This window comes from Streptomyces sp. NPDC050842 (genome assembly GCF_044456565.1).
Lineage (GTDB): Bacteria > Actinomycetota > Actinomycetes > Streptomycetales > Streptomycetaceae > Streptomyces.
In genome coordinates this window covers 285,644-343,314 of record NZ_JBITGA010000004.1, presented here as the reverse complement: position 1 = coordinate 343,314, position 57,671 = coordinate 285,644, and the positions used below count along the sequence as shown (strand labels likewise).

Annotated in this window: 45 protein-coding genes and 3 pseudogenes (2 of these 48 running past the window's edge); 26 read left to right on the top strand and 22 right to left on the bottom strand. The window is 72.2% G+C overall.

From position 1 onward, the window contains the following. On the top strand, positions 1-676 hold the end of the coding sequence (locus tag ACIBG6_RS14620; protein ID WP_399222947.1) for a cation:dicarboxylate symporter family transporter. Its footprint begins 737 nt before the window's first position; 676 of the gene's 1,413 nt are visible here — the last part of the coding sequence; the start codon falls outside the window, past its left edge; its stop codon occupies positions 674-676. Positions 677-786: 110 nt separating this feature from the next. Here ACIBG6_RS14620 and ACIBG6_RS14615 read toward each other — a convergent pair whose 3' ends face one another. Then, positions 787-1,287, bottom strand: a complete 501-nt coding sequence (locus ACIBG6_RS14615) for a DUF1996 domain-containing protein (protein WP_399223359.1) — start codon at positions 1,285-1,287, stop codon at positions 787-789. Positions 1,288-1,334: 47 nt separating this feature from the next. Then, positions 1,335-2,506, bottom strand: a pseudogene (locus ACIBG6_RS14610) (RNA-guided endonuclease InsQ/TnpB family protein). A gap of 128 nt (positions 2,507-2,634) precedes the next feature. On the opposite strand from ACIBG6_RS14610, the pseudogene tnpA reads away from it, so the two are divergent. Continuing rightward, positions 2,635-2,934 (top strand): annotated as a pseudogene (gene tnpA / locus ACIBG6_RS14605) (IS200/IS605 family transposase); the annotation flags it as partial. 395 nt (positions 2,935-3,329) lie between these two features. Here the strand turns inward: tnpA and ACIBG6_RS14600 are convergent. Then, complete coding sequence (locus tag ACIBG6_RS14600) at positions 3,330-4,211, bottom strand: aldo/keto reductase (protein ID WP_399222946.1); 882 nt, start codon at positions 4,209-4,211, stop codon at positions 3,330-3,332. After that, positions 4,211-5,113, bottom strand: a complete 903-nt coding sequence (locus ACIBG6_RS14595; protein ID WP_399222945.1) for an NAD-dependent epimerase/dehydratase family protein — start codon at positions 5,111-5,113, stop codon at positions 4,211-4,213. Before ACIBG6_RS14595 ends, ACIBG6_RS14600 begins: the two co-directional genes overlap by 1 nt. A 67-nt stretch (positions 5,114-5,180) precedes the next feature. Here ACIBG6_RS14595 and ACIBG6_RS14590 point away from each other — a divergent pair, with 67 nt between their 5' ends. The 3 genes from ACIBG6_RS14590 (at position 5,181) to ACIBG6_RS14580 (ending at position 6,572) form a co-directional block, all read left to right on the top strand. Then, positions 5,181-5,723: an Lrp/AsnC family transcriptional regulator gene (locus ACIBG6_RS14590; RefSeq protein WP_399222944.1), complete on the top strand. Its 543-nt coding sequence runs from the start codon at positions 5,181-5,183 to the stop codon at positions 5,721-5,723. Between the two features lie 76 nt (positions 5,724-5,799). Beyond that, on the top strand, positions 5,800-6,225 hold the full coding sequence (locus ACIBG6_RS14585) for a MerR family transcriptional regulator (protein ID WP_399222943.1): 426 nt from the start codon (positions 5,800-5,802) through the stop codon (positions 6,223-6,225). A gap of 5 nt (positions 6,226-6,230) precedes the next feature. Continuing rightward, the gene (locus ACIBG6_RS14580) at positions 6,231-6,572 is read left to right on the top strand and encodes a thioredoxin family protein (protein ID WP_399222942.1); all 342 of its coding nucleotides are present in this window, start codon (positions 6,231-6,233) and stop codon (positions 6,570-6,572) included. On the opposite strand, the gene ACIBG6_RS14575 is transcribed toward ACIBG6_RS14580, so the two are convergent. Then, positions 6,569-7,288 (bottom strand): TetR/AcrR family transcriptional regulator, encoded by a 720-nt coding sequence (locus ACIBG6_RS14575; RefSeq protein WP_399222941.1) that lies wholly within the window; start codon positions 7,286-7,288, stop codon positions 6,569-6,571. The two genes, ACIBG6_RS14580 and ACIBG6_RS14575, sit on opposite strands and share 4 nt — an antisense overlap. Before the next feature lie 84 nt (positions 7,289-7,372). On the opposite strand from ACIBG6_RS14575, the gene ACIBG6_RS14570 reads away from it, so the two are divergent. Together ACIBG6_RS14570 and ACIBG6_RS14565 are read left to right on the top strand one after the other, a co-directional pair. Beyond that, positions 7,373-8,053, top strand: a complete 681-nt coding sequence (locus ACIBG6_RS14570) for a DUF4386 domain-containing protein (RefSeq protein ID WP_399222940.1) — start codon at positions 7,373-7,375, stop codon at positions 8,051-8,053. 108 nt (positions 8,054-8,161) lie between these two features. After that, positions 8,162-10,396: a HelD family protein gene (locus ACIBG6_RS14565; protein WP_399222939.1), complete on the top strand. Its 2,235-nt coding sequence runs from the start codon at positions 8,162-8,164 to the stop codon at positions 10,394-10,396. Here the strand turns inward: ACIBG6_RS14565 and glgB are convergent. From glgB to ACIBG6_RS14540, 5 genes are all read right to left on the bottom strand, one after another. Then, on the bottom strand, positions 10,383-12,650 hold the full coding sequence (gene glgB / locus ACIBG6_RS14560; protein ID WP_399222938.1) for a 1,4-alpha-glucan branching enzyme: 2,268 nt from the start codon (positions 12,648-12,650) through the stop codon (positions 10,383-10,385). The genes ACIBG6_RS14565 and glgB overlap by 14 nt on opposite strands. Positions 12,651-12,915: 265 nt before the next feature. Then, positions 12,916-14,265 (bottom strand): maltokinase, encoded by a 1,350-nt coding sequence (locus tag ACIBG6_RS14555; RefSeq protein ID WP_399222937.1) that lies wholly within the window; start codon positions 14,263-14,265, stop codon positions 12,916-12,918. A gap of 233 nt (positions 14,266-14,498) precedes the next feature. Beyond that, positions 14,499-16,193, bottom strand: coding sequence for a maltose alpha-D-glucosyltransferase (gene treS / locus ACIBG6_RS14550; RefSeq protein WP_399222936.1), 1,695 nt, complete (start codon positions 16,191-16,193; stop codon positions 14,499-14,501). Beyond that, on the bottom strand, positions 16,190-18,184 hold the full coding sequence (locus ACIBG6_RS14545; RefSeq protein ID WP_399222935.1) for an alpha-1,4-glucan--maltose-1-phosphate maltosyltransferase: 1,995 nt from the start codon (positions 18,182-18,184) through the stop codon (positions 16,190-16,192). Before ACIBG6_RS14545 ends, treS begins: the two co-directional genes overlap by 4 nt. A 411-nt stretch (positions 18,185-18,595) precedes the next feature. Further along, positions 18,596-19,537 (bottom strand): SDR family oxidoreductase, encoded by a 942-nt coding sequence (locus tag ACIBG6_RS14540; RefSeq protein WP_399222934.1) that lies wholly within the window; start codon positions 19,535-19,537, stop codon positions 18,596-18,598. A gap of 118 nt (positions 19,538-19,655) precedes the next feature. Here ACIBG6_RS14540 and ACIBG6_RS14535 point away from each other — a divergent pair, with 118 nt between their 5' ends. From ACIBG6_RS14535 to glgP, 6 genes are all read left to right on the top strand, one after another. After that, a complete protein-coding gene (locus tag ACIBG6_RS14535; protein WP_399222933.1) occupies positions 19,656-20,639 on the top strand; it encodes an AraC family transcriptional regulator in 984 nt (327 codons plus the stop codon). Between the two features lie 153 nt (positions 20,640-20,792). Continuing rightward, positions 20,793-22,223, top strand: coding sequence for a 4-hydroxyphenylacetate 3-hydroxylase family protein (locus tag ACIBG6_RS14530; protein ID WP_399222932.1), 1,431 nt, complete (start codon positions 20,793-20,795; stop codon positions 22,221-22,223). Next, positions 22,220-23,653, top strand: coding sequence for an MFS transporter (locus tag ACIBG6_RS14525; RefSeq protein ID WP_399222931.1), 1,434 nt, complete (start codon positions 22,220-22,222; stop codon positions 23,651-23,653). The genes ACIBG6_RS14530 and ACIBG6_RS14525 overlap by 4 nt, the downstream gene beginning before the upstream one ends. Positions 23,654-23,744: 91 nt before the next feature. Then, on the top strand, positions 23,745-24,851 hold the full coding sequence (locus tag ACIBG6_RS14520) for a monodechloroaminopyrrolnitrin synthase PrnB family protein (protein WP_399223357.1): 1,107 nt from the start codon (positions 23,745-23,747) through the stop codon (positions 24,849-24,851). A gap of 19 nt (positions 24,852-24,870) precedes the next feature. Then, positions 24,871-26,220, top strand: a complete 1,350-nt coding sequence (locus ACIBG6_RS14515) for an FAD-dependent monooxygenase (RefSeq protein ID WP_399222930.1) — start codon at positions 24,871-24,873, stop codon at positions 26,218-26,220. A 133-nt stretch (positions 26,221-26,353) separates the two neighbouring features. Then, a complete protein-coding gene (gene glgP / locus ACIBG6_RS14510) occupies positions 26,354-28,909 on the top strand; it encodes an alpha-glucan family phosphorylase (protein WP_399222929.1) in 2,556 nt (851 codons plus the stop codon). A gap of 55 nt (positions 28,910-28,964) precedes the next feature. On the opposite strand, the gene ACIBG6_RS14505 is transcribed toward glgP, so the two are convergent. From ACIBG6_RS14505 to ACIBG6_RS14490, 4 genes are all read right to left on the bottom strand, one after another. Next, positions 28,965-30,485 (bottom strand): sensor histidine kinase, encoded by a 1,521-nt coding sequence (locus ACIBG6_RS14505; RefSeq protein ID WP_399222928.1) that lies wholly within the window; start codon positions 30,483-30,485, stop codon positions 28,965-28,967. Next, on the bottom strand, positions 30,478-31,134 hold the full coding sequence (locus tag ACIBG6_RS14500) for a response regulator (protein ID WP_399222927.1): 657 nt from the start codon (positions 31,132-31,134) through the stop codon (positions 30,478-30,480). The genes ACIBG6_RS14505 and ACIBG6_RS14500 overlap by 8 nt, the downstream gene beginning before the upstream one ends. Before the next feature lie 101 nt (positions 31,135-31,235). Continuing rightward, a complete protein-coding gene (locus tag ACIBG6_RS14495) occupies positions 31,236-33,266 on the bottom strand; it encodes a M4 family metallopeptidase (protein WP_399222926.1) in 2,031 nt (676 codons plus the stop codon). Between the two features lie 241 nt (positions 33,267-33,507). Next, a complete protein-coding gene (locus tag ACIBG6_RS14490) occupies positions 33,508-34,416 on the bottom strand; it encodes a TetR/AcrR family transcriptional regulator C-terminal domain-containing protein (RefSeq protein WP_399222925.1) in 909 nt (302 codons plus the stop codon). A gap of 124 nt (positions 34,417-34,540) precedes the next feature. On the opposite strand from ACIBG6_RS14490, the gene ACIBG6_RS14485 reads away from it, so the two are divergent. After that, the gene (locus tag ACIBG6_RS14485; RefSeq protein WP_399222924.1) at positions 34,541-36,034 is read left to right on the top strand and encodes an MFS transporter; all 1,494 of its coding nucleotides are present in this window, start codon (positions 34,541-34,543) and stop codon (positions 36,032-36,034) included. Positions 36,035-36,193: 159 nt separating this feature from the next. On the opposite strand, the gene ACIBG6_RS14480 is transcribed toward ACIBG6_RS14485, so the two are convergent. Both ACIBG6_RS14480 and ACIBG6_RS14475 read right to left on the bottom strand, forming a co-directional pair. After that, a complete protein-coding gene (locus ACIBG6_RS14480) occupies positions 36,194-38,044 on the bottom strand; it encodes an ABC transporter ATP-binding protein (protein WP_399222923.1) in 1,851 nt (616 codons plus the stop codon). Continuing rightward, positions 38,041-39,834: an ABC transporter ATP-binding protein gene (locus ACIBG6_RS14475; RefSeq protein ID WP_399222922.1), complete on the bottom strand. Its 1,794-nt coding sequence runs from the start codon at positions 39,832-39,834 to the stop codon at positions 38,041-38,043. Before ACIBG6_RS14475 ends, ACIBG6_RS14480 begins: the two co-directional genes overlap by 4 nt. A gap of 159 nt (positions 39,835-39,993) precedes the next feature. Between ACIBG6_RS14475 and ACIBG6_RS14470 the strand changes: the two genes are divergently transcribed. The 4 genes from ACIBG6_RS14470 to ACIBG6_RS14455 are packed head-to-tail and all read left to right on the top strand — an operon-like array spanning position 39,994 to position 43,596. Further along, positions 39,994-40,899: an ABC transporter ATP-binding protein gene (locus ACIBG6_RS14470; protein WP_399222921.1), complete on the top strand. Its 906-nt coding sequence runs from the start codon at positions 39,994-39,996 to the stop codon at positions 40,897-40,899. Continuing rightward, positions 40,896-41,645 carry an ABC transporter permease gene (locus ACIBG6_RS14465; protein ID WP_399222920.1) on the top strand — a complete coding sequence of 250 codons (750 nt, stop codon included), beginning with the start codon at positions 40,896-40,898 and terminating at the stop codon, positions 41,643-41,645. Before ACIBG6_RS14470 ends, ACIBG6_RS14465 begins: the two co-directional genes overlap by 4 nt. Continuing rightward, entirely contained in the window at positions 41,642-42,958 is a 1,317-nt protein-coding gene (locus tag ACIBG6_RS14460) for a sensor histidine kinase (RefSeq protein WP_399222918.1), read from the top strand. The genes ACIBG6_RS14465 and ACIBG6_RS14460 overlap by 4 nt, the downstream gene beginning before the upstream one ends. Further along, complete coding sequence (locus tag ACIBG6_RS14455; protein ID WP_399222917.1) at positions 42,955-43,596, top strand: response regulator; 642 nt, start codon at positions 42,955-42,957, stop codon at positions 43,594-43,596. The genes ACIBG6_RS14460 and ACIBG6_RS14455 overlap by 4 nt, the downstream gene beginning before the upstream one ends. A 9-nt stretch (positions 43,597-43,605) precedes the next feature. Here ACIBG6_RS14455 and glgX read toward each other — a convergent pair whose 3' ends face one another. Further along, a complete protein-coding gene (glgX, locus tag ACIBG6_RS14450; RefSeq protein WP_399222916.1) occupies positions 43,606-45,831 on the bottom strand; it encodes a glycogen debranching protein GlgX in 2,226 nt (741 codons plus the stop codon). A gap of 235 nt (positions 45,832-46,066) precedes the next feature. Here glgX and ACIBG6_RS14445 point away from each other — a divergent pair, with 235 nt between their 5' ends. From ACIBG6_RS14445 to ACIBG6_RS14410, 8 genes and pseudogenes are all read left to right on the top strand, one after another. Continuing rightward, positions 46,067-47,233: an Ig-like domain-containing protein gene (locus tag ACIBG6_RS14445; protein ID WP_399223356.1), complete on the top strand. Its 1,167-nt coding sequence runs from the start codon at positions 46,067-46,069 to the stop codon at positions 47,231-47,233. A 225-nt stretch (positions 47,234-47,458) separates the two neighbouring features. Then, positions 47,459-48,724: an Ig-like domain-containing protein gene (locus ACIBG6_RS14440; protein ID WP_399222915.1), complete on the top strand. Its 1,266-nt coding sequence runs from the start codon at positions 47,459-47,461 to the stop codon at positions 48,722-48,724. Positions 48,725-48,800: 76 nt separating this feature from the next. Further along, a complete protein-coding gene (locus tag ACIBG6_RS14435; RefSeq protein WP_329621069.1) occupies positions 48,801-49,568 on the top strand; it encodes an enoyl-CoA hydratase-related protein in 768 nt (255 codons plus the stop codon). 70 nt (positions 49,569-49,638) lie between these two features. Next, positions 49,639-50,145 carry an ATP-binding protein gene (locus tag ACIBG6_RS14430; protein WP_317599319.1) on the top strand — a complete coding sequence of 169 codons (507 nt, stop codon included), beginning with the start codon at positions 49,639-49,641 and terminating at the stop codon, positions 50,143-50,145. A 395-nt stretch (positions 50,146-50,540) separates the two neighbouring features. Beyond that, on the top strand, positions 50,541-51,338 hold the full coding sequence (locus ACIBG6_RS14425; protein ID WP_399222914.1) for a polysaccharide deacetylase family protein: 798 nt from the start codon (positions 50,541-50,543) through the stop codon (positions 51,336-51,338). Further along, positions 51,338-52,522, top strand: coding sequence for a YncE family protein (locus ACIBG6_RS14420; protein WP_399222913.1), 1,185 nt, complete (start codon positions 51,338-51,340; stop codon positions 52,520-52,522). The genes ACIBG6_RS14425 and ACIBG6_RS14420 overlap by 1 nt, the downstream gene beginning before the upstream one ends. Positions 52,523-52,612: 90 nt before the next feature. Beyond that, positions 52,613-52,828 carry an EF-hand domain-containing protein gene (locus tag ACIBG6_RS14415; RefSeq protein WP_399222912.1) on the top strand — a complete coding sequence of 72 codons (216 nt, stop codon included), beginning with the start codon at positions 52,613-52,615 and terminating at the stop codon, positions 52,826-52,828. 113 nt (positions 52,829-52,941) lie between these two features. After that, positions 52,942-53,295, top strand: a pseudogene (locus ACIBG6_RS14410) (CopD family protein); the annotation flags it as partial. Between the two features lie 15 nt (positions 53,296-53,310). Here the strand turns inward: ACIBG6_RS14410 and ACIBG6_RS14405 are convergent. From ACIBG6_RS14405 to gcvT, 5 genes are all read right to left on the bottom strand, one after another. Beyond that, the gene (locus ACIBG6_RS14405) at positions 53,311-53,880 is read right to left on the bottom strand and encodes a DUF7010 family protein (RefSeq protein WP_399222911.1); all 570 of its coding nucleotides are present in this window, start codon (positions 53,878-53,880) and stop codon (positions 53,311-53,313) included. 77 nt (positions 53,881-53,957) lie between these two features. Beyond that, positions 53,958-55,328, bottom strand: a complete 1,371-nt coding sequence (locus ACIBG6_RS14400; protein ID WP_329621062.1) for an L-serine ammonia-lyase — start codon at positions 55,326-55,328, stop codon at positions 53,958-53,960. A gap of 158 nt (positions 55,329-55,486) precedes the next feature. Continuing rightward, positions 55,487-56,755 carry a serine hydroxymethyltransferase gene (gene glyA / locus ACIBG6_RS14395; RefSeq protein WP_329621061.1) on the bottom strand — a complete coding sequence of 423 codons (1,269 nt, stop codon included), beginning with the start codon at positions 56,753-56,755 and terminating at the stop codon, positions 55,487-55,489. A gap of 31 nt (positions 56,756-56,786) precedes the next feature. Further along, the gene (gcvH, locus tag ACIBG6_RS14390; protein ID WP_399222910.1) at positions 56,787-57,164 is read right to left on the bottom strand and encodes a glycine cleavage system protein GcvH; all 378 of its coding nucleotides are present in this window, start codon (positions 57,162-57,164) and stop codon (positions 56,787-56,789) included. Between the two features lie 98 nt (positions 57,165-57,262). Then, positions 57,263-57,671, bottom strand: partial view of a glycine cleavage system aminomethyltransferase GcvT gene (gene gcvT, locus ACIBG6_RS14385; protein WP_399222909.1) — the final stretch only. Its footprint extends 731 nt past the window's final position; the window shows 409 of its 1,140 coding nt (coding positions 732-1,140); the start codon falls outside the window, past its right edge — the gene reads right to left on this strand; it ends in the stop codon at positions 57,263-57,265.

Below are 57,671 nucleotides of genomic sequence, written 5' to 3'. Positions count from 1 at the left end.
GACCTGCGGGCTCTTCGTCTTCGTCGTGCTCGGCGCGATCCTGCGCCTGGTCGCCGGGATCAACATCTGGACCCTGCTGAAGTACCTGGGCCGCGAGTTCCTGCTGATCCTCTCCACCTCCTCATCGGAATCCGCGCTGCCGCGGCTCATCGCGAAGATGGAGCACCTGGGCGTCAGCAAGCCGGTCGTCGGCATCACCGTCCCGACCGGCTACTCCTTCAACCTCGACGGCACCGCCATCTACCTCACGATGGCCTCGCTCTTCGTCGCCGAGGCGATGGGCGACCCGCTCTCGCTCGGCGAGCAGATCTCGCTCCTCGTCTTCATGATCATCGCCTCGAAGGGTGCGGCGGGCGTCACCGGCGCGGGCCTCGCCACCCTCGCGGGCGGACTCCAGTCCCACCGGCCCGAGCTGGTCGACGGGGTCGGCCTGATCGTCGGCATCGACCGCTTCATGAGCGAGGCCCGCGCCCTGACCAACTTCGCCGGCAACGCCGTCGCCACCGTCCTCGTCGGCACCTGGACGAAGGAGATCGACAAAGCGAGGGTCGCGGAGGTCCTCGCCGGGCACATCCCCTTCGACGAGAAGACCCTCGTCGACGACCACGCCCCGGCACCGGTCCCGGACCAGCGGGCCGAGGACGGCGGCGTGGAGAAGGCACGCGCGGGCGTCTGAGAACCCCGGGTCCCGGGCCTTGAGCCGGATCCGGGCCCCGGGAGAGGGACGGTCCCGGTCGCGAACGCGGCCCGGGACCGTCCCTCTCGTACGCGCCGTACGGGGACCCGCTACTGCTGGATCGGGCGTCCGTCCGTGCCGCAGATGTAGCCCGCGTTGACGCAGTCGGCGACCCTGCGCTTCAGCTCGCCCTCGTCCCAGGCGTTGAAGAAGTCGCCGTGGAAGGTGTAGCCGGGCGCGTCGGTCACGTTCGCCCCGTTCCGGGTGCCCGCCAGGCTCAACCCTCCGCCGTTCACCGGCCAGGTGATCAGCAGTTCCAGGCGCGGCACCGGTACGGGATGACTGGCCGGGCAGGTCGGCCCCGCCGCGTACGCCATGTGGTCGCGGTGGTTGGGGCTGTCCAGGTTCCTCCCGTCCCAGCAGGTCGGGAAGTCCAGGTAGTTCTCCAGCTTGGTGCCCGGCGGGCAGTTCAGGAAGTCCCGCCCGGACTCGGTCCGGCCCACGCAGGACCAGCGCGCGGTCGGGTTCTGCTCGGGCCCGGTGGCCAGGGCGTTGCCGACGACGTAGCGCAGTCCGCGCGGGTGCGCGACGGCGCGGGCGGGGTCGGTGATGCCCTGGTATTGAAGTGCTCTCCCGGCTGAAGCCGGGAGATTCCTGCTTACCTTGCGGTAGCGGGCTTGACGCGCTTCGCGCGCCTGACGACTGCCCTCCCGGCAGCCGGGGTGAGCGCGAGGCCCATCCGGTACAGGTGCAGGACATTCCGCGATGCGTTGTGGTCGGCGTTGCCCGACCAGTCGCAGTCCGGGTTCTTGCACAAGAACATGGCCTGTGACTCCCTGCTGCCGGGTGTGATGAAGCCGCACGCGGAGCAGCGTTGGGAGGTGCCGGGGGCAGGGACCTTGTGCAGGGTGCCGCCGTGCCGGGCGGCCTTGTACGTGAGCATGGTGACCGTCCGGCCCCAGGCTTCCCTGCTGATGGAGCGGTTCAGCCCGGACTTCTGGGCGACCTTCTTCCCCGGTTTCTCGATGGTTCCCTTGGCGGACTTGACCATGTTCGTGATGGTGAGTGCTTCGACCACGATCGTGCCGTATGTGCGGGCGATGGCGGTGGTCGTCCGGTGCTGCCAGTCCAGGGCCCGGCGCTTGGCTTTCGCGCGCAGTCCTGCGATCCGGTCGTAGGTGCGGTGCAGGCGGCGACTGGTGCGCTCGCCAGGCTTGCGGTGCTGCTTACGCTGGGCGGCGCGCCGCTCCAGGTGCAGAAGCTTCGCCTGCTCCCCCTGCGTCAGCCACTCGCCGTGCTCGTACGTCTCACCGTCCGAGAGGGCTATGGGCACGGTGACGCCCACGTCGATGCCGACCTCCGGCCCTTGGTGGGGTGCGGGCGCGGCCTCCAAGGTCTGGATGCGGAAGGCGATGTGCCAGCCGAGCGCGTCCTTGATCAGTCGCGCGCCGGTGATTCGGTTCTCCGGGTTGGCGCGCTTGCCGACCGGAAGGTCTGCGGTCCATCGGAAACGGACCCGGCCCACCTTGGGAATGTTGACCATGCCCCAGCGTCGGTGCACCCGGGTGATGTTCAGGTCGCGGCCCTGCGGGATGTCCACGGACATCACCGTGCGGAACCGGCCTTGAAGCCCGGCGCGTCGGCGCGGCCCTCCCAGCAGTTCTTCCATGCCTGGAAGTACGTCTTGAGTACCGCTTGCGCGGCCTGGGCGGGTAGGGCGGCCAGGAAGTTGATGTCCTCGCGGGCCTGTCGGATCGCGGCGTCCGCGTTCGCGAGAGTCCGCATCTCCTTCGGCATCATCTGCCACCACGCATGCAGAAGGTTCCACATGGTGCGGGCCGCATGAGCCTGGTCATCAGTCTTCAACCCCTGCGCAGGTGCCAGTGCAAGCCGGGCGCGGTGCCCGAACTGCCGCTTGACCAGGGTGTCTTGACTCACAATCCGGAACCTAGCACTGGCTGGCGTCACCGCGCTGGAACCCTCATCCCGATGTACGCACCGGACGTCAAGTTGTCTGCAACCTGCACGTTCACTTGGCTTTTTCACGCAGTACCGGCGGAATGCGTTCACCGACGCCATGCCGACCCGAACCGAAGAGATCGCGCGGGAGGTCTGCGCCGACTTCGAGGCCGAGCTGAAGTGGTTCAACAGCGAGCAGGACCACGTCCACCTGCTCGTGCAGTACCCGCTCAAGGTCCAACTCCCCAAGCGGGCCAACTCCCTCAAAGGGTGTCAGCTCCCGAAGGCTCCGTCGGGAGTTGCCGGGGCCGCCGGGGTAGGCGTGGCCGGTGTCGATCTGCCAGTCGGCGCCGTTCGGCAGGGAGCGGTCGGGGCCGTTGAAGTCGTCGCTCCACTGGAGCGACCAGCCGGGGGCGGGCGGCACGGCGCCGTTGGCGCTGCCCGCTCCGCCCAGGCCGAGGAGGGCACCGGCGGCGAGGACGCCGGCGAGGAGCGAGGCGAGCAGGGGGGTGCGGGGGATGCGTGACGTGCGGGATGTGCGTCTGGCGCGGCTCGGGGAACGCAAGGGGAACACCTCCGGGGGACGGTACGCGGGGTGTGCACAGGGTCTGACCCTGAGAGCGCTCTCAGAGCGCTCTCAGGAAGCTTTTGTAGTGGGAGACACCGGTCCCGTCAATGGGACCGGTGTCTTCGGTCACTGAACGGCCAGCCGGGCCAACTCCTCCGAAGACAGCCGGAGTTCGGCCGCCGCCGCCGAGTCCCGTACCGTCTCCGGCCGGCTCGCGCCCGGGATCGGCAGCACCGTCTCCGACCGCGTGAGCAGCCACGCGAGCGCCACCCGCTGCGGACTGACCCCCCGCTCCCGCGCCACCCGGTGGAACCCCCCGAACTCCGGGTCCTCCTCCAGGGCGGACGCCCCGTCGAGCGAACTGCGCGAGATCCCGCCCAGAGGGCTCCACGGCATGAAGGCGAGCCCGAGCTCCGCGCAGAGCCGCAGCTCCGCCTCGCTCTCCCGGACCGCCGGCGAGTAGCGGTTCTGTACGGAGACCAGCCGGTCGCCCAGGATCTCGCGCGCCAGCAGGATCTGCTCCGTGTCCACGTTCGAGATCCCGGCCAGCCGGACCGTCCCCGCGTCGAGCAACTCCCGTAGAGCACCCAGCGATTCGGCGTACGGGACGGCCGGGTCCGGCTTGTGCAGCTGATACAGCCCGATCGGCGTCCCGCCCAGCCGCCGGGCCGAGTCCTCCGCCGCCCGCCGCAGGTGCGCGGGCCGCCCGTCCACGGTCCAGCCGCCGTCCGCCGTCCGGCCGCGCCCGCCCTTCGTCGCCACGAGGACGTCGTCCGTGCGGCCCCCGTACGAGGCCAGGGCCCGCGAGACGAGCAGCTCGCCCTCGCCGGGCGCACCGTCCGGCGGGTGGTAGGAGTCGGCGGTGTCGAGCAGCGTCACGCCCGCGTCCAGGGCCGCGTGCACGGTCGCGACGGCCCGGGCCTCGTCGGGGCGGCCCTCGATGGAGAGCGGCATCGTGCCGAAGCCGACCGCCCCGACCCGTACGTCCCCCAGCGTTCTCGTACGCATCAGCGCACCGCCCCGACCGTCTCGGCAATGGCCCGCGAAAGCCACTCCGCCGAATGACCGAAGGAATAACCGAGAGCCGTGGCACGGGAGTTGTCCATCCCGTAGGAGCGGGCGAAGGAGAACGGCGAGACCTCGCCGACCTCCACCTCCCGGAACACCGTCCGGCCGCCCACCTGCTTCTCGATCTCCGCGCAGATGTCGGCCGTGGTGAGCGGGCCGTGGGAATGAGCGTTGACCGGCCCGGTGAATTCCGCCTCGGCCGTCCAGGCGAGGAACGCGGCGATCTCCTCCACGTACACATAGGTCGCCGGGCGGTTCACGACGGGGACGGCGATCGGCTCGCCGGCCCGGACCCGCTCGACGTAGTGGTCGATCCGGCCCGTGAAGTCGTCGTCGCCGCCCAGCACATGGGCGACCCGCACCGAGGTCCAGGCGAACGGCGCCCCGGCCGCGAACACGGCCTCCGCCTGCCGCTTCCCCTCCCCGTAGTGCTCCTCGCGGAACTCCGGGTCGTCCCAGGCCAGGCCCGTGTCGACGGTGACCGCGGCCAGGTCCAGGACGGACTCGGCGACCGGCACGCCCGGGGCGGAGTCCTCGTACTCGTACACCTCCACCGTCGACGTCATCACATAGCGCCCGGTGCGTGCCGCGAACACCCGCAGGGCGATCTCCGCCTGGCGCGGCGTGTAGCAGACCTGGTCCACGACGACATCGAACGAACGGCCCGCCAGTACGGATTCCAGGGCGGCCTCGTCGTCGCGGTCGGCCACGAGCTGCTCGATTCCCGCGGGGGCGGCGGAAGAGCCCCGGTTGAGCACGGTGATCCGGTGTCCGGATTCCCCGAGGAGAGCGATGAGCCGCTTTCCGAAATAGCGATTTCCGCCGATGACCAGAATGTCCATCAATCCCAACTCCCTTGTGTCACAGGGCAAGTGTTACGTTGTGCGTTCGCCATCTGAAGGGGGATTCATGGGATTTCCGGCCGCCGTACCGAAGGAACCTCGGCCTTCGCGCCCCACCGCCGACGATTCCTCGGCGACCGCTTTCGACCCCATCGACCGGCAGATCCTGGACCTCCTGCAGACCGACGGCCGGATCAAGCTCAGCGAGCTCGGCCGCCGCGTCCGGCTCAGCCCCGCGGCCGTCACCGAGCGGGTCCGCCGCCTCGAGGCGAGCGGGGTGGTCACCGGCTACGGCGCCCATGTGTCCCCGGCCCGCCTCGGCTACGGCATCCAGGCCTTCATCCGGGTGAACCCGCACGGCGGCTACACCCTGAAGCACCCGCGGACCCTGGAACTGACCGCGCGCCCCGAGGTCCTGGAGGTCCACCACGTGGTGGGCGAGGACTGCTGGATCCTCAAGGTCGCCGTCACCGACACCGTCCACCTGGAAGACGTCCTGGAGCAGACCTCGGCGCTCGGCCGGACCACGACCTCGGTCGTCCTGTCGTCCCCGGTGGAGCGGAAGCCGCTGCTGCCGCCCGGCGGAAGTCGTCCCGGGAACCGTCCTTGACGAACTCCCCCGCCGCACCGGTGCGCGACCCTCCCTGCTTGCCTTGACGTCGGCGTCAAGGCTTACGTTCGGGGACATGCGCATCGGAGAGCTGGCCGAGCGGGCGGGAACCACCACGCGGACTCTGCGGTACTACGAGTCCCGGGGCCTCCTGACCGCGCGGCGCACGGAGCAGGGGTACCGCACGTACGACGAGGACGACCTGCGGCTCCTCCAGCAGATCAGGACCCTTCAGGACTTCGGGTTCGAGCTGGAGGACACCCGGCCGTTCGTCGACTGCCTGCGCGAGGGTCACCCGACGGGTGACGCCTGCCCCGCGTCGATCGCCGTCTACCGGCGGAAGGTCGCCGAACTGGACGGCCTGATCGAACAGCTCCAGGCGGTACGCGCCCAGATGGGCGCCCAGCTGCTGCGGGCCGAGGCGGAGCTGCCGCACGGCACGGAACCCCGGTGCGAGCTCGGTACGGAGCGGGACACGGACACGGAGACGACGGAGGGGTGACGGGGATGACGACGTACACGGAGGGCGTGGGCGAGGTCACGGACGCGGACTTCGGCACGGAGGTGCTGGGGGCCGACCTGCCGGTCCTGGTGAAGTTCACGGCGGAGTGGTGCGGGCCGTGCCGGCAGCTGAAGCCGGTGCTCGCCGCGATCGCCGCGGAGGAGGCGACGCGGCTGCGGATCGTCGAGATCGACGTCGACCGGAACCCGGAGACCACGGTGAGGTACGGGGTGCTCGGGACCCCGACGCTCATGGTCTTCCAGGCGGGCGAACCGGTGAAGTCGCTGGTCGGGGCCCGCCCGAAGCGCCGCCTCCTGGAGGAACTGAAGGACGTCCTGGCGCCTTAGGGCCTTGTCCGGCCCTCAGGGGTGCGGCTGGAGCTCCAGCCCTGGCCGTGGAGGCGTTCGACGCCGTCCAGGAGGAGGTCGAGGGCGAACGTGAACTCGAACAGGTCGTCGCAGCCTCCGCCGACCGTCGAGCCCGCGTCGTGGGCGGCGGCCGCGGCGATCTCCGCGACCCGGGGGTAGGCCGCGGCGGCCGCCTTCGCGGCGGCCTCGCCCGCCTCGCCGGGCGGCGGTGCCGCCCCGCCGGTGGCGAACAGCTCGGGGGAGAAGCCCAGCAGCCGGGTGCCCAGCGCGTGCATCGCGTGGTGCGTGAGGTCCGCGGAGAGACCGCCGTCCCGGAACGTGCCGATCACCGAGTCGAGGTGGGCGAGGACGGCGGGTGTCGGACCGGGACGCGACTCGATGACGGACGCGGCCCAGCGGTGGCGCAGCAGCACGTCCCGGGCGGCGAGGATCTGCTGCCGTACGGCCCGCTTCCACGGCGCTCCGGGCTCCGGCGGGGCGATGTCGCCGACGACGACGTCCACCATGCCGTCGAGGAGTTCGTCCTTGCCGGCCACGTGCTTGTAGAGCGCCATCGGGACCACGCCGAGCTCCTGGGCGAGGCGGCGCATGCTGAACGCCTCGGCGCCGGTCTCGTCGGCCAGCGCGACGGCGGCCCGCAGGATTCGCTGCCTGCTCAGGGGGGCGCGGTCGCCCGCTCCGCGTTGCTGCGTCATGTTGACGAGTGTACGCCGTACACCTACCGTGTCCCTCGACAGGTGGGTGTACGCCGTACACCCCTGGGGGGAAAGGGGAGACTCGTGGACGGGAAGCTCGTGGACGCGACACGGAGGACCGCCGTGGTGACCGGAGTGCTGTTCCTGGTCACCGAGGTCGCGGCGATCGCGGGACTCGCGCTGTACGGCCCCGTGCTCGACGGCGCCGCGTACGTCCTGGGGCCGGGCGCGGATGCCCGCGTGCGGGCGGGGGCGCTGTGCGAGATGGTGCTGCTCGTCGCCGTGATCGGGACCGGGGTCGCGCTGTACCCCGTCATCAGGCGGCGGCACGAGGCGCTGGCGGTCGGCTACGTGTGCGGCCGGCTGCTCGAAGCGGCCGTGATCGCCGTCGGCATCGTCGGCGTCCTGGCGGTGGTGACCCTGCGACAGGGTCCGGCCGCCGAGGCGACCGCTGCCGCGACCGCGCTGATCGCGGTGCATGACTGGACGTTCCTGCTCGGCCCCAACGTCGCCCTGGGGGCGAACACCCTGATCCTCGCGTACGTGATGCGCCGCACGGGCCTCGTGCCGGCGTGGATCGCCCTGCTCGGCCTGGTGGGCGGCGCGCTCATCTGCCTCTCGGCGGTCGCCGTGCTCTTCGGCCTCTATGCACAGGTGTCCGTCCCCGGAACCCTCGCCGCGCTCCCGGTCTTCGCCTGGGAGGTCACCCTCGCCGTCCGGCTCCTGACCCATGGCTTCCAGGCGACACAGAAATACCCCGACTAGAATTGACAGTCGGGGTATTGCGTCGCGTATATTAATGGATTCCGTGTCTGGAAAAACAAAAGCCACGGAGACGTTCAATAAACGCACTGTATCGCGCCGGGAGTCGAATTGTCAACCGAGGAATTTCGGAATGAACAGCAATTCATCACCGATCTGTACGCACGGCTCGACGACCTGAGGGACCGGGCCGAGGCCGCCGTCGCCCAGGCCCTGCGCACCCCCGGGGTCGGCAGCAACCAGGGCCGCCTCGAACGGGACGTGACCGTCGCCGAACAGTCCGGGCTGCTCGCCGCCTTCGACGCGGGGGAGAGCGGGCTGTGCTTCGGCCGGCTCGTCTTCCGCGACGGCCGCGACCACCACATCGGGCGGATCGGCATCCGCAGGGACGACCCGAACCGCACGCCCCTCGTCGTCGACTGGCGCGCCGAGATCGCCAGGCCCTTCTACCTCGCCACCGGCTACGAGCCCATGGGGCTCTCCCGCCGCCGGCACATCGGCACCCGGGGCCGCGAGGTCACCGCCCTCCACGACGAGGTGCTCGACCTCGCCGACGCCACCCGCACCGGGCACGAGAGCCGCGACGCCGACGAGGTGCTGCTCGCCGCGCTCGACGCCGCCCGCACCGGCCGCATGCACGACATCGTGCAGACCATCCAGGCCGAGCAGGACGGCATCATCCGCTCCCCGCACCACGGCGTCCTCGTCGTCGAGGGCGGCCCCGGCACCGGCAAGACCGCCGTCGCCCTGCACCGGGCCGCGTACCTCCTCTACGCCCACCGGGAGCAGCTCGCCAAGCGGGCCGTCCTCATCGTCGGCCCCAACCCCGCCTTCCTCGGCTACATCGGGAACGTCCTGCCCTCCCTCGGCGAGACCGGCGTCCTGCTCGCCACCCCCGCCGAACTCTTCCCCGGCGTCCGCGCCACCGGCACCGACACCCCGCGCGCCGCCGCCGTCAAGGGCTCCGCCGCCATGGCCGACGCCCTCGCCGCGGCCGTACGCGACCGCCAGCAGGTCCCCGAGCGCGGCGCGCCCCTCGTCGTCCCGCACGAGGACGGGGACCTGGTCATCGACTGGGACATGGCCCTGGAGGCCCGCCACAAGGCCCGCGAGACCGTCCTCCCGCACAACCTCGCCCGCCCCTACTTCGTCTTCCGCATCCTGGACGCCCTCGCCGAGCAGCTCGCCGACCGCATCGGCGCCGACCCCTACGGCGGCCCCAACTTCCTCGGCGCCGACGACCGGGCGCTGCTCGCCAAGGGCATCGCCGCCAACCCCGACGTGCACGCCGCCGTCGACACCCTCTGGCCGGCCCTCACGCCCCAGGAGTTCCTGGCCGACTACCTCACCGAGCCCACCCACCTCGACGACGCGGACGCGGCGGCGATCCGCCGCGACAGCGGGGAGTGGACCCCCGGCGACGTGCCGCTGCTCGACGAGGCCGCCGAACTCCTCGGCGAGGACGACTCGGCCGCCCGCGCCGCCCAGGAGGCCGAGCGGCAGCGCCAGATCCAGTACGCGCAGGGCGTCCTCGACGTCTCGTACGCCTCGCGCACCTACGAGTTCGAGGACAAGGAGGAGCTGGACGAGGACGCCTCCGAGGTCCTCTCCGCCCACGACATCATCGACGCCGAGCGGTTCGCCGAGCGGCACGAGGAGGCCGACCACCGCACCGCCGCCGAGCGCGCCGCCGCCGACCGCACCTGGGCCTTCGGCCACATCATCGTGGACGAGGCCCAGGAGCTCTCCGCGATGGCCTGGCGGCTCCTCATGCGCCGCAGCCCGACCCGCTCCATGACCCTGGTCGGCGACCCCGCCCAGACCGGCGACCCCGCCGGCGTGGGCGCCTGGGAGCGGATCCTCTCCCCGTACGTGCAGGACCGCTGGGAGCACGTACGCCTCGGGGTCAACTACCGCACGCCCGCCGAGATCATGGAGGTCGCCGCCGAGGTGCGGCGGGCCGCCGACCCCGGGTTCGAACCGCCCCGGTCCGTCCGCTCCACCGGCGTCCCGCCCTGGGACCGGACGGTCGACGACCCGGTGAAGGAGGCCGCCGACGCCGTCGCCGCCGAGCTGCGGACCGAGGGCAGGCTCGCCGTGATCGCCCCGGAGGCCTTGCTCCCCGGCCTGGTCGAGGCCCTGCCGGACGCCGCCCACGGAGCGACGCCCGACCTCACCCTGCCGGTGGTCCTGCTCGACCCCCGGCAGGCGAAGGGCCTGGAGTTCGACACGGTCCTGGTCGTCGACCCGGACGGCATCGTGGCCGGCGCCCCGCACGGGATCAACGACCTGTACGTGGCGCTGACCCGGGCGACCCAGCGGCTGGGCGTGATCAGGCCGGCCTGAGCCAGACCGTCGCCAGCGGCGGCAGCGTCATCCGCACGCTCGACGAACGGCCGTGCCACGGCACCGACTCGGTCTTCACCGGGTCGGTGCCCACCACGTCCCCGCCGCCGTACCGGGCGGCGTCCGTGTTCAGGACCTCCGCCCAGGCGGCGAAGGTGTCCGGCACGCCGATGCGGTAGTCGTGCCGCACGACCGGCGAGAAGTTGCAGACGGCGAGCAGCGGGGAGCCGAAGCCGTCGAAACGCAGGAACGCGAAGACGTTGTCCTCGGCGGCGTCCCCGACCACCCACTGGAAGCCGTCCGGGGCGGTGTCCCGCTCCCAGAGCGACGGGTTCGCCGCGTACACGGTGTTCAGGTCCCGCACCAGGTCCCGCACGCCCCGGTGGTCGGGCTCCGCCCCGTACGCCGGGTCGAGCAGCCACCAGTCGGGCCCGTGCTCCGCCGACCACTCCCCGCCCTGGGCGAACTCCTGCCCCATGAAGAGGAGTTGCTTGCCCGGGTGGGCCCACATGAAGCCCAGGTAGGCCCGGTGGTTGGCCCGCTGCTGCCACCAGTCGCCGGGCATCTTCGACACGAGCGACCGCTTGCCGTGCACGACCTCGTCGTGGGAGATCGGCAGGATGTAGTTCTCGCTGTACGCGTACACCATCGAGAAGGTCATCTCGTGGTGGTGGTACTTGCGGTGCACCGGCTCCTTCGCCGCGTAGCCCAGCGAGTCGTGCATCCAGCCCATGTTCCACTTCATGCCGAAGCCCAGGCCGCCGAAGCCGCCGGGGCCCACCTGGTCCGTCGCCCGCGTCACGCCGTCCCAGGCCGTGGACTCCTCGGCGAAGGTGACGATCCCCGGGCAGCGGCGGTAGACGGTGGCGTTCATCTCCTGGAGGAAGGCCACCGCGTCCAGGTTCTCGCGGCCGCCGAACTCGTTCGGCAGCCACTCGCCGTGCTCGCGCGAGTAGTCGAGGTAGAGCATCGAGGCCACCGCGTCCACCCGGAGCCCGTCGAGGTGGAACTCCTGGCACCAGTACACGGCGTTGGCGACGAGGAAGTTCCGCACCTCCTTGCGCCCGTAGTCGAACTCCAGGGTTCCCCAGTCGGGGTGGTGCGAGCGGCGCGGGTCCTCGTGCTCGTACAGGGGACGTCCGTCGAACTCGGCGAGCGCCCAGTCGTCCTTCGGGAAGTGCGCCGGGACCCAGTCCATCAGGACCCCGATGCCGGCCCGGTGCAAGGCGTCGACCAGGTGCTTGAAGTCGTCGGGGGTGCCCATCCGGGCCGTCGGCGCGTAGAAGCCGGTGACCTGGTAGCCCCAGGAGCCGCTGAACGGGTGCTCGGCGACGGCCATGAACTCCACGTGCGTGAAACCGAGGTCGCGGACGTAGTCGGGCAGCTGCTCGGCGAGCTGCCGATACGTCAGCCCGGGCCTCCACGACGGCAGATGAAGCTCGTACACGGACAGCGGGGACTCATGGTGCGGACGGGCACCACGCCGTTCCATCCACTCGGCGTCGTCCCACGTGTAGTGCGAGGCGGTGACGATGGACGCGGTGTTCGGCGGGCACTCGGTACGGCGGGCCATCGGGTCCGCGCGCACGGTGTGCGAACCGTCGGGCCGGGCGATGTCGTACTTGTAGACGGCTCCCTCGCCGACCCCCGGCACGAACAGCTCCCACACGCCCGTCGAACCCAGCGAGCGCATCGGCAGCGCCGTGCCGTCCCAGTGCGTGAAGTCGCCGGTGACACGGACCCCCCGGGCGTTCGGCGCCCAGACGGCGAAGCGGGTGCCGGCGACGCCCTCGTGGGTCAGGGGGTGGGAGCCGAGCGCGGTCCACAGCTCCTCGTGCCGCCCCTCGCCGATGAGGTGCAGATCGAGCTCGCCGAGGGCGGGCAGGAAGCGGTACGGGTCGACGACGGCGAGCTCGTCGCCCCCGTCCTCGTACCGCACCCGCAGTTCGTACGCGGGCACCTTGCGAAGGAGCGGCAGCAGGCAGGAGAAGAGTCCGTCGCCGTCGTCGTCCAGCACGACGCGACGCCCCTTGGCGAGGACGGCGACCTCCTTCGCCCACGGGCGCAGCACCCGCACCACGACCCCACCGCGCACCGGGTGGGCGCCCAGTACGCCGTGCGGGTCGTGGTGCTCGCCCGCGAGCAGCCGGGCGCGGTCACCCGGATCGAGGGGTGGCGCCTTCCGCACGGCGGTCCGGTCCGGTGCGGGCGTCTTCCTTGCGCGGGACGTCTTGCCTGCGGATCGGGCGGTCACGGGGGTGCCTCCTGGAGGGCGAGGGGTACGGGTGTACGGGTTAGGAAACGGCATCGTGCGTACGCGGGACACTCGGCCGAACGGGGCGCGTGCAGGTCACCGCAGGCGAGAGCGGTACGGCCCCGCCCGCCGACTGGGCCGAATGGGGGCTCACCCCCACCCCGTGTGGGCATTCGTCCCGCCCTGCGGGACGAATGCCCACAACGGGGGTGGGTGGCCGCTCCTGGTCGGTGGCTGTCCGCAACGCGGTGGGTGGGGTGGGGGCTCACGGGGATGTCGCCAGGCGTTCGATCGCGGACATGGGGACCGGGAGCCAGTCCGGGCGGTGGCGGGCCTCGTAGACGACCTCGTAGACCGCCTTGTCGGTCTCGTAGGCGCGGAGAAGGGCGGGGTCGGCGCGCGGGTCCGTGCCCGCCGCCTCGGCGTAGCCCGTGCAGTACGCGGCCCGGCAGCGCGCCGCCCAGTCCGCGTTCCACGGGCGGTGGGTGCGGGCCGCGTAGTCGAAGGAGCGGAGCATTCCCGCGACGTCACGGACCGTGGGCTGCGGGCTCCGCCGCTCGTCGAGCGGCTTCGCCGGTTCGCCCTCGAAGTCGATGACGGCCCAGCCGCCGTCGGAGCCCCGCAGGGTCTGCCCCAGGTGAAGGTCGCCGTGGATGCGCTGGAGCGCCCCCGCGCCGGGCGCTTCGCCGGCCGCCGCGAAGACGGCCCGCAGCCCCGGCACGTACGGCAGGAGCGCCGGCACCGCCTGCGCCGCCGCGTGCAGCCGCCGGTCCATCGCGGCGGCGAGGTGCTCGGTCTCGGACCGCCGCAGCCGCCGCGTCGGCAGCGCGTCGGCGAGCGCGAGGTGGACCTCGGCCGTGGCCCGGCCGAGGGCCCGCGCCTCGGTGACGAACTCCCGCCCGTCGGCCAGCGCGTCGAGCGCGAGCCGCCAGCCGTCCCGTGAGTCCCGGAGGAAGGGCTGGAGGACGCCGAGGGTCGCGGCCCCCGACTCGAACCAGGCGACCGGGGCCGGTACGCGTGCGCAGCCGGCCCGGCTCAGGGCGAGGGGAAGTTCGAGGTCGGGGTTGGCGCCAGGACTGACCCGCCGGAAGATCTTCAGGATGTACGAATCCCCGTATACGAGGGAGGAGTTGGATTGCTCGGCGTCCAGCATGCGGGGGGCGAGGGCGGGCGGTAGGGCCGTCGTGGCGTGGAAGCGCAGGGGGCCGGTCCGGCCCGGGGTGCGCAGCCGCTCGTAGAGGAGTCCCGCGAGCCGCGGGTCGCGCAGCCCTTCGTAGACCGCGCGTCCGGCGAGCGGGCCCTGCCGGATCCGCCCGATCAGGGCGGGAGCGAGGCGGGGCGGGAGCTGGGTCCGTACGCCCAGGAGCAGTTGGTAGCAGTCGGCGGGCGTCCCGGCCGGGCGGCCGGGCTGTTCGACCCGTACGAGCAGATGGAGCAGACCGGGTCCCGCGCCGTCCAGGGGCAGCAGCTCGGTGGCCGCGTCCAGCGTGAATCCGATGACCCGGCGGCCCTTGCCCGCGAACCAGCGCTGCCGGGGCAGCCATTCGTGGAGCAGGGGTGCGAGGCACGGAAGGAGGGCGTCCGGGGCCCGGGTGGTGGATGCGGTCTCCTGCATGGCATCGCGTCCTTTCCCCGGGGCGCGCAAGTGGGCGTCGTATGGGTTCAAATGCGCAGAGTGTCCCGGATGGCGGCTTGGACTGTCCGGAAGTGCGGGACGTGTCGGAAGGGGAAGATCCGTATGGGCCCGGCAAGAAGGCCCGTATGGACCTGAATCGTGTGTGGGACACAGTGCCCAGAGGGGGACGGGGGAAACCGTCCCACCCCGGACGAATCCGAACTGACCGTCGGTCAGCCCTTCTTGAGACGGAACCAGTAGAAGCCGTGTCCCGCAAGGGTCAGGAGGTAGGGCAGCTCGCCGATGGCCGGGAACGTCACCCCGCCGAGCAGCTCCACCGGCTGGCTGCCGGCGAACCTCCGCAGGTCCAGCTCGGTCGGCTGCGCGAACCGCGAGAAGTTGTTCACGCAGAGGACCAGGTCGTCGCCGTCCTCGCGGAGGAAGGCGAGCACCGCCGGGTTGGACGCCGGGAGTTCCGTGTACGTCCCCGTGCCGAAGGCCCGGTTCTGCTTACGGATCTCGATCATCCGCTTCGTCCAGTGCAGGAGGGAGGACGGGGAGGCCATCCCTGCCTCGACGTTCGTCACCTGGTAGCCGTGGACCGGGTCCATGATGGTCGGCAGGTAGAGCCGTCCCGGGTCGCAGGAGGAGAAGCCGGCGTTCCGGTCGGGCGTCCACTGCATCGGGGTCCGCACCCCGTCCCGGTCGCCCAGCCAGATGTTGTCGCCCATGCCGATCTCGTCGCCGTAGTACAGCACCGGCGAACCGGGCAGCGAGAAGAGCAGCCCGGTGAAGAGCTCCATCTGCTTGCGGTCGTTGTCCAGGAGCGGGGCGAGACGGCGCCGGATGCCGATGTTGGCCCGCATCCGCGGGTCCTTGGCGTACTCGGCGTACATGTAGTCCCGCTCTTCGTCCGTGACCATTTCGAGGGTGAGCTCGTCGTGGTTGCGCAGGAAGATGCCCCACTGACAGCCGGAGGGGATCTCCGGGGTCTTCGCCAGGATCTCGGAGACCGGGTAGCGCGACTCGCGCCGCACGGCCATGAAGATGCGCGGCATGACCGGGAAGTGGAAGGCCATGTGGCACTCGTCGCCGCCCGAGCGGAAGTCGCCGAAGTAGTCGACGACGTCCTCCGGCCACTGGTTCGCCTCGGCGAGCAGGACCGTGTCCGGGTAGTGGTCGTCGATCTCCTTGCGGACCCGCTTGAGGAAGCCGTGGGTGGCCGGGAGGTTCTCGCAGTTGGTGCCCTCCTGCTGGTACAGGTACGGCACCGCGTCGAGCCGGAAGCCGTCGATCCCCAGGTCCAGCCAGAACTTCAGCGCGGAGACGATCTCCTCCTGCACCGCCGGGTTCTCGTAGTTGAGGTCCGGCTGGTGCGAGAAGAACCGGTGCCAGTAGTACTGCTTGCGGACCGGGTCGAAGGTCCAGTTGGAGGACTCCGTGTCGACGAAGATGATCCGGGCGTCCGCGTACTGCTTGTCGTCGTCGGCCCAGACGTAGTAGTCGCCGTACGGCCCTTCGGGGTCGCGCCGGGACTCCTGGAACCACTCGTGCTGGTCGCTCGTGTGGTTCATGACGAAGTCGATGACCACGCGCATCCCGCGCTGATGGGCCGCGTCGACGAACTCGACGAAGTCGGCCAGGTCGCCGAACTCGGGGAGCACCGAGGTGTAGTCCGCGACGTCGTATCCGCCGTCCCTCAGGGGGGACTTGAAGAACGGCGGAAGCCAGAGGCAGTCCACGCCGAGCCACTGGAGGTAGTCCAGCTTGGCCGTGATGCCCTTCAGGTCGCCGACGCCGTCGCCGTTGCTGTCCTGGAAGGAGCGGACGAGGACCTCGTAGAAGACGGCCCGCTTGAACCAGTCGGGATCGCGGTCCTTGGCGGGGGTGTCCTCGAAGGTGTCGGGGACGGGCTCGTTGACAGTCATGATGTGGGTGACCCTCCGGTCTGCGGGGACGGTCGCAGGACGAGGACGTGCGCGGGTGTGACACCCGGCTCTAGGCGCACGTAGCTGGCCCTGCCCCAGTGATAGGTCTCGCCGGTGAGCTCGTCGCGCACCGGCACGGTCTCGTGCCAGTCGAGGCCGAGTTCCGGCATGTCCAACGAGACCGTTGCCTCCTGGGTGTGGTGCGGGTCGAGGTTGACGACCATCAGAACGGTGTTCGAACCCGATCGCTTGCTGTACGCGATCACCTGCGGGTTGTCGGTCTCGTGGAAGGTGATGTTCCGCAGCCTGCGGAGGGCCGGGTGGCGGCGCCTGATCCGGTTCAGGGTCGTGATCAGCGGGGTGATCGTCCTCCCGGCCCGCTCCGCCGACTCCCAGTCCCTGGGCCTCAGTTCGTACTTCTCCGAGTTCAGGTACTCCTCGCTGCCGTCCCGCAGCGCGGTGCCCTCGCACAGCTCGTACCCGGCGTACATGCCCCAGGACGGCGAGAGGGTGGCCGCGAGCACCGCCCGCGCCTCGAACGCGGGCCGGCCGCCCTCCTGGAGGTAGGCGGGCAGGATGTCGGGCGTGTTCACGAAGAAGTTCGGCCGCATCTGCGCGGCCGTCTCCCCGGACAGCTCGGTGAGGTACTCCGTCAGCTCCTCCTTGGTGTTGCGCCAGGTGAAGTACGTGTACGACTGCTGGAAACCGATCGCGCCGAGCGTCCGCATCATCGCCGGCCGCGTGAACGCCTCCGCCAGGAAGATCACGTCCGGGTCGGCCCGGTTGATCTCGCCGATCACCCGCTCCCAGAACACCACCGGCTTGGTGTGCGGGTTGTCGACGCGGAAGATCCGCACGCCGTGGTCCATCCAGTGCCGCAGCACCCGCACGGTCTCCGCGACGATCCCGTCCATGTTGTCGGCGGCCCTGTCGAACGCGATGGGGTAGATGTCCTGGTACTTCTTCGGCGGGTTCTCCGCGTACGCGATCGAACCGTCCGGCCGGTGGTGGAACCACTCCGGGTGCTTCTCCACCCACGGGTGGTCCGGCGAGCACTGGAGCGCGAAGTCCAGGGCGATCTCCAGACGCAGCTCCCGGGCGCGCGCCACGAAGGCGTCGAAGTCCTCGAAGGTGCCCAGGTCCGGGTGGAGCGCGTCGTGCCCGCCCTCCGGGGAGCCGATCGCCCACGGCACGCCCACGTCGCTCGGGGACGCCGACAGGGAGTTGTTCGGGCCCTTGCGGTGGGTCTCGCCGATCGGATGGACCGGTGGCAGGTACACCACGTCGAAGCCCATCGCCGCGACCGCCGGGAGGCGTTCGGCCGCGGTGCGGAAGTTCCCCGGGACCGTGCGGCCCTTGACCTTCCGCACGCCCTCCGAGCGCGGGAAGAACTCGTACCAGGAGCCGAACAGGGCCCGCTCCCGCTCCACCTGGAGCGGCAACGCGGGCGAGGAGGAGAGGAGTTCGCGCAGCGGGTGGCGGTCGAGGGACTCGACGACGCGCGGGGCGAGCGCCGCGGCGAGCCGGACGGCCGCCGGGCGGGAGACGTCGCGCAGCGCGTCCGCGACGGCGAGCACGGCCTCCCGGCCGCCGCCCTTCTTCGGGACGCCCTTCGCGGCCCGTTCGTGCAGCTCGGCCCCCTCGGCGAGGACGAGTTCGGAGTCGATTCCGGCCGGGATCTTGATCCTCGCCGTGTGGCGCCAGGTGGCCACCGGGTCGCTCCAAGCCTCCACGGTGTACGTCCACGGGCCCTCGGCGTCCGGGGTGACCTCGGCGCCCCACCGGTCGGTACCGGGGGCCAGTTCGCGCATCGGGGTCCACGGGCCGGGGCGGCCGGACGGGCCGCGCAGCACGACATTGGCGGCGACCGCGTCGTGACCCTCGCGGAAGACGGTCGCCGTCACTTCGAAGGTCTCTCCTGCCACCGCTTTCGCGGGGCGCCGGCCACAGTCGACCAGCGGGCGTACGTCCAGTACGGGAATGCGTCCCATGAGCGGATTCACAGCATCACCTGACGGGTTACGGGGGTGCGGGTGGTGGTGCGCTCTTTCTAGCTCCGTCGACGGCCGGCGGGTTGCGGGCATGACGGCTCCTGTCCGCGTTCACTCGGATGGCGGGTCCACAGGGAGTACGGGAACTACGGGATCTAAGGGATCTACAGGGGTCCGGGGATGTACCGGAGGAGCCTTCCCCCGGTTGTCGGGTGGGCAATCCGGCGCTTTGTTAACTACTCGGGCGTAGGCGCGCGGGCAAGAGCGCGAACGACCTGAAAAAAGCCCCGCCTCCCCCTTTTCTTCAGGGCTCGGTTCGCCTCCGGGGCGCTGGAGCCCCTTCGGCTCACTCGCCGGGCGCACGCGAAACGGCCCCGTCCGCAGGGGACGGGGCCGGTTCATGCGTGGCGTTCAGCGGCGCGGGGACGTGTCCGGCTCCTCCGCCTCGCTCGCCCAGACCTGCCAGGGCTGGCGGGCCACCCACTCCTCCACCGGGGCCGGTTCGAGCGCGAGCGCCTCCGCCGACACCCCGTCGTCGCCCGCCATGAGCAGCGGATCCGCGTCGGTCGCCATGTAGTGGTAGATCCCGGCCACCCCGGCCGCCGCCGCGGGACCGAGGAGCCCGGCGAGCCCGTGCTCGAAGTCGACCGGATCCAGCTCCTGGTAGCGGACGGCCCGGCCCAGGCCGCGGCCGAAGGCGGCCGCGAGCTCGCCGCCCGTCAGCTCCGCCGCCCCGCCGATGTCGAAGGTCCGCCCCTCCAGGTCCTCGCGGGTCAGCGCCGCGAGCGCCGCCTCCGCCAGGCCCCGGTGTGAGATCCACGCCGTCCGCGCCGACTCCGGCAGCGGATAGGCGAGCACGCCGTCGTCGACGAGCGCGGGACCGTTCCATGGCGAGAAGAGGTTGTCGAGGTAGACCGGCGGCCGGATGACCACGAGCGGCACCCCGCTGTCCCGCAGCACCCGCTCCGCGAGGCGCCGCGTCTCGAACGCGGCGAACCCCGTCGGGGCGTGCGGGACACGGGTGTTGGTGTTGAAGACGAGCCGGAGCGTGCCCGCGTCCAGGGCCGCCTCGGCGATGCTCCGCGCGTACGCCTCCACCCGCTCCGGGTCGTACACCAGCGGCATCGTGACGAACGCGTGCGTCGTCCCCTCGAAGAGCCGCCGCACGTCGCCCGGCCGCCCCAGGTCGCCGGCGAGGAAGAAGGCACCGGGAAGCGGCGGCCGGTCCGCCTCCGGGCGCCGTGTCAGGGCACGGACCCGGTGGTGCCGCTCGGCCAGCAGGCGGGCCACCGCACCGCCCTGGAAACCGGTCGCGCCCACGACCGCCACCCGCATCGGAATCTCACTGGACATGTCTTCCTGAGGCCCTTCGATAGGCTGTCGCTGCTGTCGTGTCGGCTGCCTTCCAGGCTCGTCGCGGCGGCTTCGGCTGTTCAATTAACAAACCGGGGCGGAAGTTGAAGGATCGTCCATGGATACCGTGGGAACCGACCGTCACGACCAGCACGAGCGCGGTGCCGAGCACGAGGACCTGCTGAGCGAATTACTGAAACCCCTCCGGCTCACCGGAGTCTTCGACAGCCGCTGGCACGTCCGCGCCCCCTGGGCCATCGAGGGCGACGCCGAGCGCAGCTGCGCCGTCCTCCACTACGTCGTCGAGGGCGACTGCTGGATCACCACCGACGGGGAGGCCTCCCTCGAACTGCACGCCGGAGACCTCGTCGTCTTCCCCACCGGCACCGCGCACCGCCTCTCCGACCGGCCCGAGCGCCAAGGCGTCCCCCTCAAGGCCGTCCTGCCCGAACGGCAGCCCGGCACCTCCGGCGAGATCGTCATCGAGGGCACGGGCCCCGAGGCCCGGCTGCTCTGCGCCGGACTCCACTACGACGCCAGCGCCGCCACCGGCCTCTACACCTCGCTGCCCTGGGCCCTCGTCCTCGACGGCGCCCAGGTCGACCGCGAGCCGCTGCTCCGCGACACCCTCCGGCTGCTCGCCGCACCCGACCGGCCCGTCGGCCCCGGTGACCGGCTCATCACCCTGCGGGCCTTCGAGATGGCCCTCGTCCTCGCGCTCCGCCCGCTGCTGCGCGAGCTCGCCGGCAACCCCGCCTCGCTGCCCCTGCTGCGGCACCCCGGCATCAGCCGGGCGGTGGTGATGATGGCGACCCGGTTCGCCGAGCCGTGGACGATCGACTCCCTCGCCCGGGAGGTCGGCATGTCCCGCTCCGCGTTCACCGCGGCCTTCCGCGAGCTCGTCGGCGAGTCCCCGGCCCGCTACCTCGCGGCCCGCCGCATGCAGGAGGCCGTACGGCTCCTCTCCGAGACGTCGCTCCCGCAGTCGGCCCTGCCCGCCCGCATCGGCTACCAGAGCGCCGTCGGCTTCCACCTCGCCTTCCGCAAGTGGTTCGGGGTGACGCCGGGCGAGTACCGCGCGGGGGCCGTCAGCGCCGCCTGATCCGGGCGGGTCGCCCCGAGGGGTGTCCAGGCGGCGCGCCGGGCCTGGACGGTTCATAAGGACCCCTGGACGGACGTTCATTGCCCGGACGCTCCTCGCCGGACAGGCTCGGGACGGCAGAGCCGTGACACCCCGAGGAGAGGCGAGCGACCGGTGACGAGGTCCGGGCAGGAGTATCTGGAGGCGCTGCGGGACGGGCGCGAGATCTGGCTCGACGGGGAGCGCGTCAAGGACGTCACCGCGCACCCCGCGTTCCGGGCCTCCGCGGCCTCCTTCGCCGGTCTGTACGACCTCGCCGACGATCCCGTGCACCACCCCGTCCTGGTCCAGGGCGGGGTGCGGCGCGCCTACGCCGTGCCCCGCTCCTACGAGGACCTGGTGGCCCGCCGCCGGGCCTTCCGGACGACGGCCGGGGCGAGCTACGGCTTCCTCGGCCGCACCCCCGACTACATGGCCGCCGGCGCGGCCGGGTTCGCCGCCGCGCCCGCCGTCTTCACCGGCGCCACCTTCGACGGCGCGGAGCACGCCCTCGGCTTCCACCGCCGGCTCGCCGAGGGCGACCTGCACGCCGCCTTCACCCTCACCGACCCGGCCTCGGGCCCCGGCGAGGACGACCTCACGCTCCGGATCGTCGGGGAGCGGGACGGCGGGATCGTCGTCCGCGGCGCCAAGACCATCGGCACCGGCGCCGTCTTCGCCGACGAGATCCTCGTCGGCACCATCGAACCGCTGGCCGACGACGACACCGAGCACGCCGTCACGTTCTCCCTACGGCTCGACACCCCCGGCCTCAAGCTGATCTCCCGCACCTCCTACGAGGCGCGCTCCCGGTCCGTCTTCGACCACCCGCTCTCCTCCCGGTACGACGAGAACGACGCGATGCTCGTCTGCGAGGACGTGTTCGTGCCCTGGGAACGGGTCCTCACCTACCGGGACCCGGCCACCACCGGCGCCATCTGGTGGCGGACCCCCGCCTACCTGAACTTCGTCCACCAGTCCGCCACCCGCTTCTGGACGAAGCTGGAGTTCCTCACCGGCCTCGCGATCCTCGTCTCCCGCTCCCACGGCACGGAGAAGCTTCCGCCCGTCACCCAGGCCCTCGGCCGGCTCCTCGGCATGGTCGCCCAGGCCAAGGCCTTCGTCCTCGCCGCCGAGGCCTCGTACGAGGAGGTCGACGAGGGCCGCGGCGGCGTCCGGCCCGGCCAGGAGATCTCCTTCGCCCAGCGGATCATGGCCGGCGAGCTCTACCCGCGCGCCCTCCAGGACATCAAGCTCCTCGCGGGCGGCGCCCTCGTCCAGCTCCCCGCCAGCGGCCGGGACCTCCTCCACCCCGAACTCGGCCCGCTGGTCCGGCAGTACTTCCGCGCCCCGGGCCACCCCGCCGAGGACCGCCTCAAACTCCTCAAGCTCGCCTGGGACGCGCTCGGTTCCGAGTTCGCCGGCCGCCACGAGCAGTACGAGCGCTTCTACCACGGAGCCCCGCACGTCTACCTGACCATGCAGACCTGGGCCGGCTCCGCCGAGCAGTGCGAGCGGCTCGCCCAGGACTGCCTCGACGGCTACGACCTGGGGACGACCCGGTGACGACACCGCCACCGGGGCCGCGGCGCGGGGCACTCGCGCTGCTCGCCTCCACCCAACTGCTCCTGATCATGGACACCGCGATCGTCAACGTCGCCCTGCCGTCCGTCGGCGAGGACCTCGGCTCCGGCTCCGCCGGCCTCTCCTGGGTCGCCAACGCCTACCTGATCACCTTCGGCGGACTCCTCCTCCTCGGCGGACGCGTCGCCGACCTCCTCGGCCACCGGCGGGTCCTCCTCGCCGGACTCGCCCTCCTCGCCGCGGCCTCCGCCGTCGGCGGGCTCGCGCCCGGTGCCGCCGCGCTCGTCGCCGCCCGCGCCGCCCAGGGCGTCGGCGCCGCCCTCGCCGCGGCCGCCGCCTTCGCCCTGCTGCTCCTGCTCTTCCCCGACGGCCGCGCCCGGCACAGGGCGCTCGGCGCCTTCGCCGCGATGGGCGGCCTCGGCGGCGTCCTCGGCACGGTCCTCGGCGGCGCCCTCACCGACCTCCTCGGCTGGCGCTCCACGTTCTGGCTGAACGTCCTGCTCGCGGCCGTCCTCGCCGGCCTCGCGCTCCGGCTCCTCGACGACCGCGCCGGCCGCCTCCGGCCCGGCGGCTTCGACCTCACCGGGGCGCTCACCGCGACCGCCGGGCTCGGACTCGTCGCCTACGCGCTCGTCGGCGGGGCCGAGGCCGGCTGGACCTCCGCCCGCACCCTCGCAGCCGGCGGAGCCGGCCTCGCGCTGCTGCTCGCCTTCGCCGCCGTCGAGACCCGCGCCGCCGCCCCGCTCGTCCCGCCCCAGGTCCTCGGCCGCCCCGCGCTCCGCCTCGCCAACCTCCTGGCCGCGCTCGCCCAGGTCACCCTGTTCCCGATGTTCTTCCTGGTGAGCCTCTACCTCCAGAGCGTCCTCGGGTACGCGCCCCTCGGCGGCGGCCTCGGCCTGCTGCCGCTCTCGCTCGTCGTCGTCGCGGTCGCCCCGCAGACCGGCCGGCTCATCTTCCGGCTCGGCCTGCACCGGGCCATGACCCTCGGCTTCGTCCTGCTCTGCGCCGGGACCCTCTGGCTGGCCCTCGCGCTCACCGCCGACGGCACCTTCGCGACCACGGTCCTCGCGCCCAGCCTGCTGATCGGCGCCGCCCTGCCGCTCGTGATCGTCACCACCAACGTGGCGGCCACGGCCGAGGCCGCCCCCGAGGAGACCGGACTCGTCTCCGGACTCGTCAACACCGGCCAGCAGTTCGGCTCCGTCCTCGGCCTCGCCGTCCTCGTGGCCGTCGCCACCTCCCGTACCGAGGCCCACGACGCCGCCCGCGCCGTCGCGGAGACGGCGGGCTTCCGCGCCGCGCTGCTCACGGGCGCCGCCTTCGCCGCCCTGGCCGCCCTGCTCTCCGTACGCCTCCACCTCCCGGAGCCGGCCCCGTCCCCCGAGGACGCCGCGGTACCGGAGCGACGCTGACCCCCCGTACCTGACGTGAACGATGCCCACGACCACCTGGCGGGTGAGCCGTGTTCCTCCGGCTGACCCGCCCCGAAGAAGGGAAAGCTTGGTGCTTGGCGATCCGCGCCATCGGACCGAGGACATACGCGCCGCCGACCCGCTGGGCGCCGACGCCCTGCTCGCCGCGGTGCCCGCGATGAACGCCCGGGCCGACACCGCCGCCCTGACCGTCGCCCTGCGCGCCCTGGTCCCCGATCCGGACCGGGCCGCGCAGTGGTGCGTCGGGGCCGCGCTGGCCGCGATGCGGGACCTCGGCATCCTGCTCGGCTCGCTGAAACGCCACGGGGTGCAGCCCCTGGCCGCCGTCCCCGAGGCGCTGCCGGTCCTCGAACTCCTCGGCCGCCGGACGGACATGGTGCCCCGGGACACCGTCCACCACTACACGACCTGGAACCCGGTCGGGCGCCGCCGCCGCTCGTACACCGGCCATCCGGCCGAGGCCCGGCTCCAGGAGGCGGTCCGCATGGTCTTCCCGGGGCTAGTCGCGGCGGTCGACGACTGCTCCAGGGTCGCCCGGCTCGAACCGTACGACGCCGGTTTCGCCGCCGCCCTGGACCGGGTCGCCTGCCACGTACGGGCGATGGTGGACGCGATCGACCTCACGGTCGCGCACGTCTCGCCGGAGTACTTCGCGGTGACCCTGCGGCCGTACTTCGAGGAGGTCGAGGTCGCGGGCCGCGACTACCTGGGGCCGGCCGCCGCGCAGGTCCCGCTGTGGCTCGTCGATCTGACGCTGTGGCAGTGCGACCGCTCCGACCCCGCCTACGACACCTTCCTGGCCGAGTCCCTGCCGTACGCGCTGCCGTCCTGGCGGGAGTTCCACGCCGTCCACCGGGGCGGGGTGTCGGCGGTGAGCAAACTGTCGGCGGCGATGAGCTGGGAGAGGGCGGACCGGCTGCCGCCCGAACTGGTGGCCTCGGCGGCCGCGCTCGGCCGGGTGCTACGGATCCTCAAGGCCTTCCGGGCCCGCCACCTCGGCATCGCCCGCAAGGCCTACAGCGACGACGTGCGCCTGTACGAGGAGGGCAGCGGCGGCGCCCCGATCGCGCTGCTGCGCGCGATCCTGGACCTGACCAGGGAGAACGAGACCATGGTGCGCCGCACGACCGTGCGGCGCCGTCCCGCCGGGGCCCCTGTCGGGCCCGCGGTCGCGTAGCGACGCGAAGGAGCAGTCGATGAACCTCCATGCCTCCTCCCTGGCTTCCTCCCTCTACCCGCGGAGCCCGCACGTCGTGATCGCCGGCGGCGGTATCGCCGGACTCACCACCGCCCTCTCCCTGCACGCCGCCGGATTCGAGCGGGTCACGGTCGTCGAGGCGGCGGCCGCGATCCGCCCGGTGGGCGCCGGGCTCAACCTGCTGCCGAACGCGGTCCGCGAACTGGACGCCCTCGGCCTGCTCGACGCGCTGGAACCGGGCTCCCTGCGCACCCGCGAGCTGCGCTACTACCACCGCTCGGGCGGGCTGATATCCCGCGAGCCGCGCGGACTCGGCGCGGGCTACCGCTGGCCGCAGCTGTCCGTGCACCGCGGGCACCTCCAGCAGGTCCTCGCGGGCGCGGTCCGGGCCAGGCTCGGCGCGGCGGCGCTGGTGACCGGCGTCCGGGTGAGCGGCGTGGAGCCGCTGCCGGACGGGCGGCCGCGGCTGCGCCTGGAGCACCGACTGGGGGCCGTCCGGGGCCGGGCCTCGCTCGAACCGGACGTGCTGGTGGGCGCGGACGGCATCAGATCGGCGGTCCGGGCGGCGCTGTATCCGGGCGAGGGCGGGCCGCCGTGGAACGGGATGCTGGTGTGGCGGGGGGTGTCCCGGATGCCGGCGCGGGCGGTGGGTTCGTTCATGCTCGTCGCGGGCGACGACCGGCAGAAGGCCGTGGTGTACCCGATGAGCCGGCCGACGGGGCCGGGGCGGGAGGTCCTGGTCAACTGGGCGCTGGCCCGTCCGGCGGAGGCCGGGCGCGGGGCGGGGTGCGAGGGGGAGGGGAAGCGGGGCGACTGGGACCGTTCCGTCCCCGTGGAAACGTTTCTCCGCTTCTACGACGGCTGGGAGTTCGACGGCGTCAGCGTCCCCGACATCCTGCGGGCCGCCGACTCCGCGCACGAGTACCCGATGGTCGACCGCGAGCCGCTGGACCGCTGGACCCACGGCCGTACCACCCTGGTCGGCGACGCGGCCCACGCCATGTACCCGACCGGCTCCAACGGAGCCACCCAGTCGATCGTCGACGCCCGCGCCCTCGCCCACGCGCTGGCCCGCCACGACGACCCGGCCGAAGGCCTCGCCGCGTACGAGCGCGAACGCCGGCCCGCCATGACCGCGCTCCAGCGCGCCAACCGCCGGCTCGGCCCCGAGGCCGTCATCACACTCGCCCACGAGCGCGCCCCACACGGCTTCACCGACATCCACGACGTCGTCCCGGCCGAGGAACTCGCCGCCGTCGCCCGGCGGTACGCCGCCACGGGCGCCTTCGACCCGGACACCGTCAACCAGGGCTCCCCGTACGAGGTACCGCTCCCCGCCATCGGCTGACGCGCGCCGCGCCGACCCGCCCCCCGTGCGCCGTGGTCCGGCGCGCCGCCGTGCCCTAACGTCGGAGCGGCACGCCGGACGCACAGCGTGGTGCGTCCGCTCCGCTCCGTACTCGCCTGCGAAGGTGGACAACGTGAAGGCAATCCGTCGATTCACCGTGCGTCCCGTCCTCCCCGACACCCTTCGACCCCTCGCCGACCTCGCGCACAACCTGCGCTGGTCCTGGCACGAACCCACCCGCGCGCTCTTCGACTCCCTCGCCCCGGAGAGCCGGACCTGCACCGACCCCGTCCGGGTCCTCGGCGCCCTCGAAGCCCCCCGGCTCGCCGCGCTCGCCGCCGACCCGGACTTCCTGGCCCGGCTGACCGCCGCCGCCGAGGACCTCGACACCTATCTGCGCGCCCCCCGCTGGTACCAGGGGCAACCGGGCCGGCCGCCGGCGGCCGTCGCGTACTTCTCGCCCGAGTTCGGCGTCGCCGCGGCCCTGCCCCAGTACTCCGGCGGCCTCGGCATCCTCGCCGGGGACCACCTCAAGTCCGCCAGCGACCTCGGCGTCCCCCTCGTCGGCGTCGGCCTGCTCTACCGGCACGGCTACTTCCGGCAGTCCCTCGGCCGCGACGGCTGGCAGCAGGAGCAGTACCCCGTCCTCGACCCCGGCGAGCTGCCCGTCACCCTCCTCCGCGAGGCCGACGGCGCCCCCGCCCGGGTCACCCTCGCGCTGCCCGGCGGACGCAGCCTGCACGCCCACATCTGGATCGCCCAGGTCGGCCGCGTCCCGCTGCTCATGCTCGACTCCGACGTCGAGGAGAACGCCCCCGGCGAACGGAGCGTCACCGACCGGCTGTACGGCGGCGGCAGCGAGCACCGGCTCCTCCAGGAGATGCTCCTCGGCATCGGCGGCGTCCGCGCCGTCCGTACGTACACCCGGCTCACCGGCACCCCCGACCCCGAGGTCTTCCACACCAACGAGGGCCACGCCGGCCTCCTCGGCCTCGAACGCATCCGCGAACTCCAGGGGGAGGGGCTCGACTTCGACAGCGCCCTGGAGACCGTCAGGGCCGGGACCGTCTTCACCACCCACACCCCCGTCCCGGCCGGCATCGACCGCTTCGACCGGAGCCTGGTCGCCCGCCACCTCGGCCAGGACGGCGCGCTCCCCGGCGTCGACACCGGGCGCGTCCTCGCCCTCGGCGACGAGACCCCCCTCGGCGGCGACCCCGGCGTCTTCAACATGGCGGCCATGGGGCTGCGCCTCGCCCAGCGCGCCAACGGCGTCTCCACCCTCCACGGCGCCGTCAGCCGGGCCATGTTCGCCGGGCTCTGGCCGGGCTTCGACGCCGACGAGGTGCCCATCACCTCCATCACCAACGGCGTCCACGCCCCCACCTGGGTCGCCCCCGAGGTCGGCCGGCTCGGCCCCGACGCCGACGACCGGGAGCTGTGGGAGCTGCGCCGCACCCTGCGCGAACGGCTCGTGACCGACGTACGGGAAAGGCTGCGGGCCTCCTGGCGGCATCGGGGCGCGGCAGCCGCCGAACTCGGCTGGACCGACTCCGTCCTCGACCCCGACGTCCTCACCGTCGGCTTCGCCCGGCGCGTCCCCTCGTACAAGCGGCTCACGCTCATGCTGCGGGACAAGGACCGGCTGCGCGCCCTGCTGCTCCACCCCGAGCGGCCCGTGCAGCTCGTCGTCGCCGGCAAGGCGCACCCCGCCGACGACGGCGGGAAGCGGCTCGTGCAGGAGCTGGTCCGCTTCGCCGACGACCCCCGGGTCCGGCACCGGATCGTCTTCCTGCCCGACTACGGCATGGAGATGGCCCGCGGCCTCTACCCCGGCTGCGACGTCTGGCTCAACAACCCCCTGCGCCCCCTGGAGGCCTGTGGCACCAGCGGCATGAAGGCCGCCCTCAACGGCTGCCTCAACCTCTCCGTCCTCGACGGCTGGTGGGACGAGTGGTTCGAGCCCGACTTCGGCTGGGCCATCCCCACCGCCGACGGCGCGGCCGCCGCCGACGAGGACCGCCGGGACGACCTGGAGGCCGCCGCCCTCTACGAGCTGATCGAGCGCCGGGTCGCCCCCCGCTTCTACGACCGGGGCCCCGACGGGGTGCCGGCCGGCTGGACGGCGATGGTCCGGCGCACCCTCGCCGACCTCGGCCCGAAGGTGCTCGCCGACCGGATGGTCCGCGAGTACGTCGAGCGGCTCTACGTCCCCGCCGCCGACGCCCGCCGGGCGCTCACCCCGGACCGGGCCCGCGACCTCGCCGCCTGGAAGGCCAAGGTCAGGGACGCCTGGCCCAAGGTGTCCGTCGACCACGTCGAGGTCGGCGACGGGCTCGCGGACGACCTGGCGGACGCGGAGCTCGGCTCGACCCCGGTCGTCCGCGTCCGTGTGGCCCTCGGCGCGCTGAGCCCCGACGACGTCGAGGTGCAGGCCGTCACCGGTCGGGTCGACGCCGACGACACCCTCGCGGACACCCGGACCGCCACCCTGAAGCCGGCCGGCGGCCCGGACCTGGAGGGGCGGCAGCCGTACGCCGGCACCCTGGAGCTCGACCGGACCGGCTCCTTCGGCTGCACGGTCCGCGTCCTGCCCGCCCACCCGCTCCTCGCCCACCCGGCCGAACCGGGGCTCGTGGCACTGCCGGAGGAGACGGCGGGGGAGGGCGCGGGCGTGCTGCTGCGGTAGGGGGTGTCTTGTCGGTCGAGCCCGGCCTGACCGGCAAGACACCCCCTAGGCGGTGTCAGCGCACCTCGGCCTTGTCGGCGAGGTGCCCGTCGACGAAGCAGAGCCGGTACACCGGGACCGCGGCGAGCAGCGTGGAGCGGTAGTACCGGCACTCGTCCATGCCGGGCGGCTCCGCCGGAACGCCCTTCGGCGGGCCGTCCAGCGGATGGTCGGGCAGGTCCTCGGCGTCGGTGATGGCGGTGAGGGTCTGGCCGATCCGCATGTGATCGTAGTCGTCCGGTTCCAGATACGACTGGTGCTGGGTCCACAGGGCGACCCCGGCCATGAGCAGACCGAGCGCGGCGAGCAGCGCCAGCGGGATCCAGATGGCCTGGGCGAGGCCCTTGCGGACCTGGCGGCGGACGCGGTCCAGCTCCCGGGCCGAGGTGGGCGCGGCGGGGGAGGACGACGGGGGGCCGGCGGGCGTGCGGCGCGGCAGGGTCGCGCGGACCGCGAAACCCCCGTCGGGCGTGGGCCCGTGGGCGAGGACCCCGCCCGCGAGCCGTACGCGCTCGTCGAGGCCGACGAGTCCGGTGCCGCCCGAGGCGAACGGCGACCCGGCCGTGCCGGGGCCGCTCACGACGTTCACGGTGACGCGCTCGGGAGCGGCCTCGACCCGGACGTCCACGGCGCCGCCCGGCGCGTGCTTGGCGGCGTTGGTGAGCGCCTCCTGGACGACCCGGTGCAGTGCCCAGCCGGCCATCCCGTCCGGCTCGTGGCCCTTCCCGGTCACCGTCAGGGCCACCGCGAGGCCCGAGGCGCGGGCGCGGGAGACCAGCTCCTCGACCGGTGCGCCGCCCGGGGCCGTGGGCGCCGGGTCCTCGTCGGGCTGGCGCAGGACGCCGATGACGTCCCGGAGGCGGGCCGTCGCGTCGGCCGCCGCACGGCGCAGTTCGCCGGCCGCGTGCTGCTGGTCGGGGCCGAGCGCCGGATCGACCTCGAGGGCGCCGGCGCGCACGGCGATCAGGGCCAGGTCGTGGCCGAGGGAGTCGTGCATGTCGCCCGCGATCCGGGAGCGTTCCCGCAGCCGCTCCCGGTCGGCGACGGCCGCCTGCTCGCGCTCCATCCGGTCGGCGAGCTCCCAGCCGCTGTGCACGAGACGGTCGTACTGGCGCACGTAACGGCCGATCAGCCACGGCGCGACGATCGCCAGGGCCAGTGCGAGCAGCAGCGTGAACCACTGACCGAGCGAGGTGGCGGTGATCCGGGTGAGGAGCAGCCCGACCGCGGCCACCGCGCCGAACAGCCACAGCGCGCTCCGGGTGTGCTCCTGGCGGCGCCCCGCGAGATAGCCGAAGGCGATGAGCGCCAGGCTGTACGAGGGGGTGAACAGCTCCAGGGTGGCGGGCAGGCTCGCCGCGACCGTGACGGCGATCGGCGCCAGCGGCCACCTCCGGCTGATCGCGACGCAGCCGCCGAGCACCACGATGCCGACGGCGACCTGCGGCCAGCTCCCGCCGTCGTTGGGGTCCGACCTCAGCAGGACGGGGACGCACAGCAGCAGCCAGAGACCGAGGTCGAAGAGCCGCTCACGCATCGGGGACCATGCCCGCCTCGTACGCGAGGACCGCGAGCTGGACGCGGTTGCGGAGCCCCAGGCGGCCCAGGACGGCGCTCACATGCGCCTTGACGGTGCCCTCGACGACGTACATGCGGTCCGCGATCTCCTGATTGGAGAGCCCGGCGCCGAGGAGGGCGACGACCTCCCGCTCGCGTCCGGTGAGCGGTTCCAGGCGGGCCCGCGCCGCGGCGGCCCGGCCGAGGCGCTCGCCGCCGAGGGTGTCGATGACCCGGCGGGCGACGGTGGGGGAGAGGGCGGCGCCGCCGCCTGCCACGGCCCGGATCCCGGCGATGAGTTCGCGCGGGTCCCCGGACTTGAGCAGGAAGCCGCCGACGCCGAGGGCGAGCGCCCGTGCGATGTAGGCGTCCTCGGAGAAGGTGGTGAGCATGACGGCCGCCGTGTCCGGGACGGTCCTGCGGAGCTCCTCGGCGGCGCCGAGCCCGTCGAGCCGGGGCATCCGAATGTCGAGCAGGGCGACGTCGGGCCGGTGCACGCGCGCGAGCTCGACGGCCTCGTGACCGTCGCCGGCCTCGGCGACCACCTCGATCCCGGGGTCGGTGGTGAGGATGGCCCGGACCCCGGCCCTGATCATCGTCTCGTCGTCCGCCAGCAGCACCCTGATCATGCGCCCAGGGTAGGCAGACGCGTGAGGCGGACGCGCGGACGCCCGGAGGGAAGGTTCCCTCCGGGCGTCCGTCAGTTCACTTCAGGCTGTACGGTCCCGGGTTACGGGAAGGTCAGCTTGAAGTTGTTGATGCGGCCGGTGTCGACCGAGGCCTTGTCCTGGACGCGGAGCTTCCAGGCGCCGTTCGCGACCTCGGAGGAGGCGTTCACGGTGAAGGTCTGGACGATGTTGTCGGCGCTGCCGCCGGACCGGTTGCTCAGGCTGTAGGCCGAGCCGTCCGGGGCGACGAGGTCGACGACGAGGTCACCGCGGTAGGTGTGGACGATGTCCACGTCCACCTTGAGGGTGGCCGGCGCGTTCCCGGCGATGCCGGTGACGTTGATCGTGGAGGTCACCGCGGCGCCGTTGTCCGGGATGGAGACGTCGGTCCCGTTCTCGAAGACCGTGCCCGTGGGCGGCTCGGTGCCGCCGGGGCGGGTACCGACGTTGACTCCGGCCCAGGCGTGCTGGACGGCGAGGACCTCGGGGCTGCCGGCGCCGTACAGCTCCGTGGCCACCGCGACCGTGCCCGTGCGGGCGCCGGCGTAGTTGGTGGAGGAGTTGAACTTGGTGGTGAGCGCCTTGAACCAGATCAGCGAGGCCTTGTCGCGGCCTATGCCGGTCACGGGCAGGCCGTCGGAGGTCGGCGAGTCGTAGTTCACGCCGTTGACGGTCTTGGTGCCGCTGCCCTCGGAGAGCAGGTAGTACCAGTGGTTCGCCGGGCCCGAGGAGTAGTGGACGTCGACGCTGCCGATACCGGAGTACCAGTAGTCCTTGGACGAGCCGTCCTTGCTCGGCTTGTCCATGTAGCGCAGCGGGGTGCCGTTGCCGCGGATGTCGATCTTCTCGCCGACGAGGTAGTCGCCCTTGTCCTGCGCGTTGTTGGCGTAGAACTCGACGGCCGCCGCGAAGATGTCCGAGGTCGCCTCGTTGAGGCCGCCGGACTCGCCGCTGTAGACCAGGCCGGCGGTGACGGAGGTGAGGCCGTGCGTCATCTCGTGCGCGGCCACGTCGATGGACGTCAGCGGCTTGGCGTTGGCCGCGCCGTCGCCGTACGTCATGCAGAAGCAGGAGTCCTGCCAGAAGGCGTTGACGTACGCGTTGCCGTAGTGGACCCGGGAGTACGCGCCGACGCCGTCGCCCCGGATGCCGGAGCGGCCGTGCACGTTCTTGTAGTAGTCCCAGGTGAGCGCGGCGCCGAAGTGCGCGTCGGCGCCCGCCGTCTCCAGGTTCTGCGGGGTGCCGTCGCCCCACACGTCGTCGGAGCCGGAGAAGAGCGTCCCGGTGCCGGACGTACCCCGGTTGAGGTTGTACGTCTTGTGGTTGCCGCGGGTCGTGTCGGTGAGCGTGTACGAGGGCGCGGTGCCGAGCGTGACCGAGCCGCTGTACTGGGTGTTGCCGGTGCCGGTGTGCACGGCCTGCCACTCGTACAGCTTCGCGCCGCTCTTGGCGTCGGTGACGACGTGCAGCTCGTTCGGGGTGCCGTCGTGCTGGAGGCCGCCGACGACGGTCTCGTACGCGAGGACGGGCGCGCCCTTGGCCATCCAGACGACCTTGCGCGGGGCGCGCTCGGCCTCGGTCTTCTTGGAGCCGTCCGCCGCGGCGAGGCCGACGGCCTGCTTCTCGGCGGCGGCCGGGGCGACCGTGGCCGTGAGGTCGACGTTCTTCAGCTCCGCGCCGGAGGACTTGGTGACACCGGTGGTGGCGCCGGCCTTGGACTCGGCGACGATCAGGTCACCGCCCAGGACGGGCAGTCCGGCGTAGGTGCGCTCGTAGCGCGTGTGGGTCGTGCCGTCGCGGTCCTGCACGACGTCACGGACGACCAGCTTCTCCTGGGCGCCGAGGCCGAGGGACTTGGCCGTGGCGGCCTTGTCGGCGTCGGCCGCCTTGATGAGCGCGGTGCGCTCGGCGGGGGTGAGGTCGGCCGGGAGCTTGCCGGGGTTCGCCGACGTGCCCTGCTGGGCCTTGGGAGCGATGGTCCAGGGATCGTCGGCCGCGGTGGCGGATCCGGTCTGGACGCTCACGGCGAGCATGGCGGCGGCAGCGATCAGAGCGCCGGTCGCGGTGGCGCGACGGCTGGGCGTGGATCTCACGCAGACTCCTTTTGCGAGGGGGGTACCGGCGGACTGGGTCGGTCCGTCCGGGCGGAGCAAGGAGAGCTGTGGAGCACGTTCGAAGCTGTGGAGCGCGTACGGAGCTGTGCGACACGTTCGGGTGAAGCGGCGAACAGTGATACGGACAACCGGGGAGAGAGTGACAGGACTGACGGGTACCTGTCATGAGTGCGTCGGCAAGTTGGCCGGAACTCGTCCGCTGCCCGTACGTCCGTGTTCGTTAACCGGACGTTTCGTCGATCATGGACGCGATGCCGTCCAGCGTTCGCTGGAGCCCGAATTCGAAGAGCGCGTCGAGGTCGAGACCGTAGACCCCGTCGGTCGTGACCGAGTCCAGCTCGGGGTACGAACCACCCGCCTGGATCGCGTCGAAGCGTGGCTCATTCTGTTCCATCCACTCGCCGTCGGAGATCCCCGTGTCCTGCCGCGCCTGCTCCTCCAGATCCGCCGCCATCGACAGCCCCTGGACATAGGCGAAGATCAGCAGATGCGCGTGGAGCTTCTCCGTGTCCGTCAGCGGAGTGCCCCGCAGCGACCGCAGCACCCACTCCAGGTACGCCATCGCGTTCGGGCTCGCCACCGGCCGCGTGAACGACGCCATCGCGTGCGCCATCCACCGGTGCCGGGCGTACACCTCGCGCAGCCACCGCGCCCCCCGCTCCAGGCCCACCCGCCACTCCGCCGGCACCGGCCCCAACGGCACCTCGCTACAGGCCGCGTCCGCCATCAGCCGCACCAGCTCCGCCTTGCCCGGCACATGGCGGTACAGCGTCATCGTCGACACCCCGAGCACCGTCGCCACCCGGCGCATCGTCAGCGCGTTCAGCCCCTCGGCGTCCGCCAGTTCCAGCGCCGCGTCGACCAGTCGCTCCCGGGACAGGGGCTCCGCGTCCGGCGTCGCGTTCTGCTTTCCTTGCGCGACGACCACCGTGCCCACCCCCGGCTCGGGCCGCACCAGGCCCTCCTGGCGCAGCACCCCCAGCGCCTTCGTGGCCGTCGCCATCGCCACGCCCCACTCGCGCGTGACCGCCCGCGTCGACGGCACCCGGTCCCCCGGGGACAGCTCGCCAGACCGGATGCGGCGGCGGAGCTCGGAGGCGATCGCCAGGTAGGGCGGTTCGGTCTTCATCGGCCGAGTGTACTAGTGCGGTCGGGACGGTGTACGCCGTGTCGAGGCGGGGAGTTGGGGGTTCCTTCCGGCGTGCACTAGGGCGGGAGTGGCCTCGTACGCCTGGTGCTGCTTCCTTGCCCGTATGACACTCACCGCAAGCCCCGGCCACACCGCCGGACCCGGGCCCGCCCGCGCCGGACGGCGCGAATGGGCCGCCCTCGGCGTCCTCATGCTGCCCCTCCTCCTCGTCTCGATGGACGTCTCCGTCCTCTACTTCGCCATCCCGTCCATCAGCGCCGACCTGAACCCCGGCGCCACCGAACAGCTCTGGATCCTCGACACCTACGGCTTCGTCCTCGCCGGACTCCTCGTCACCATGGGCGCCCTCGGAGACCGCGTCGGTCGCCGCAGGCTCCTCCTCGGCGGCGCCGCCCTCTTCGGCGTCGCCTCCGTCGCCGCCGCCTACGCGCACAGTCCCGGTGCGCTCATCGGCGCCCGCGCCCTCCTCGGGCTCGCCGGCGCCTGCCTCATGCCCGCCACCCTCGCCCTGATCCGCAACCTCTTCCAGGACCCCGCCCAGCGCGCCAAAGCCGTCACCGCGTGGACGTCCGTCATGGCCAGCGGCATCTCCCTCGGGCCCGTCGTCAGCGGCGCGCTCGTCGAACACTTCTGGTGGGGATCCGTCTTCCTCATCAACCTGCCCGCCATGGCTCTTCTTCTCGTCCTCGGGCCCCTGCTCCTTCCCGAGTCCAAGGCGGCGGTTCGTGGCGGGCCGTTCGACCTGGTGAGCGCGGGGCTCTCGCTTGCCGCGCTGCTGCCCCTCATCTACGGGATCAAGGAGCTCGCCAAGGGTGGGTGGGCGCCGCTGCCCGCTCTCGGAGTGACCGCTGGGCTGGTGCTGTGCCTGGTGTTCGTCCGTCGGCAGGCCCGGCTCGCCCATCCCGTGGTCGACCTCCGGCTCATTCGCACCCGGGCCTACGGCGGCTCCGTCCTCGTCAATCTCCTCGCCATGGTCGCCACCGTCGGCTTCGCCGTCTTCCTCACCCAGTACCTGCAGTCCGTCCTCGGCCAGAGCCCCTTCGAGGCCGCCCTGTGGAGCCTCGTCCCCGCGGTCGGCGTCCTCGTCTCCGCCCCGGTGGCCGCCGTGCTCGCCCGCCGGGTCGACCGCGCGTACGTCATGGGCGGCGGGCTCCTCGTCGCCGCCGGCGGCTTCGCCTGGCTCGCCGCGATCGACCGCGCCACGCCGTTCTGGGCGGTCCTCGTGGCCTCCGCCCTCTACGCCGCCGGACTCGTCTCCGCCATGACCCTCGCCAACGAACTCGCCCTCGGCGCCGCCCCGCCCGAGCGCGCGGGATCCGCCGCCGCCGTCCTCGAATCGGGGCAGGAGCTGGGTGGCGCGCTCGGGATGGCGATCCTCGGGTCGATCGGCGCGGCCGTCTACACCGCCGCCATGCCCTCCTCGGCTCCCGCCGCCGCCCGGGAGACTCTGGGGGGTGCGCTCGGGGGGTCGGCGGCTGTTCTCGACTCGGCGCGGGGCGCCTTCGTCGACGCCATGGGCGGCGCCGCTTTGGGGGCTTCGCTGTTGATGCTTGTGGCCGCTGGGGTGGCTGTCGGTCTGTTGCGGGGGCGGTCCTGAGTGGTGGTGCCGTGGGGGACGTTCCGGGGGTCGCGTTCGGGACTGCATGATGTACGGCGCTTGCGGGTCCCGGATCCGCTGATCCTTTCTCGTGCGCCACACATCACGCTCTACGTCCCGAACACGACCCCCTCCACGTCCCCCACGCCCGTCCGTCGTTCAGCCCACCAGGCTGTCCCGCCACGCCTGGTGCAGGCTCGCGTAGCGGCCCTCGCCCGACACCAGGATCGTGGGCGTGCCGTCCTCGACCACCCGGCCGTCCTCCATCACCAGGACCCGGTCCGCCACCTCGACCGTGGACAGGCGGTGGGCGATGACCACCGCCGTACGGCCCGCCAGGACCGTGTCCATCGCCCGCTGCACCGCGCGTTCGCCCGGCACGTCCAGCGAGCTCGTCGCCTCGTCCAGGATCAGGACCGCCGGGTCCGCCAGCAGCGCCCTCGCGAACGCCACCAGTTGGCGCTGGCCGGCCGAGATGCGGCCGCCTCGCTTGCGTACGTCCGTGTCGTAGCCGTCCGGGAGGCCCGTGATGAACTCGTGGGCTCCGATTGCTCTGGCGGCCTTCTCGATGTCTTCGCGGGTCGCGTCCGGGCGTCCTATCGCGATGTTCTCCGCCACCGTTCCGGAGAAGAGGAACGCCTCCTGCGTGACCATCACGACGCCTCGCCGGAGGTCCGGGGTGGTGAGGTCCCGGAGGTCGACTCCGTCCAGGAGTATCCGGCCGTCCGTGGGGTCGTAGAAGCGGGAGAGGAGTTTCGCCAGGGTCGATTTGCCTGCGCCTGTGGCGCCTACCACTGCCACCGTCTGGCCCGGCGGGATCTTCAGGTCGAAGGTGGGCAGGACCTCGCCGCCCGTCCGGTAGGCGAAGCGGACCCTTTCGAAGACCACCTCTCGGCCCGGTGTGCCCGGGCGTTCGGGGAGTTTCCGGGGATCCGTCGCTTCCGGGACTCCCGGTTCCTGTGCCAGGAGGCCGGCGATCTTGGCGAGGCTGGCTGCCGCCGATTCGTACGAATTGAGGAACATGCCCAGGCGGTCGATCGGGTCGTACAGGCGGCGCATGTACAGCACCGCCGCCGCGAGGACGCCCAGGGCGAGGGTGCCGTCCGCGACTCTGTACGCGCCCCACAGGCACATGCCCGCCACCGCCGTGTTCGCGACCAGCCGCGAACCGACCACGTAGCGGGCCATCTCCAGGAGCGCGTCGCCGTTGCTGCGCTCGTGGCGGTGGTTGAGTACCGCGAACTCGGCGTCGTTGGTCTGCTCGCGGCGGAACGCCCGGACCGGGCGGATTCCGTTCATCGTCTCCGCGAACTTCACGATCACGCCCGCGATCGCCGTGGACCGCTCGGCGTACACCTTGCCCGCGCGACGCCGGTAGAGACGGACGAGGAGGGAGAGCGGGAGGAAGGACGCCACTGCCATTGCTCCGATGCCCAGGTCCAGCCAGAGCAGGATGACGGCGATCGAGACGAAGGAGAGGACTACGCCGATCAGTTCCTGGAGGCCCTCCGAGAGCAGTTCGCGGAGTGACTCGACGTCGGTCGTGGAGCGGGATATCAGGCGGCCCGAGGTGTAGCGCTCGTGGAAGTCCACGCTCAGGACCTGGGCGTGACGGAAGATCCGGCCCCGGAGGTCCAGGAGGACGTCCTGGTTGACGCGGGCCGCCACCCGTACGAAGGCGTACTGGAGGAGTCCCGAGAGAGCGGCGCAGAGCAGGTAGCCGAGCGCCACCGCCACCACCGGGCCGTGGTCTCCCGCGCGGAAGGCCGGGACGCCCCGGTCGATGGCGTACGCCACGAGCAGCGGGCCCGCCTGGACCGCCCCCTCCTTGACCAGGAGGATCAGCGCGGCGGCCGTGACCCGCAGGCGGTGGGTCGCGAGGAGGGAACGCAGGAGTGTGCCCGTCGCCCCCTGGGGGGTCGGCAGGTCGTCCCGGTCGAAGGGGTCCGTGGGTGGTGTCCCGGGGAGTTCCTGGGGGTCGGTTTTCGTTGTGACGATGGTCTCCGTCATCGGTGCTCGTTCCCCTCGTCGCCGGACATCAGCCAGGCGTACTCCGCGCTGCTCCGCAGCAGTTCCTGGTGGGTGCCGACCGCGGTGATCCGTCCCTCGGAGAGCAGCGCGACCCGGTCGGCCAGCATCACGGTCGACGGGCGGTGCGCCACGACCAGTGCCGTCGTCTCGCGCAGCACCTCCCGCAGGGCCGCCTCCACGCGCGCCTCCGTGTGGACGTCGAGCGCCGAGAGGGGGTCGTCGAGCACCAGGAAGCGGGGCTTGCCGACCACCGCGCGTGCCAGCGCGAGCCGCTGCCGCTGACCGCCCGAGAGGCTCAGGCCCTGTTCGCCGACCTGCGTCGCCGTTCCGTCCGGCAGGCGGTCCACGAAGCCGTCGGCCTGGGCCACGCCCAGGGCGCGCCGCAGTTCCGGTTCGCCGGCCTCGGCCGCGGCGCCCATCAGGACGTTCTCCCCGACACTCGCCGAGAACAGCGTCGGCTCCTCGAAGGCCACCGACACCAGGGTCCGCAGCCGCTCCCGCTCCATCAGGGCGATGTCCTCGCCGTCCAGCAGGATCCGCCCGCCGGTCGCCTCGTGCAGGCGCGGTACGAGCGCGGTGAGCGTCGTCTTGCCGGAGCCGGTGCCGCCGACCAGGGCCAGTGTCTCGCCGGGGCGGATGTGCAGGTCGATGCCGTCCAGGACGGGGGCTGATTCGTTTGGTGCGTCCGGGTAGCGGAACGACACGCCCTCGAACCGCACCCCGTCGGGGGCGTCTGTCGGTGGGGTGGGGGAGGTGGGGGTTTCCGGCTCCTCTTCCGCGTCCATCACTTCGAAGTACCGTTCCGTCGCGGTCGCCGCCTCCTGGCTCATCGCCAGGAGGAAGCCGATCGACTCGACCGGCCAGCGCAGTGCGAGCGCCGTCGACAGGAACGCGACGAGCGTGCCCGCCGACAGGTCCCCGTCCGCCACCTGCACGGTGCCGAGGACCAGCGCCGCCCCGATGGCCAGTTCGGGTACGACGGTGATGACCGCCCAGATCATGGCGAGCAGCCGGGCCTTGGTCAGTTCGGTGCCCCGCAGCAGCTCCGCGAGCGCCCGGAAGGCCCGGGCCTGGCTGCGGTGCCGGCCGAAGCCCTTGACGATCCGGATGCCGAGGACGCTCTCCTCGACGACCGTCGTCAGGTCGCCGACCTGGTCCTGGGCGCGACGGGCCACGACCCCGTACCGGCCCTCGAAGAGCGAGCAGACGATCACCAGCGGCACGACGGGGGTGAGCAGCACCAGGCCGAGGGACCAGTCCTGGGCGAGCAGCAGCACGTAACCGGCGAGGATCGTCACGCCGTTGACCAGGAGGAAGGTCAAGGGGAAGGCCAGGAACATCCGGACCAGCATGAGGTCGGTCGTGCCGCGCGAGAGCAGCTGCCCCGAGGCCCACCGGTCGTGGAAGGCGATCGGCAGCCGCTGGAGCCTGCGGTACAGATCGGCCCGCATCCGCGCCTCGACGCCGGAGAGCGGCCGCGCGACCAGCCAGCGCCGGTACCCGAAGAGGACGGCCTCGGCGATGCCGAGCAGGAAGAGGTAGAGCGCCCCCAGCCATACGCCGCCCGGATCGCGGTCGGTGATGGGTCCGTCGACCATCCATTTCAGGACGAGCGGAATGACCAGTGACAGGCAGGAGGCGACGATCGCGACGATCGCGGCGGTGAACAACCGCACCCGCACGGGCCGGACGTACGGCCACAGCCGCAGCAGCACGCGTATCGCCGAACGGTCGGGGGAGGGCTCTGGGGGCAAGGGTTTCTCGGGCATCAGGTCCGACCATACGGTTCACCACTGACGCGTCTCATCCGGTTTTCGAGCCGGGCCCGACGGCCCCGGGGGTCGTACCGGCCGTCAACCGATCGGTTGATGCGGCTTCGAGCGCGATGGCCGATACCGGCGGCCCGGCCGGATCGCCAGGCTGAGGCCATGACAGCGATCGAGGTGCAGGGACTGCACAAGGCGTACGGCGACCGGAAGGTCGTCGACGGGGTCTCCTTCGAGGTCGGCGAGGGCGAGATCTTCGGGATCCTCGGGCCCAACGGCGCCGGCAAGACCACCACCGTGGAGTGCGTCGGGGGACTGCGGACCCCCGACGAGGGACGGGTGCGCGTCTGCGGGTACGACCCCGCGACGCAGCGCGACGAGGTCACCAGGGTCCTCGGCGTCCAGCTCCAGGAGAGCGAACTCCAGCCGAAGCTGACCGTCCGTGAGGCGCTCGACCTGTACGCCTCCTTCTACGAGCGGCCCGCCGACCGGCAGGAGCTCGCGGAGCGGCTCGGGCTGCTGCCGCATCTGCGGACCCGGTTCGGGAAGCTCTCGGGCGGGCAGAAGCAGCGGCTCTTCATCGCCCTCGCGTTGATCGGCGATCCCCGGGTCGTCGTCCTCGACGAACTCACCACGGGTCTCGACCCGCGGGCCCGCCGCGAGGCCTGGGAGCTCGTCGAATCGATCAGGGACAGCGGGGTGACCGTCCTGCTCGTCACCCACTTCATGGAGGAGGCGCAGCGCCTCTGCGACCGGATCGCCGTCCTCGACCGAGGGCGGATCGCCGCGCTCGACACCCCGGAAGGGCTGATCGGGCGGTCCGCCGCCGCCAAGGAGATCTCCTTCGCCGCCGACACCCCGCTCGACCCGGCGGAGCTGCGGGCACTGCCCGGGGCCGCCGCCGTCGCGACGAAGGACCACCGGACGATCGTCAGCGGCACGGAGGAGACCGTCGCCGCCTTCGTCTCCCTCCTCGCCCGCCGGGGCGTCACGGCCGGGCAGCTCCGGGTCACCGACGCCACCCTCGACGACGCCTATCTCGACCTGACGGGAGCCGAACTCCGATGAGTACCACCAGCCCTGCCGCGGCCGTCCTGCGGACCGAGGTCCGCCTCTTCACCCGCGAACCCGGCGCCTTGTTCTGGGTGATGGCCTCACCGACCGTGCTGGTCGTGATCCTCGGTCTGATCCCTTCCTTCCGGGATGCCTCCGAGGACCTCGGCGGTCGTCGCGTCATCGACCTCTACGTCCCCGTCTCCGTCCTCTTCGCCCTCATCATGGCCGCGGTCCAGTCCATGCCCGCGGTCCTCTCCGGCTACCGCGAACGCGGCATCCTGCGCCGCATGTCCACCACCCCGGTCCGGCCCGCGACGCTGCTCGCCGCCCAGATCGCGCTGTACGCCGCGGCCACCCTGGTCTCCGCGGTGCTGGTGATCACGGTGGGGCGGCTCGCCTTCGGCGTCGCGCTGCCGGGGAACCTCGCGGGATACGCCCTCGCCCTGCTCCTGACCGTGGCGGGCGGTCTGGCCCTCGGCGCCACCGTGTGCGCGGTCTCCCGGACCCAGGGCATCGCCTACGCCGTCGGCTCGGCCGTCGCCTTCCCCGCGATGTTCACGGCCGGGGTCTGGGTGCCGGTCCAGGCCATGCCGGATACGCTGCAGCGGATCGTCGGGCTCAGTCCGTTCGGTGCCGCCTCGCAGGCCCTCGACGCGGCCGCTTCGGGCGGCTGGCCCGGCTGGACGGAGCTCGGGGTGCTGGCCCTGTGGACGGCCGTGCTGACCGGCGCCTCGGTGCGCTGGTTCCGCTGGGAATGAGAGGGGGCGGCGGGGTGCCCACCACCGTCGAGGAGCGCTGGCGCCAGTTCTTCCGCTGGGGGCCGTACGGCCTGCTCGGCGTCGCCGCGGCGATCGCCGCGGCGTCGGCGGACGTGTTCATGGACCGTACGGAGCGGGTGACGGCCGGTGTCCTGACGGCAGCGGTGCTTCTCCTCCACGTGGTGTGGGACCACCGCTGCCGCCGGGTGGTGGCGGCCACCGGGTGGGGGCCCGAGCAGCCCGACCGCGGACCCGTTCTCGTGCCGGGGGCGCCGGGGCCCGCCTCCGTCGTCCATTTCGTCCTCCGTACCGCCCTCGCCTTCGCGTTGACCTGGCTCAACCCCTTCTTCGCGATCTACGCGTGCGTCGGCTACTTCGACGCCGTCCACCTGCTGCCCCGCCGTCTCGCCCACGCCGGGCTCCTCGCCACCGCCGTCACCATGGCCGGCTCGCAGTCCGGCGGCCTGCCGCCGGCCTCGCTCACGCAGTGGCTCGCCCTCGGCGGCCTGTTCGCCCTGAACGCCTGCCTCGCCATGGGCTTCTCGCACCTCGCCACGAAGGACGCGGAGAAGGCCGCCGAGCGCGCCGCCACCATCGCCGAACTCGGCCGCACCAACGCCCGCCTCGAACGGGCCCTCGCCGAGAACGCCACCCTCCAGGCCCAACTCCTCCTCCAGGCCCGGGAGGCCGGGGTCGCCGACGAGCGCCGCCGGCTCGCCGCCGAGATCCACGACACCATCGCCCAGGGCCTCACCGGCGTCATCGCCCAGCTCCAGGCCGCGGCCGCCACCCCCGACCGCGAGCGCGCCGACACCCACCTCCGGCGGGCCGCCGGCCTCGCCCGGGACAGCCTCGGCGAGGCCCGCCGCTCCGTGCGGAACCTGAGCCCGGTCGCCCTGGAGCACGACACCCTGTCCGAGGCCCTGCGCAAGACCGTCGCCGACTGGGCCGAACGCACCGGAGTCGACACCCGGTTCACCGTCACCGGCACCGAACTGCCCCTCCACGACGAGGTCGCCGCCACCCTCCTGCGGATCGCCCAGGAGGCCCTCTCCAACGCCGCCCGCCACTCCGGCGCCTCCCGGGCCGGCGTCACCCTCTCCTACATGGGCGACGAGATCACCCTCGACGTACGGGACGACGGCCGCGGCTTCGACCCGCACGCCCGGCCCGAACACGACGGCGCGGGCGGCGGGTTCGGCCTCGACGGCATGCGCGCCCGCGCCGAACGGCTCACCGGCTCCGTCACCGTGGAGGCGGCCCCGGGCGAGGGCACGGCGATCTCCGCTCGCGTACCGTTGGGCGCGCCATGACTGACATCACCCTTCTGATCGTCGACGACCACCCCGTCGTACGGGACGGCCTGCGCGGCATGTTCACCGCGGCCGGCTCCGGCTTCCGTGTCCTCGGCGAGGCCTCCGACGGCGTCGAGGCCGTCGCACTCGCCCTCGGCCTCGACCCGGACGTCGTCCTCATGGACCTGCGCATGCCCGGCGGCAACGGCGTCGACGCCATCGCCGAGCTCACCCGCCGCGGCGCCCGCTCACGGGTCCTCGTCCTCACCACGTACGACACGGACACGGACACCCTCCCGGCGATCGAGGCGGGCGCCACCGGCTACCTCCTCAAGGACGCGCCGCGCGAGGAGCTGTTCGCGGCCGTACGGTCCGCCGCCGAGGGCCGCACCGTCCTCTCCCCGGCCGTCGCCACCCGCCTGGTCACCGCCGTCCGCACACCGGCCGTCGCCGACACCACCCTGTCCGCGCGCGAGAGCGAGATCCTCGGCCTCGTCGCGAAGGGCACCGCCAATCGCGCCATCGCCGCCGAGCTCTTCATCAGCGAGGCCACCGTCAAGACCCATCTCACCCACATCTACGGCAAGCTGGGCGTCAAGGACCGCGCGGCCGCCGTCGCCGCCGGCTACGACCGCGGAATCCTGGGCCGCACCTGACCGCCCTCCTCAGGCCTTCACCCGCAGCAGCACCGTCGAGCGCGCGCCGACCGTGATCGTGCCCCCGCCGCGGTACACCGTCCCCGGCGCACCCGACTGGTCCTCCAGGGTGGTGTCCACGACGAGCTCGTACGACTCCGCCCACGGCGGTCCCGGCAGCCGGAACTCCAGGGGACCCGATCCCGCGTGCAGGACGGCGAGGAAGCTGTCGTCGGTGATCTGCTCCCCGCGCTCGTCCCGGCCCGGGATGTCCCGGCCCGAGAGGTAGAGGCCGAGCGTCGCCGTCGGCGCGTACCAGTCCCGCTCCGTCATCTCCCCGCCGTCCGCGCCGAACCAGGCCAGGTCCCGCAGCCCGTCCGCGGCCTGCGGCCGCCCCGAGAAGAAGGCCCGGCGGCGCAGCACCGGGTGGCGGTGGCGCAGGGCGAGCAGCCGGCGGGTCAGGGCGAGGAGCTGGGCGCGCCCCGGGTCCTCCGGCAGTGACCAGTCGAGCCAGCCGATCTCGTTGTCCTGGCAGTACGCGTTGTTGTTGCCGCCCTGGGTGCGGCCCATCTCGTCGCCGGCGACGAGCATCGGGACGCCGGTGGACAGGAGGAGGGTGGTGAGGAGGTTGCGGAGCTGGCGGAGGCGTAGGGCCTGGATCTCCGGGTCGTCCGTCTCGCCCTCCGTCCCGCAGTTCCAGGAGCGGTTGTCGTGGGTGCCGTCCCGGTTCCCCTCGCCGTTGGCCTCGTTGTGCTTCCGCTCGTACGTGACGAGGTCCCGGAGCGTGAAACCGTCGTGCGCGGTGACGAAGTTGACGGAGGCGTACGGCCGCCGCCCGCCCCAGGCGTACAGGTCGCTGGAGCCGGAGAGCCGGTAGCCGAGGTCCCGCACGTCGGGCAGCGCGCCCCGCCAGAAGTCCCGGACGGCGTCCCGGTAGCGGTCGTTCCATTCGGTCCACAGCGGCGGGAAGGCCCCTACCTGGTAGCCGCCGTTGCCGACGTCCCAGGGCTCGGCGATCAGTTTGACCCGGCGCAGGACCGGGTCCTGGGCGATGACCGCGAGGAACGGGGACAGCATGTCGACGTCGTGCATCGAGCGGGCCAGGGCCGCCGCCAGGTCGAAGCGGAAGCCGTCCACGCCCATCTCCGTCACCCAGTAGCGGAGCGAGTCGGTGATGAGGCGCAGCACCTGCGGCTGGACGACGTGCAGCGTGTTGCCGCAGCCCGTGTAGTCGGCGTACCGGCGGGCGTCGGACTGGAGCCGGTAGTAGCCGCGGTTGTCGATGCCCTTGAGGGAGAGGGTGGGGCCCAGCTCGCCCGCCTCCGCCGTGTGGTTGTAGACGACGTCGAGGATGACCTCGATCCCGGCCGCGTGCAGCGCCCGCACCATCCGCTTGAACTCGCCGACCTGCTCCCCGGTCGTCCCGGAGGACGAGTAGGCGGCGTGCGGGGCGAAGTAGCCGAGGGAGTTGTAGCCCCAGTAGTTCTTCAGCCCGCGCCGCAGGAGGTGGTCCTCGTGCGCGAACTGGTGGACCGGGAGCAGTTCCACGGCCGTCACCCCCAGCCGTACGAGGTGCTCGATCGCCGCCGGGTGCGCCAGCCCCGCGTACGTGCCGCGGAGCCGCTCCGGGATGCCGGGGTGCCGCTGGGTGAAGCCCTTCACGTGCAGCTCGTAGATGACCGAGTCCTGCCAGGGCGTCTTGGGCCTGCGGTCGTCCGACCAGTCGTCGTCGTCGTGGACGACGACCCCCTTCGGGACGTACGGGGCGGAGTCCCGGTCGTCGCGGACGGTGTCGGCGACATGCTGCTGCGGCCAGTCCCGTACGTGTCCGTACACCTCGGGAGGGAGCGCGAAGTCACCTTCGACGGCTCGCGCGTACGGGTCGAGGAGCAGCTTCGCCGGGTTCCAGCGGGCACCCGTCCACGGGTCCCAGCGGCCGTGCACCCGGTAGCCGTACCGCTGCCCGGCGCCGATCCCGGGCACGAAACCGTGCCAGATCTCATGGGTCAGCTCGGTCAGCGGCAGCCGCCGCTCCGTGCCGTCCCCGTCGAAGAGGCACAGCTCCACGGCCTCCGCGCCCCCCGCCCACAGGGCGAAGTTGGTGCCCGTCACCCCACCGGGCCCGACCCGGCAGCGGGCGCCGAGGGGCGTCGGCGCCCCCGGCCACACCGGAGGGGGTGTCCTGCCACCTCCCTCCGGCCCGGCCCGCTCAAGGGCATGCTCCTGTACCGCCTCCTGCTCGGCTGCGCTCGACACCGTCCCGGCCTCCCGCGGCTCGTGGGGCTCGTGGGGCCCGCACCCGTGGGAGCGGCGGCGTCCCGGCCGCCGCTCCCGCGCGTCGCTCTTTCCCGTCGTCCTCCCTGTTCTGCCCGCACGGCCGTGCTCCCAACATGGCCCGCACGCACGTTTCCCCTGGAGGGGGGCTGTCGTTGGGCCGAGCGTGAATCGTGTATGGAAGCGGGCGAGGTACGCCCTCGCGGTGGCGGGACTGATGGCGGGCCTCGTGGGCTGCACAGGAACGGACGGCCAGGGGGGCATCGACCTCTCCCTGCCGGGCAAGGCGCGGGCCCCCGGGGACGTCATCCGGGTGAATCCGGAGGACGGCAGCCGGGGGGTGCCGGCCGAGGGACCCGTCGAGGTACGGGTGGACAGCGGGCGGCTCGAACGGGTGACGGTCGTCCAGGTCGAGGACGCCCAGCGGACCCGGGTCGCCGGCGAGATCTCCGAGGACGGGCTGCGCTGGCGGCCCCGGGCCGACGCCCGGCTGGCGCTGGCCGCCAAGTACAGCGTGGACGCCGTCGCGCTCGACGCGCACGGCCGCCGCTCGGCCCGGCACACCACCTTCACGACCGTGGTGCCGGAGAGCCGGTTCATCGGCTACTTCAAGCCGGAGAACCGTTCCACTGTCGGTACCGGCATGATCGTCTCCTTCTCCTTCAACCGGCCCATCGAGAACCGGGACGCCGTCGAGCGCGCCGTCCGGATCACCTCGGACCCGCCGGTCGAGGTCGTCGGCCACTGGTTCGGCAAGGAGCGGCTCGACTTCCGCCCCGCCGCGTACTGGCGGCCCGGGACGAAGGTCACCGTCGAGCTGGCGCTCCGCGACGTCGAGGGGGCGCCCGGGGTGTACGGCATCCAGCGCAAGAAGGTCGGCTTCACCGTCGGCCGCTCCCAGGTCTCCCTGGTCGACGCCGCCGCGCACACCATGGAGGTCCGCAGGAACGGCGAGGTCCTGGCCACCGTGCCGATCACCGCCGGCGCGCCGAAGACGACCACGTACAACGGGAAGATGGTCGTCACGGAGCTGTACGACGTGACGCGGATGGACGGGCGGACGGTCGGCTTCGGCGGCGAGTACGACATCAAGGACGTCCCGCACGCGATGCGGCTCACCGAGTCGGGGACCTTCCTGCACGGCAACTACTGGGCCTCGCCCGGCACGTTCGGCTCGGCGAACGTCAGCCACGGCTGCGTCGGGCTGCGGGACGAGAAGGGCGGCAGCGCGGACTCCCCGGCGGGCTGGTTCTTCGACCGGACGCTCATCGGCGACGTGGTGGAGGTCGTCAACTCGCGTGACCGGAAGGTCGCTCCCGACAACGGGCTCGGTGGATGGAACATGGACTGGGTCCAGTGGAAGGCCGGTTCGGCGCTGCGCTGAGCCGCTCGGGTCCCCTCTCGGGTCGCCGCTCGGGTCCCCTCTCGCGTCCCTTTCGTCACCAGGTCATCGGCCTTTCGCCTTAGCACGTCGATCGGGACGGAACGGTGACATTCGCGAGGATCTTTCGTGTCCTGCGGTGTGATTATCTAGCGCCGTGTGCGCGAGTGGATGCGCACGGGGGTGGGGCCGTGGCGTTGCCAGGCCGCGTGAGGGGAGACGACCACAGTGAACGGGCAGCCGATATCGGGGGCATCGGTAGGAGCGAACGGCCGGCGCGGCCGACGACGCGGGGGCGTCCGTCTGCAGGCGCTGGCCGTGGGGGCGCTGCTCATCGTCCTCACCGCCTGCGGCGGCGGCGAGACCGCCGGCGGCGGCAAGGGCGGCCAGGACCCGGCGTCGCAGGGGAGCGGCAAGCCGGAGAACGCCGCCTCCCAGGCGGTCGTGACGATCCTTCCGAAGGACGGCGCCGACTCGGTCGCCACCAGCGGGGCCCTCAAGGTCACCGCGGAGCAGGGCAAGCTGACCACGGTCACGGTCGCCGACTCCAAGGGCGCCGCGATCGAGGGAAAGATCGCGGCGGACGGAGCCAGCTGGGCGCCCAGCGCCCACCTCTCGGCGGGGACGCAGTACAAGGTCCACGCGATCGCGAAGGACGCCGAGGGCCGTGAGTCGGCGAAGGACACCACCTTCACCACCCTGGTCCCGAAGAACACCTTCATCGGCCACTACACGCCGGAGGACGGTTCGACCGTCGGCGTCGGCATGCCGGTCTCCGTGAACTTCACCCGGGGCATCACCGACCCGGAGGCCGTCGAGAAGGCCATCAAGGTGACGGCCGAGCCGGCCGTGGAGATCGAGGGGCACTGGTTCGGCAACGACCGCCTCGACTTCCGCCCGGAGAAGTACTGGGCCGCGGGCACCAAGGTCACCGTCGACCTCAACCTGGACGGCGTCGAGGGACGCCCGGGCGTCTACGGCAAGCAGAAGAAGACCATCACCTTCACCATCGGCCGCCGCCAGGTCTCCACCGTCGACGCGAGCGCCAAGACGATGAAGATCGAGCGGGACGGCGCGATCATCAAGACGCTGCCGATCACCGCGGGCGCGCCGTCGACGACCACGTACAACGGTCAGATGGTCATCAGCGAGAAGTACAAGGTGACCCGCATGAACGGGGCCACGGTCGGCTTCGGCGGCGAGTACGACATCAAGGACGTCCCGCACGCGATGCGGCTCTCCACCTCGGGCACCTTCGTGCACGGCAACTACTGGGCCCCGAAGAGCACCTTCGGCTCGTCCAACGTCAGCCACGGCTGCGTCGGTCTGTCGGACACGCGCGGCGCGGGCGACAGCTCGACCCCCGCGGCCTGGTTCTTCGACCGTTCGATCATCGGTGACGTGATCGTCGTGAAGAACTCCAAGGACAAGCAGATCCAGCCGGAGAACGGCCTCAACGGCTGGAACATGCCGTGGTCGGAGTGGACCGCGTAAGACGCTCCCGAAGGGGCCCGGTGCTGTGAGCAACAGCACCGGGCCCCTTCGCGTTAACGCGGACTAACCTTCCCCCATGACTGTGAACCTCGAAGTCGCCGATGGTGTCGGCACGATCCGCCTCGACCGCCCCCCGATGAACGCCCTCGACATCGCCGTCCAGGACCGGCTGCGCGAGCTGGCCCAGGAGGCGACCGACCGCGACGACGTGCGGGCCGTGATCCTCTACGGCGGCGAGAAGGTGTTCGCGGCCGGCGCGGACATCAAGGAGATGCAGGTCATGGACCACGTGGCCATGGTCAAGCGCTCGCGCGCCCTCCAGGACTCCTTCACGGCGATCGCCCGCATCCCCAAGCCCGTCGTCGCCGCGATCACCGGCTACGCCCTCGGGGGCGGCTGCGAGCTCGCGCTCTGCGCCGACTACCGGATCGCCGCCGACAACGCGAAGCTGGGCCAGCCGGAGATCCTGCTCGGTCTGATCCCCGGCGCGGGTGGCACCCAGCGGCTCTCCCGGCTGATCGGCCCCTCCCGCGCCAAGGACCTCATCTTCACCGGCCGCATGGTGAAGGCGGACGAGGCCCTCACCCTCGGCCTGGTCGACCGGGTCGTCCCGGCCGCCGAGGTGTACGAGCAGGCGCACGCCTGGGCCGCGAAGCTGGCGCAGGGTCCGGCGGTCGCGCTGCGGGCCGCGAAGGAGGCGGTCGACCAGGGTCTGGAGGCCGACATCGACACCGGCCTCGCCATCGAACGCACCTGGTTCGCGGGGCTGTTCGCGACCGCGGACCGCGAAACCGGGATGCGCAGCTTCGTCGAGGAGGGCCCGGGCAAGGCGAAGTTCGCCTAGGGCCTGTCCGAGGGGGCCGATTCCGTCGGAACGGCCCCCGCGGACGGCTCCGTGCGGCCATGATGGGGGCATGGCGGGCCTGGAGGGTACGGAGCAACCGTGGCAGCGCGGCAGCGCCGCCGCCGCACGGTGGTCACCGGCCGTGGACGACGAACAGGTCGCCGGCGTACTGGAGTTGTACGGCAACCCGGCCGAGGAGGACGTGACGCTGCCGTCCCGGCCCGAGTCCGCGTGGGTCGCCCGCCGGCTCACCCAGGGCGTGGTCCTGCGGCAGTGGGGGCTCGGCCCGCAGATCGCCGAGCACGCGGTGCTGCTCGTCTCGGAGCTCGTCGGCAACGCCGTCCGGCACACCGGCGCCCGCTCCTTCGCGCTGCGGCTGCACCGGCGGCGCGGCTGGATCCGGATCGAGGTCCGCGACCCCTCGCGCGGGCTGCCCTGTCTGATGCCCGTGAGCGAGCTCGACACGAGCGGCCGGGGGCTCTTCCTCGTCGACAAGCTCTCCGACCGCTGGGGCGTGGACCTGGCGCCGCGCGGCAAGACGACCTGGTTCGAGATGCGGGTCGCCGACCGCGCCTGAAGCGACTCCCGGTGTGCCTCCCGGACGCACGAAAGCCCCCGTCCGCCGTAGTGCGGCGCCTGGGGGCTCTCGTGTGATGCGCCGTGGACGGGGGGGTGTATCCACGGCTGCTATGTCGACCTGGCCCGGGTCAATGGGGGTCGTGTCCCCGACTATGGCAGACGGACAGCCTGGTCGCCAAAAGTCCCTACCGGTACAGAATCGGGCAAATGGGGATTGATCGTCTATGAATCATTGGTGACCTGCGGCACTCGCCTTGCAAACATTGAATGGCTATGCGGTTCATCGATTGTTTCCCCGGGTCGTCCGCATACTGGACGGCCGGGAGCGGCCCCCAAACGTCCTGATTCGGCCTAATCATCACGATTCGGTCCACATCCTTCTTTACTGGTCGGGTGAAGCCGACCGACCGCCGCGGTGCCCTCCGGGCGGGCGCGACCGCCGCCCTCGCGGGAGCCCTCGCCGCCGCCTGCGGTACGGAGCCCCGCCCCGACCCCGCCTCCCGCCGCCCCGGAGCCACGCCCGGAGCCGTGCCCGGAACCGCACCCGCCGCCGCCCCGGCCGTCGCCCCCGCCCCGCGCCGCTTCCCCGGCCTGCCCGCCGAGATCGACCACGGCCCCCGCGACCGGCCCCGGGTCGCCCTCACCTTCCACGGCCAGGGCGACCCCGCCCTCGCCCGCACCCTCCTCGGCCAGGCGGAGCAGGCCGGCGCCCGCGTCACCGTCCTCGCCGTCGGCAGCTGGCTCGACGAACACCCCGGCATGGCCCGCCGCATCCTCGACGGCGGACACGACCTCGGCAACCACACCCAGCACCACACCGACATCAACGCCATGACCGAGGCCGAGGCCCACGCGGAGATCGAGGCCTGCGCCACCCGCCTGCGCCGCCTCACCGGCTCCGTCGGCACCTGGTTCCGGCCCTCCAGGACCCGGCAGGCCGCCCCCGCCGTCCTGCGCGCCGCCCACCGCGCCGGATACCCGCACACCCTCTCGTACGACGTCGACTCCCTCGACTTCACCTCACCCGGCGCCGCTGCGATCGTCCGCAACGTCACCGGCCCCGTCCGGCCCGGATCCGTCGTCAGCCTGCACTTCGGCTACCCGGACACCGCCGCCGCGCTGCCCCTCCTCCTCACCGACCTCGACCGCCGCGGACTGCGCGCGGTCACCACCACGGAGCTGCTGACCTGATGGCACACCTCACCGGGCGAAGCGGAGCCCTCCTCGCCGCCGCCCTGCTCGTCACCCTCGCGGGCTGCGGCGGCGCGAACCCGCCCGAGCAGGGCGCCGCCGGGGTCAAGAAGGCCGCCGCCCCCGCCGTACCCGAGCAGGCCGCGGCGCCCGCCGGACTCCCCGGCATGCCGCCGCCCCTCGACCCGAACGACGTCTACGCCGCCGACCGGCCGAACAAGCTCTCCCCGGTGGTCAAGGACTTCCCCTCCCGGGTCTACGTCCCCAACACCAACTCCAACACCGTCTCGGTCATCGACCCCGCGACCTACCGGGTCGTCGAGACGATCCCGGTCGGCATCCAGCCCCAGCACGTCGTGCCCTCCTGGGACATGAAGACCCTCTGGGTCAACAACAACCGGGGCCACACCCTCACCCCCATCGACCCCGCCACCGGCGTCGCGGGCAAGCCCGTCGAGGTCCACGACCCGTACAACCTCTACTTCACGCCCAACGGCAAGTACGCCATCGTGATGGCCTCGCTCGACCGCGAACTCGTCTTCCGCGACCCGCACACCATGGAACGGAAGAAGACCGTCCCGGTGAGCTGCTACGGCGTCAACCACGCCGACTTCTCCGCCGACGGACGGTACTTCGTCGTCTCCTGCGAGTTCTCCGGCGAACTCCTCAAGGTCGACACCGAGAAGATGGAGGTGATCGGCCAGCAGAAACTGCCCTTCGAGGGCGCCATGCCCCAGGACGTCAAGATCTCCCCGGACGGGAAGACCTTCTACGTCGCCGACATGATGGCCCACGGCATGTGGGTCCTCGACGGCGCGAAGTTCACCACCCCGACCCTGCTGCCCACCGGCAAGGGCGCCCACGGCCTCTACGTCAGCCGGGACTCGCGCGAGATGTACGTCCCCAACCGCGGCGAGGGCTCGGTCTCCGTCTTCGACTTCGGCAAGAACAAGCTCACCAAGAAGTGGTGGCTCCCGGACGGCGGCTCCCCCGACATGGGCGGCGTCTCCGCCGACGGCAAGGTGCTGTGGCTGTCGGGCCGCTACGACGCCGAGGTCTACGCGATCGACACCACGAGCGGCAAGCAGCTCGCCCGCATCCCCGTGGGCGGCGGCCCCCACGGCCTCGCGGTCTACCCCCAGCCCGGCCGCTACTCCCTCGGCCACACGGGCATCTTCCGCTAGGCGTCCCCGCCGTCGTACCGCCCTCATCCGGCAGCGGCGGGCCCGCTAATCTGACCACCGTCAGATAAGCACCGAGAAGGGGCGGAAGCAGTGGCGGACATCGAGTCGGCACGCACGGCATTCAACAAGTTCGACGCGGACGGGGACGGCTTCATCACCGCCGCGGAGTACAAGAGCCTCATGGCGCGGTTCGGCGACTTCAACGTCACCGAGACGGTCGCCGAGGTGCTCATCAAGCAGCGTGACAGCAACGGCGACGGCGTCCTGTCCTGGGACGAGTTCTGGGCCCACTACAGCAAGGCCTGATCCGCCCGCCCGGGCGGGCGGCGCAACGCTGAGTTGCCGCCCGTCCGGGGCTCGGTGACGATCGTCCGGTGACGCTTCCCGGACCCTTCGGCACCCCGAGCCGTCCGGCGGCGGTCCTGTACGTGCTGCGCACCATGCGGCTGCGGCGCGGCGGCCGCGAGGTCCTCGTCCGCTACGCCCGGATGGCCGCCTGCGTCTACGCGGCCCTCGTCGTCACCGGCACGGCCTCCACCCTGCGCAGGCTGCCGCCGGACGCCGTCCTGACCACGGCCTACGGCCGGATCCTGCTGGTCAAGCTGTGCCTGTTCGGCGGGGTGAGCCTGCTGGCCCTGGCGGCCAGGAGCCGGATGCTCTCCGGCGGCGACGCCGAGGCCCCGGCGCGGATCGAAGTGGCCGCGCTGGGGGTGATCGTCGTCGTCTCGGCACTCCTCACGGTCGTGCCCGACCCGCACTGGATCGCGCCCTGAGCCCGAGAAAGCCGCTCAGCCCTTCAGGGCCACGTGGAAGGACGAGGCCCACAGCACGACCGCCGCGCCCAGGCCCACCACCGCGCGGATCGTCTCCGCCGAGGCGCCGGCCGCGAGGACGGCGAGACCCACCAGGGCGACCGCCGTCAGGGCGACCGCCGTCCCCGTGTACTGCCGCTGGTCGAAGAGGCGCGCCAGGGGGAAGAAGTGCAGTCCGACGACGAGGCCGATTCCGACCGGGATGAACTCCGGGTGGCCCGAGGCGTTCGACGCGGCGATCACCGCGAAGATCGCCACGAGCTCGGCGGCGTTGACCAGGCCGATCCCGCGGTTCCACTTCTCCGGCAGCCGGACCGGGCGGTTCACCGGGCCCCTGGTGCCCCGGAAGGCGATCACGACCGCGCCGGCGGTCACGACGGCAGCGATCACGCCGACGGCGACCGACACCGGAGCCGCCGCGATCCCGGAACCTCCCGCGAAGGCCCAGACGAGGCCGAACACGGCGAGGACGATCGCGCCGCGGCGCCTCAGACTGCGGGTGAGGGCAAGACACTCCGCGTCGGCGGTCTCCGTCTGCGTCGTCATGACGCGGACACTACAGCGACGGCCCGGCGGAGGTGCCCCTTCCGGAGCACCGGCGCCAGGCCGTGTGGGGAAACGGTTCAGCACTCGATGATGTTCACCGCGAGACCGCCGCGCGCGGTCTCCTTGTACTTGACGCTCATGTCCGCGCCCGTCTCCTTCATGGTCTTGATGACCTTGTCGAGGGAGACCAGGTGGCTGCCGTCGCCGCGCATGGCCATCTTCGCGGCCGTGACCGCCTTGACCGCCGCCATGCCGTTCCGCTCGATGCACGGGATCTGCACGAGGCCGCCGACCGGGTCGCAGGTCAGGCCCAGGTTGTGCTCCATGCCGATCTCGGCCGCGTTCTCCACCTGCTCGGGGGTGCCGCCGAGGACCTCGGCGAGCGCGCCGGCCGCCATCGAGCAGGCCGAGCCGACCTCGCCCTGGCAGCCGACCTCGGCGCCGGAGATGGAGGCGTTCTCCTTGAAGAGCATGCCGACCGCGCCGGCCGCCAGCATGAAGCGGACGATGCCGTCCTCATCCGCGCCGGGCACGAAGTTCATGTAGTAGTGCAGGACCGCGGGGATGATGCCGGCCGCGCCGTTCGTCGGGGCGGTGACCACCCGGCCGCCCGCCGCGTTCTCCTCGTTCACGGCCATCGCGTAGAGGGTGATCCACTCCATCGCGAGCGCCGCCGGGTCGCCCTCGGAGCGCAGCTTGCGGGCCGTGTTCGCGGCGCGGCGGCGCACCTTCAGGCCGCCGGGCAGGATGCCCTCGCGGGACATGCCGCGCGAGACGCACGCCTGCATGACCCGCCAGATCTCCAGGAGACCCGCGCGGATCTCCTCCTCGGTGCGCCAGGCCTTCTCGTTCTCCAGCATCATCGAGGAGATGGAGAGGCCGGTCTCCTTGGCGAGCCGCAGCAGCTCGTCACCGGTGCGGAAGGGGTACTTCAGGACGGTGTCGTCCGGGACGATCGGGTTCTCGCCCGCGACGGCGTCCTCGTCGACGACGAAGCCGCCGCCGACCGAGTAGTACGTCTTCTCCAGGACGAGCGCGCCCTCGGCGTCGTACGCGAAGATCGTCATCCCGTTGGCGTGGTACGGGAGCGCCTTGCGGCGGTGCAGGATCAGGTCGGCGTCGAAGTCGAAGGGGATCTCGTGCGCGCCGAGGAGGTTGATCCGGCCGCTCGACTTGATCCGCTCGACCTCGTCGTCCGCGGTCTCGACGTTCACCGTGCGGGGCGAGCTGCCCTCCAGGCCGAGGAGCACCGCCTTGGGGGTGCCGTGGCCGTGGCCGGTCGCGCCCAGCGAGCCGTACAGCTCCGCCCGTATGGCCGCCGTGTGGGCGAGCAGGCCCTCGTTCTTGAGCCGGCGGGCGAACATCCGGGCCGCGCGCATCGGGCCCACCGTGTGGGAGCTCGACGGGCCGATGCCGATCGAGAACAGGTCGAAGACCGAGATGGCCACGGAGGGACTCCTTGTGGGGGCTAGACGCCGTTGTCTGCCGGGGTGGTGCAGAACGGAGCAGGAAGATCGAAACGGGGCACGACACGGGGTGGGGCACCGCGCTCACCCTTCAGTGTGCGCGATGCCCCAAACCTTCGTACGAACAAAAGGGTACGAAATTACTTCAGGCCGGGGTACAGCGGGTGCTTGTCGGCCAGCGCGGTCACCCGGGCCTTGAGGGCCTCGGCCTTCTCGCCGTCGAAGCCCGGCTTCAGGGTCTCCGCGATGATGTCGGCGACCTCGGTGAAGTCCTCGGTCCCGAAGCCGCGGGTCGCGAGCGCCGGCGTGCCGATGCGCAGACCCGAGGTGACCATCGGCGGCCGCGGGTCGTTCGGAACGGCGTTCCGGTTGACCGTGATGCCGACCTCGTGGAGACGGTCCTCGGCCTGCTGGCCGTCGAGCTCGGAGTTCCGCAGGTCGACGAGGACCAGGTGCACGTCCGTACCGCCGGACAGGACCGAGACACCGTGCGCGGTGACGTCGTCCTGGACCAGGCGCTCGGCGAGGATGCGGGCGCCGTCCAGGGTGCGCTGCTGGCGCTCCTTGAAGTCCTCCGAGGCCGCGACCTTGAAGGAGACGGCCTTGGCCGCGATCACGTGCTCCAGCGGGCCGCCCTGGAAACCGGGGAAGACCGAGGAGTTCAGCTTCTTCGCGAACGCCTTCTTCGCGAGGATGATGCCGCCGCGGGGGCCGCCGAGCGTCTTGTGCGTGGTGGAGGTCACCACGTCCGCGTACGGGACCGGGTTCGGGTGCAGACCGGCCGCGACCAGGCCCGCGAAGTGGGCCATGTCCACCCACAGGAACGCCTCGACCTCGTCGGCGATCCGGCGGAACTCCGCGAAGTCCAGCTGACGCGGGTAGGCGGACCAGCCCGCGATGATGACCTTCGGGCGGTGCTCCTTGGCGAGGCGCTCGACCTCGGCCATGTCGACCAGACCGGCCTCGTCCACGTGGTACGCGACCACGTTGAACTGCTTGCCGGAGAAGTTCAGGCGCATGCCGTGGGTGAGGTGGCCGCCGTGCGCCAGGTCCAGACCCAGGATCGTGTCGCCGGGCTGGGCGATCGCGAAGAGGGCGGCCTGGTTCGCGGAGGCGCCGGAGTGCGGCTGGACGTTGGCGTACTCGGCGCCGAACAGGTCCTTGACCCGGTCGATCGCGATCTGCTCGGCCACGTCGACGTGCTCGCAGCCGCCGTAGTAGCGGCGGCCCGGGTAGCCCTCGGCGTACTTGTTGGTGAGGACGGAGCCCTGGGCCTCCATGACCGCGACCGGAGCGAAGTTCTCCGAGGCGATCATCTCGAGGGTGGACTGCTGACGAAGGAGCTCGGCGTCGACGGCGGCGGCGACGTCGGGGTCCAGCTCGTGGAGGGGAGTGTTCAGAAGCGACATGAATCGATCCCTAGGGGTCTCGGGCCCGGTCTCAGCCGGCGGAGAACGCGGTGTACTCGTCGGCGGAGAGCAGCTCGTCCGGCTCGCCCGCGACACGTACCTTGAACAGCCAGCCACCCTCGAACGGAGCCGTGTTCACCAGCGACGGGTCGTCCACCACGTCCTGGTTGGCGGCGACGACCTCACCCGAGACGGGGGAGTACAGGTCGCTCACGGACTTCGTCGACTCCAGCTCGCCACACGTCTCGCCCGCGGCGACGGTCGAGCCGACCTCGGGGAGCTGGGCGAAGACGACGTCACCGAGCGCGTTGGCCGCGAACTCCGTGATGCCGACCGTCGCGACGCCGTCCTCGGCGGCCGACAGCCACTCGTGCTCCTTGGTGTAGCGCAGCTGCTGGGGGTTGCTCATGACCTGATTCTCCTGGATCGGGGGAGTACTGATGAACGTGGGTCTCGCGGGATGAGACCCGGGGTGAGACGACTGCGTCACTCAGGACGCGTGCCGCGCTACTTCTGGCGCTTGTAGAACGGCAGCGCCACGACCTCGTACGGCTCGTGGGTGCCGCGGATGTCCACACCTACACCCTCGGTGCCGGGCGCGGCGTGCGCCGCGTCCACGTAGGCGATCGCGATCGGCTTCCCGAGCGTCGGGGACGGGGCGCCCGAGGTCACCTCGCCGATCACCACGCCGTCCTTGACGACGGAGAACCCGGCGCGCGGGACCCGGCGGCCCTCGGCGATCAGGCCGACGAGCTTGCGCGGCGGGGCGGTCTCGGCGCGCTCGGCGGCCTTCTCGAGCGCCTCACGGCCGACGAAGCGGCCGTCGTTGGTCGTCTTCTCGAACTTGACGACCCGGCCGAGACCGGCGTCGAAGGGGGTGAGGGCGGTCGTCAGCTCGTGGCCGTACAGCGGCATG

Bases quoted from the DNA above. Each gene is read 5' to 3' on its own strand.
- ACIBG6_RS14600 (WP_399222946.1), bottom strand. From the start codon at position 4,211: ATGCGTACGAGAACGCTGGGGGACGTACGGGTCGGGGCGGTCGGCTTC.
- ACIBG6_RS14595 (WP_399222945.1), bottom strand. From the start codon at position 5,113: ATGGACATTCTGGTCATCGGCGGAAATCGCTATTTCGGAAAGCGGCTC.
- ACIBG6_RS14590 (WP_399222944.1), top strand. From the start codon at position 5,181: ATGGGATTTCCGGCCGCCGTACCGAAGGAACCTCGGCCTTCGCGCCCC.
- ACIBG6_RS14585 (WP_399222943.1), top strand. From the start codon at position 5,800: ATGCGCATCGGAGAGCTGGCCGAGCGGGCGGGAACCACCACGCGGACT.
- ACIBG6_RS14580 (WP_399222942.1), top strand. From the start codon at position 6,231: ATGACGACGTACACGGAGGGCGTGGGCGAGGTCACGGACGCGGACTTC.
- ACIBG6_RS14575 (WP_399222941.1), bottom strand. From the start codon at position 7,288: ATGACGCAGCAACGCGGAGCGGGCGACCGCGCCCCCCTGAGCAGGCAG.
- ACIBG6_RS14555 (WP_399222937.1), bottom strand. From the start codon at position 14,265: ATGCAGGAGACCGCATCCACCACCCGGGCCCCGGACGCCCTCCTTCCG.
- treS (WP_399222936.1), bottom strand. From the start codon at position 16,193: ATGACTGTCAACGAGCCCGTCCCCGACACCTTCGAGGACACCCCCGCC.
- ACIBG6_RS14545 (WP_399222935.1), bottom strand. From the start codon at position 18,184: ATGGGACGCATTCCCGTACTGGACGTACGCCCGCTGGTCGACTGTGGC.
- ACIBG6_RS14540 (WP_399222934.1), bottom strand. From the start codon at position 19,537: ATGTCCAGTGAGATTCCGATGCGGGTGGCGGTCGTGGGCGCGACCGGT.
- ACIBG6_RS14535 (WP_399222933.1), top strand. From the start codon at position 19,656: ATGGATACCGTGGGAACCGACCGTCACGACCAGCACGAGCGCGGTGCC.
- ACIBG6_RS14515 (WP_399222930.1), top strand. From the start codon at position 24,871: ATGAACCTCCATGCCTCCTCCCTGGCTTCCTCCCTCTACCCGCGGAGC.
- ACIBG6_RS14505 (WP_399222928.1), bottom strand. From the start codon at position 30,485: ATGCGTGAGCGGCTCTTCGACCTCGGTCTCTGGCTGCTGCTGTGCGTC.
- ACIBG6_RS14500 (WP_399222927.1), bottom strand. From the start codon at position 31,134: ATGATCAGGGTGCTGCTGGCGGACGACGAGACGATGATCAGGGCCGGG.
- ACIBG6_RS14490 (WP_399222925.1), bottom strand. From the start codon at position 34,416: ATGAAGACCGAACCGCCCTACCTGGCGATCGCCTCCGAGCTCCGCCGC.
- ACIBG6_RS14485 (WP_399222924.1), top strand. From the start codon at position 34,541: ATGACACTCACCGCAAGCCCCGGCCACACCGCCGGACCCGGGCCCGCC.
- ACIBG6_RS14480 (WP_399222923.1), bottom strand. From the start codon at position 38,044: ATGACGGAGACCATCGTCACAACGAAAACCGACCCCCAGGAACTCCCC.
- ACIBG6_RS14475 (WP_399222922.1), bottom strand. From the start codon at position 39,834: ATGCCCGAGAAACCCTTGCCCCCAGAGCCCTCCCCCGACCGTTCGGCG.
- ACIBG6_RS14470 (WP_399222921.1), top strand. From the start codon at position 39,994: ATGACAGCGATCGAGGTGCAGGGACTGCACAAGGCGTACGGCGACCGG.
- ACIBG6_RS14465 (WP_399222920.1), top strand. From the start codon at position 40,896: ATGAGTACCACCAGCCCTGCCGCGGCCGTCCTGCGGACCGAGGTCCGC.
- ACIBG6_RS14460 (WP_399222918.1), top strand. From the start codon at position 41,642: ATGAGAGGGGGCGGCGGGGTGCCCACCACCGTCGAGGAGCGCTGGCGC.
- ACIBG6_RS14455 (WP_399222917.1), top strand. From the start codon at position 42,955: ATGACTGACATCACCCTTCTGATCGTCGACGACCACCCCGTCGTACGG.
- ACIBG6_RS14445 (WP_399223356.1), top strand. From the start codon at position 46,067: ATGGCGGGCCTCGTGGGCTGCACAGGAACGGACGGCCAGGGGGGCATC.
- ACIBG6_RS14435 (WP_329621069.1), top strand. From the start codon at position 48,801: ATGACTGTGAACCTCGAAGTCGCCGATGGTGTCGGCACGATCCGCCTC.
- ACIBG6_RS14430 (WP_317599319.1), top strand. From the start codon at position 49,639: ATGGCGGGCCTGGAGGGTACGGAGCAACCGTGGCAGCGCGGCAGCGCC.
- ACIBG6_RS14420 (WP_399222913.1), top strand. From the start codon at position 51,338: ATGGCACACCTCACCGGGCGAAGCGGAGCCCTCCTCGCCGCCGCCCTG.
- ACIBG6_RS14405 (WP_399222911.1), bottom strand. From the start codon at position 53,880: ATGACGACGCAGACGGAGACCGCCGACGCGGAGTGTCTTGCCCTCACC.
- glyA (WP_329621061.1), bottom strand. From the start codon at position 56,755: ATGTCGCTTCTGAACACTCCCCTCCACGAGCTGGACCCCGACGTCGCC.
- gcvH (WP_399222910.1), bottom strand. From the start codon at position 57,164: ATGAGCAACCCCCAGCAGCTGCGCTACACCAAGGAGCACGAGTGGCTG.